The organism is Haemophilus haemolyticus (genome assembly GCF_001008205.1).
Classification (GTDB): domain Bacteria; phylum Pseudomonadota; class Gammaproteobacteria; order Enterobacterales; family Pasteurellaceae; genus Haemophilus; species Haemophilus haemolyticus_Q.
Genome location: NZ_LCTK01000021.1, coordinates 1 through 45,177, shown reverse-complemented (window position 1 = coordinate 45,177; position 45,177 = coordinate 1). Strand labels below are relative to the sequence as shown.

Annotated in this window: 36 protein-coding genes and 1 tRNA gene; 17 read left to right on the top strand and 20 right to left on the bottom strand. The window is 37.9% G+C overall.

Going from position 1 to position 45,177, the window contains the following annotated elements:
* Positions 1-152: 152 nt before the first annotated feature.
* From AAX18_RS05025 to recD, 8 genes are all read left to right on the top strand, one after another.
* Positions 153-1,832, top strand: a complete 1,680-nt coding sequence (locus AAX18_RS05025; RefSeq protein WP_046953173.1) for a solute:sodium symporter family transporter — start codon at positions 153-155, stop codon at positions 1,830-1,832.
* Complete coding sequence (locus AAX18_RS05020; protein ID WP_046953172.1) at positions 1,832-3,277, top strand: sulfatase-like hydrolase/transferase; 1,446 nt, start codon at positions 1,832-1,834, stop codon at positions 3,275-3,277. Before AAX18_RS05025 ends, AAX18_RS05020 begins: the two co-directional genes overlap by 1 nt.
* A gap of 84 nt (positions 3,278-3,361) precedes the next feature.
* Positions 3,362-4,174 (top strand): D-hexose-6-phosphate mutarotase, encoded by an 813-nt coding sequence (locus AAX18_RS05015; RefSeq protein WP_046953171.1) that lies wholly within the window; start codon positions 3,362-3,364, stop codon positions 4,172-4,174.
* 129 nt (positions 4,175-4,303) lie between these two features.
* Positions 4,304-4,849, top strand: coding sequence for a translation initiation factor IF-3 (infC, locus tag AAX18_RS05010; protein ID WP_461649585.1), 546 nt, complete (start codon positions 4,304-4,306; stop codon positions 4,847-4,849).
* Positions 4,850-5,059: 210 nt separating this feature from the next.
* Positions 5,060-5,257 (top strand): 50S ribosomal protein L35, encoded by a 198-nt coding sequence (rpmI, locus tag AAX18_RS05005; RefSeq protein ID WP_005596065.1) that lies wholly within the window; start codon positions 5,060-5,062, stop codon positions 5,255-5,257.
* Positions 5,258-5,322: 65 nt separating this feature from the next.
* Positions 5,323-5,676, top strand: a complete 354-nt coding sequence (rplT, locus tag AAX18_RS05000; protein WP_005596075.1) for a 50S ribosomal protein L20 — start codon at positions 5,323-5,325, stop codon at positions 5,674-5,676.
* 108 nt (positions 5,677-5,784) lie between these two features.
* Complete coding sequence (gene recB, locus AAX18_RS04995; RefSeq protein WP_046953169.1) at positions 5,785-9,393, top strand: exodeoxyribonuclease V subunit beta; 3,609 nt, start codon at positions 5,785-5,787, stop codon at positions 9,391-9,393.
* Positions 9,393-11,315 carry an exodeoxyribonuclease V subunit alpha gene (recD, locus tag AAX18_RS04990; protein ID WP_046953168.1) on the top strand — a complete coding sequence of 641 codons (1,923 nt, stop codon included), beginning with the start codon at positions 9,393-9,395 and terminating at the stop codon, positions 11,313-11,315. Before recB ends, recD begins: the two co-directional genes overlap by 1 nt.
* 46 nt (positions 11,316-11,361) lie before the next feature.
* Here recD and ybaK read toward each other — a convergent pair whose 3' ends face one another.
* A complete protein-coding gene (ybaK, locus tag AAX18_RS04985; RefSeq protein WP_046953167.1) occupies positions 11,362-11,838 on the bottom strand; it encodes a Cys-tRNA(Pro) deacylase in 477 nt (158 codons plus the stop codon).
* A gap of 58 nt (positions 11,839-11,896) precedes the next feature.
* On the opposite strand from ybaK, the gene AAX18_RS04980 reads away from it, so the two are divergent.
* Both AAX18_RS04980 and AAX18_RS04975 read left to right on the top strand, forming a co-directional pair.
* Positions 11,897-12,850, top strand: coding sequence for an oxidoreductase (locus tag AAX18_RS04980; RefSeq protein ID WP_046953166.1), 954 nt, complete (start codon positions 11,897-11,899; stop codon positions 12,848-12,850).
* 25 nt (positions 12,851-12,875) lie between these two features.
* Positions 12,876-13,232: a DsrE/DsrF/TusD sulfur relay family protein gene (locus AAX18_RS04975; protein ID WP_005631701.1), complete on the top strand. Its 357-nt coding sequence runs from the start codon at positions 12,876-12,878 to the stop codon at positions 13,230-13,232.
* A 46-nt stretch (positions 13,233-13,278) separates the two neighbouring features.
* Here the strand turns inward: AAX18_RS04975 and trpA are convergent, their stop codons facing one another.
* The 6 genes from trpA to AAX18_RS04945 all read right to left on the bottom strand — a co-directional run bounded on the left by trpA (position 13,279) and on the right by AAX18_RS04945 (position 19,065).
* Positions 13,279-14,085 (bottom strand): tryptophan synthase subunit alpha, encoded by an 807-nt coding sequence (gene trpA, locus AAX18_RS04970; RefSeq protein ID WP_046953165.1) that lies wholly within the window; start codon positions 14,083-14,085, stop codon positions 13,279-13,281.
* A complete protein-coding gene (trpB, locus tag AAX18_RS04965; protein ID WP_046953164.1) occupies positions 14,085-15,281 on the bottom strand; it encodes a tryptophan synthase subunit beta in 1,197 nt (398 codons plus the stop codon). The genes trpA and trpB overlap by 1 nt, the downstream gene beginning before the upstream one ends.
* Before the next feature lie 17 nt (positions 15,282-15,298).
* Positions 15,299-16,057 carry an SDR family oxidoreductase gene (locus tag AAX18_RS04960; protein ID WP_080948116.1) on the bottom strand — a complete coding sequence of 253 codons (759 nt, stop codon included), beginning with the start codon at positions 16,055-16,057 and terminating at the stop codon, positions 15,299-15,301.
* 139 nt (positions 16,058-16,196) lie between these two features.
* Positions 16,197-17,045, bottom strand: coding sequence for a DUF4198 domain-containing protein (locus AAX18_RS04955; protein ID WP_046953162.1), 849 nt, complete (start codon positions 17,043-17,045; stop codon positions 16,197-16,199).
* 184 nt (positions 17,046-17,229) lie between these two features.
* Positions 17,230-18,159 (bottom strand): universal stress protein UspE, encoded by a 930-nt coding sequence (uspE, locus tag AAX18_RS04950; RefSeq protein ID WP_046953161.1) that lies wholly within the window; start codon positions 18,157-18,159, stop codon positions 17,230-17,232.
* Positions 18,160-18,291: 132 nt separating this feature from the next.
* Complete coding sequence (locus tag AAX18_RS04945) at positions 18,292-19,065, bottom strand: FNR family transcription factor (RefSeq protein ID WP_046953160.1); 774 nt, start codon at positions 19,063-19,065, stop codon at positions 18,292-18,294.
* A 285-nt stretch (positions 19,066-19,350) separates the two neighbouring features.
* Between AAX18_RS04945 and AAX18_RS04940 the strand changes: the two genes are divergently transcribed.
* Positions 19,351-19,436: transfer RNA gene (locus AAX18_RS04940), tRNA-Leu, on the top strand.
* Positions 19,437-19,551: 115 nt separating this feature from the next.
* On the opposite strand, the gene ftnA (AAX18_RS04935) is transcribed toward AAX18_RS04940, so the two are convergent.
* The 7 genes from ftnA (AAX18_RS04935) to mukF all read right to left on the bottom strand — a co-directional run bounded on the left by ftnA (AAX18_RS04935) (position 19,552) and on the right by mukF (position 30,271).
* Positions 19,552-20,049 (bottom strand): non-heme ferritin, encoded by a 498-nt coding sequence (gene ftnA / locus AAX18_RS04935; RefSeq protein WP_046953159.1) that lies wholly within the window; start codon positions 20,047-20,049, stop codon positions 19,552-19,554.
* A 17-nt stretch (positions 20,050-20,066) separates the two neighbouring features.
* Positions 20,067-20,552: a non-heme ferritin gene (gene ftnA / locus AAX18_RS04930; protein ID WP_005634630.1), complete on the bottom strand. Its 486-nt coding sequence runs from the start codon at positions 20,550-20,552 to the stop codon at positions 20,067-20,069.
* Between the two features lie 689 nt (positions 20,553-21,241).
* Entirely contained in the window at positions 21,242-22,663 is a 1,422-nt protein-coding gene (gene sbcB, locus AAX18_RS04925; protein WP_046953158.1) for an exodeoxyribonuclease I, read from the bottom strand.
* Between the two features lie 12 nt (positions 22,664-22,675).
* Positions 22,676-23,551 (bottom strand): membrane protein, encoded by an 876-nt coding sequence (locus AAX18_RS04920; protein WP_046953157.1) that lies wholly within the window; start codon positions 23,549-23,551, stop codon positions 22,676-22,678.
* A gap of 69 nt (positions 23,552-23,620) precedes the next feature.
* Entirely contained in the window at positions 23,621-28,138 is a 4,518-nt protein-coding gene (gene mukB / locus AAX18_RS04915; protein ID WP_046953156.1) for a chromosome partition protein MukB, read from the bottom strand.
* Positions 28,138-28,890, bottom strand: a complete 753-nt coding sequence (gene mukE, locus AAX18_RS04910; RefSeq protein ID WP_046953155.1) for a chromosome partition protein MukE — start codon at positions 28,888-28,890, stop codon at positions 28,138-28,140. The genes mukB and mukE overlap by 1 nt, the downstream gene beginning before the upstream one ends.
* A gap of 46 nt (positions 28,891-28,936) precedes the next feature.
* Positions 28,937-30,271 (bottom strand): chromosome partition protein MukF, encoded by a 1,335-nt coding sequence (mukF, locus tag AAX18_RS04905; RefSeq protein ID WP_046953174.1) that lies wholly within the window; start codon positions 30,269-30,271, stop codon positions 28,937-28,939.
* A 148-nt stretch (positions 30,272-30,419) separates the two neighbouring features.
* Between mukF and ttcA the strand changes: the two genes are divergently transcribed.
* Both ttcA and AAX18_RS04895 read left to right on the top strand, forming a co-directional pair.
* Positions 30,420-31,361 carry a tRNA 2-thiocytidine(32) synthetase TtcA gene (ttcA, locus tag AAX18_RS04900; RefSeq protein WP_046953154.1) on the top strand — a complete coding sequence of 314 codons (942 nt, stop codon included), beginning with the start codon at positions 30,420-30,422 and terminating at the stop codon, positions 31,359-31,361.
* A gap of 1 nt (position 31,362) precedes the next feature.
* Positions 31,363-31,692 carry a TusE/DsrC/DsvC family sulfur relay protein gene (locus tag AAX18_RS04895; protein ID WP_046953153.1) on the top strand — a complete coding sequence of 110 codons (330 nt, stop codon included), beginning with the start codon at positions 31,363-31,365 and terminating at the stop codon, positions 31,690-31,692.
* Between the two features lie 224 nt (positions 31,693-31,916).
* Here AAX18_RS04895 and AAX18_RS04890 read toward each other — a convergent pair whose 3' ends face one another.
* The gene (locus AAX18_RS04890) at positions 31,917-33,851 is read right to left on the bottom strand and encodes a YadA-like family protein (protein WP_046953152.1); all 1,935 of its coding nucleotides are present in this window, start codon (positions 33,849-33,851) and stop codon (positions 31,917-31,919) included.
* Positions 33,852-34,002: 151 nt separating this feature from the next.
* On the opposite strand from AAX18_RS04890, the gene AAX18_RS04885 reads away from it, so the two are divergent.
* Positions 34,003-34,212 (top strand): TOBE domain-containing protein, encoded by a 210-nt coding sequence (locus AAX18_RS04885; RefSeq protein WP_046953151.1) that lies wholly within the window; start codon positions 34,003-34,005, stop codon positions 34,210-34,212.
* Between the two features lie 190 nt (positions 34,213-34,402).
* Here the strand turns inward: AAX18_RS04885 and thrS are convergent, their stop codons facing one another.
* Entirely contained in the window at positions 34,403-36,334 is a 1,932-nt protein-coding gene (gene thrS / locus AAX18_RS04880) for a threonine--tRNA ligase (protein WP_046953150.1), read from the bottom strand.
* 284 nt (positions 36,335-36,618) lie between these two features.
* Between thrS and AAX18_RS04875 the strand changes: the two genes are divergently transcribed.
* The gene (locus AAX18_RS04875; RefSeq protein WP_046953149.1) at positions 36,619-37,203 is read left to right on the top strand and encodes an FMN-dependent NADH-azoreductase; all 585 of its coding nucleotides are present in this window, start codon (positions 36,619-36,621) and stop codon (positions 37,201-37,203) included.
* A 71-nt stretch (positions 37,204-37,274) separates the two neighbouring features.
* On the opposite strand, the gene topA is transcribed toward AAX18_RS04875, so the two are convergent.
* Positions 37,275-39,881, bottom strand: a complete 2,607-nt coding sequence (gene topA, locus AAX18_RS04870; RefSeq protein WP_046953148.1) for a type I DNA topoisomerase — start codon at positions 39,879-39,881, stop codon at positions 37,275-37,277.
* 95 nt (positions 39,882-39,976) lie between these two features.
* Between topA and AAX18_RS04865 the strand changes: the two genes are divergently transcribed.
* Entirely contained in the window at positions 39,977-40,894 is a 918-nt protein-coding gene (locus tag AAX18_RS04865) for a LysR family transcriptional regulator (protein ID WP_046953147.1), read from the top strand.
* A 60-nt stretch (positions 40,895-40,954) separates the two neighbouring features.
* Here the strand turns inward: AAX18_RS04865 and pntB are convergent, their stop codons facing one another.
* The 3 genes from pntB to AAX18_RS04850 form a co-directional block, all read right to left on the bottom strand.
* Complete coding sequence (gene pntB, locus AAX18_RS04860) at positions 40,955-42,379, bottom strand: Re/Si-specific NAD(P)(+) transhydrogenase subunit beta (protein ID WP_046953146.1); 1,425 nt, start codon at positions 42,377-42,379, stop codon at positions 40,955-40,957.
* 10 nt (positions 42,380-42,389) lie between these two features.
* Complete coding sequence (gene pntA / locus AAX18_RS04855; RefSeq protein WP_046953145.1) at positions 42,390-43,928, bottom strand: Re/Si-specific NAD(P)(+) transhydrogenase subunit alpha; 1,539 nt, start codon at positions 43,926-43,928, stop codon at positions 42,390-42,392.
* A gap of 197 nt (positions 43,929-44,125) precedes the next feature.
* Positions 44,126-44,761, bottom strand: a complete 636-nt coding sequence (locus tag AAX18_RS04850; RefSeq protein ID WP_046953144.1) for a hypothetical protein — start codon at positions 44,759-44,761, stop codon at positions 44,126-44,128.
* A 193-nt stretch (positions 44,762-44,954) separates the two neighbouring features.
* Between AAX18_RS04850 and AAX18_RS04845 the strand changes: the two genes are divergently transcribed.
* A partial coding sequence (locus tag AAX18_RS04845) for a helix-turn-helix domain-containing protein (RefSeq protein ID WP_046953143.1) occupies positions 44,955-45,177 on the top strand: 223 nt, incomplete at its 3' end.

Below are 45,177 nucleotides of genomic sequence, written 5' to 3'. Positions count from 1 at the left end.
TTTTAACTGCCAGAAAATAAAAACCATTGAATTTATCTTCAATTATTATTTCTGTGATCCACCTCACAATCTTAATATGACAATTATCATAACCCTTTAGAGAGCATTATATTATCTTTATGCTATGTTGATCGATATAGGGAGGACAACATATGCTCATGACGATACTCAGCTTCCTCATTGTAACCGGTGTGGTCGCGTATATTTCTTGGTTAAAAACAAAAGGGGATGATTTAAGTACATCCAAAGGGTATTTCTTAGCTGGTCGTGGTTTAGGTGGGTTAGTGATAGGGTGCTCAATGGTATTAACTTCACTCTCAACAGAACAACTGATCGGTGTAAATGCGGTCTCTTATAAAGGAAACTTTTCAATTATCGCATGGACCGTTCCAACGGTTATTCCGCTTTGTTTCTTGGCACTTTATATGTTGCCGAAATATTTGCGTAACGGTTACACAACAGTGCCAGAGTTTTTTGAAAGCCGTTTTGACCGTCAAACACGCTTGATTATGTCAACATTATTCTTGGTGTTTTATCTTTTCATCGTAATTCCAACCGCACTTTATACTGGTGCAATCGCCTTCAATAAAATCTTCAACTTAGAAACCGCATTTGGCTTAAGCTATGGGGCCGCCATAACTTACACCGTTATTGCGATTGGCGTTGTTGGGGCTATTTATGCGATTTTTGGTGGTTTGAAAGCGGTAGCGGTATCAGATACGATCAATGCAGTGATTTTAGTCATTGGCGCATTGCTTGTACCATTCTTTGCCTTGATGTATTTAGGCGATGGCAGTTTCTCCGAAGGTTTACACACAATCACAACAACGCACATTGAAAAATGGAATGCGATTGGTAGCGAAACAGATGCCACACCTTGGCCAACGATTTTCACGGGGATTATGGTTGTTCACTTTTTCTATTGGACAACTAACCAAGCTATTGTACAACGTTGTTTAGGCGCGAAAGATTTACAATCAGGTCAAAAAGGTATTTTGATTGCGGCACTATTCTTATTAACTTTACCAATCATTTTAAACCTTCCTGGTTTATTGAGTTTCCATATTTTAGGTGAAGGCGTAAATCCAATTGATGCGTCTTATCCATTATTAGTAAACAAAGTATTACCAACTTGGTTACAAGGTTTCTTTATTGCAGCATTATTTGGCGCAATTTTAAGTACCTTTAACTCATTCTTAAATTCAGCAGCAACCATTTACTGTAAAGATTTATTACCTTCTATCAGCAAAAAAGTGCGGTCAGAAGAAGAATTAATTTCTTACGCGAAAAAAGTTTCTACCATTATGGCCATTGTTACTATGATTTTCGCTCCGTTACTCATGTTTGGTACAGATGGTATTTTCTTAATCACTAAACGTTTCGCAGGATTTGTGAATATTCCAATCGTTGCTTTATTTGCCGTAGGTATGTTTAACAAAACTGTATCTGGCAAAGCGGCACGTATTGCTTTACTTGCTCACGTTATCTTGTACTTCTGCATCGTTTGGGTGTTTAATGTCAAAATCAACTTTGTGTATGTTATGGGCGGATTATTCGTATTTGATGTCGTATTAATGCTCATCTTAGGACAATTCTTACGCCGTGAACCTTACATTGAAAACAAAGAAAACTTAGGTAACGTAGATTTAACTAACTGGAAATACTTAAAAGTAACCAGCGTGTCTTTAATCTTAGGTTTACTTGCGCTTTACACTTTCCTTTCACCACTTGGTATGGAATCAGAATCTGGCAATCCATCAATGGTGCTTGGCGTATGGGCGGTGTTACAAATTATCGTGTTATTTGTTGTACGAGATAAAGAGGCTAAATAATGAACATTATTTATATTCTACTGGATCAAATTCGTAAAGATATGTTGGGGCCTTATGGTCACCAAATTGTGAAAACCCCGAATTTGGATCGTTTGGCAAAAGATGGCGTTCGCTTTAATAACGCCTTCACGCCGGCGTCTGTTTGCGGTCCTGCACGCACTTCACTTTTTACTGGATTAATGCCGTCGTCTCACGGCATTATTAAAAATGGGGAAAAAGGCGGTACAGGTGAAATTAGCCAAGAAAAACCGAATATCGGTAAATTGGCTGGCTATAATACTTATGTTGTAGGGAAGTGGCACGTAGGTACTAAATCCGTACCCGAAGATTATGGGATTAAAGGCCATAACTTTGATGGTTATGGCTATCCCGGCAGTGGAGTATATAAAAATTTAGTCTTCAACCAACCGCCAACACATTCCAATCGTTATAAAGAATGGTTAGAAGAAAAGGGGTATGAAATCCCAGAAGTAAGCCGTGCCTATTTTGGAGATAACCTGCATTTACGGGTACAAGAACTTTGCGGTTTACTTTCAGGCACGAAAGATCAAACCATCCCTTATTTCATCATTGATGAAGCGAAAAAATATATTCAAGAATCATTAGATGAAGGCAAGCCGTTCTTTGCATGGATAAACTTCTGGGGGCCTCACACGCCTTGTATCGTGCCAGAACCTTATTATTCCATGTATCGAAAAGAAGATGTGGTACTTGATAAAAGTTTCTTTAAACCGTTAGAGGGCAAACCAGGGCATTTCCGCACAATTTCAAAAATGTGGGGGATGTGGGAGGCGAGCGAAGATCATTGGAAAGAAGTCATCACAAAATTCTGGGGGTATATCACCTTAATTGACGATGCAATTGGTGAATTATTCGATTACTTAGAAAAAAACGGCCTTTATGACCGCACTTTCTTGGTGGCAACCGCAGATCATGGTGATGCAATGGGCGCTCATCGAATGATTGAAAAAGGTGAATTTATGTTTGATGCCACCTATAACATTCCGATGATTATCAAAGACCCCAATTCAGACCGAGTCAATCAAGAAGATGATAACTTTGTCTATCTTCACGACTTAACCTCGACAGTTTTTGATTTAGCTAATCAAAAAGTTCCTGAAAGTTTTGAAGGGCAGAGTATTCTCCCGATTATGCGCCAACACCAAGATAACCAAAGAAAAGGTGTGCTTGGTCAGCTCGCAGGGCATTTTGTGTATTTTGAACAACGTATGTGGCGTCGTAAAGATTACAAACTTGTATTTAATGCGACTGATGTTTGTGAACTTTACAACATCCGTAACGACCCAGAAGAAATGCATAATTTATTCTATGATTCACAATATAACAGCATCAAAAAAGAGATGTTGGAAGAAATGCGCGCCGAAATGAAACGTCTGAATGACCCACTGGAAAATTGGGTTTATCGAATTATTGACGAAATTTAACCAAAGTCGTAGATTAAGGGCGTATCTGATACGCCCTTTGTTATCTCTGAACCTTATTTATCTTTTAAAACTACAGGAATAAACATGAAAACAACATTACTAAAAACACTGACACCAGAGCTTCATCTTGTTCAACATAACGACATCCCAGTTCTTCATTTAAAACATGCGGTTGGAACGGCAAAAATTTCCTTACAAGGGGCACAGCTTATCAGTTGGAAACCGCAAAATGCGATGCAAGATGTATTATGGTTAAGTGAAGTAGAACCATTCGAAAATGGCAATGCTATTCGTGGTGGTGTACCGATTTGTTATCCTTGGTTTGGTAGTGTAAAACAACCTGCACATGGCACAGCTCGTATTCGCTTATGGCAGTTGAGTCATTACGATATTTCAGCGCATAAAGTGCGGTTAGAATTTGAGTTGTTTTCTGATTTAAATATTATCGAAGCTAAAATTGTAATGGTGTTCACAGACAAATGTCATTTAACTTTCACACATTATGGCGAAGAACCTGCACAAGCAGCATTGCATACCTATTTCAATATTGGGGATATTAATCAAGTGGAAGTACAAGGTTTACCTGAAACTTGTTTTAATAGTTTAAACCAACAACAAGAAAACGTTCCGTCACCGCGTCACATTTCTGAAAATGTTGATTGCATTTATTCCGCTGAAAAAATGCAGAATCAAATCGTAGATAAAAGTTTCAATCGTACGATTGCACTGCATCATCATAATGCAAGCCAATTTGTTCTTTGGAATCCTTGGCACAAAAAGATGAGTGGAATGAGTGAAACTGGCTATCAAACGATGTTATGTTTAGAAACAGCTCGCATTCATCACTTGCTTGAATTTGGCGAAAGTTTAAGCGTAGAAATTTCGCTTAAAGGCTAAATTTTGTTGCATAAGCGGTGTGAATACTATAGAATCCGCAGGATTTTGCTCGTTCCTTGCGGGCAACAAATTTGAAATCTTTTATTTTTAGCGAAAAGATTTTTACTATTAACCAATAGAAGGAATACGATTATTAAAACCGTAAAAAAAGCGCCGGCAGTAAATCGCCCAAACCGTATCAATGAAGAGATTCGTGTAAAAGAAGTTCGTTTAATTGACCAAGATGGTGAACAAGCAGGGGTTGTTTCTATTCAACAAGCCCTAGAAATGGCAGAGCAAGCAGAGCTTGATCTTGTTGAAATTAGCCCAAATGCAGAGCCGCCGGTTTGCCGCATTATGAACTACGGTAAATTCCTTTACGAAAAAAGTAAAACCGCTAAAGAACAAAAGAAAAAACAAAAAGTTGTGCAAGTTAAGGAAATTAAATTCCGTCCAGGCACAGACGAAGGTGACTATCAAGTTAAGTTACGTAGCTTAATCCGTTTCTTAGAAGACGGTGACAAAGCAAAAATTACCGTGCGTTTCCGCGGTCGTGAAATGGCTCACCAAGACATTGGTTTTGATGTATTAGAGCGCGTAAAAAATGATTTAGCTGAAATCTCTGTGGTTGAATCTGCACCGGGTAAATTAGAAGGCCGTCAGGCTGTAATGGTGTTAGCACCTAAGAAAAAATAAGAATTTTGCTGAGATTTCTCAGCAAATCTTTTTGTTTAAGTTTGACTTAAATGAAAAGACAACTGCACGTTGGGCACACTACGCAGCCTAACTGCTTTTGAAAAGGCAATTGAATTTGCCTAATGATGGAAATGATCAGTGCTTCCAAGTAACTTTTTAAGTTCGCCTGATTATGTTGTTTTAAACGAAAAATGCGGAGTTATTTTAACAATGCCTAAAATCAAAACAGTACGCGGCGCAGCGAAGCGCTTCAAAAAAACTGCTTCTGGTGGTTTCAAGCGTAAACAATCTCACTTACGTCATATTTTGACTAAAAAAACAACTAAACGTAAACGTCATTTACGTCATAAATCAATGGTTGCGAAAGCAGACCAAGTTTTAGTAGTAGCTTGCTTACCATACGCATAAGCCGTTATTTAAGCAAAACGTACGATTAGTTCATTTTAGAAAAATATTACATAGGAGATTAAATAATGGCTCGTGTAAAACGTGGTGTTATTGCAAGAGCACGCCATAAGAAAGTTCTTAAGGCTGCTAAAGGTTATTATGGTGCACGTTCACGCGTGTATCGCGTTGCTTTCCAAGCGGTGATCAAAGCTGGTCAATACGCATATCGTGACCGTCGTCAACGTAAACGTCAATTCCGTCAATTATGGATTGCACGTATCAACGCTGCAGCGCGTCAAAATGGTTTATCTTACAGCAAATTCATCAACGGCTTGAAAAAAGCATCTGTTGAAATCGACCGTAAGATTCTTGCTGATATCGCTGTATTCGACAAAGTAGCGTTCGCTGCATTAGTTGAAAAAGCAAAATCTGCACTTTAATTTTTTAAAGTTTAGATAAAGAATTAGGACGCTGAAAAGCGTCCTTTTTTGCATTTATGGCTTCAAATTTTGTAAAATAATGCCATTAGTTCTCATCTGTTAAAATCTATGGCTGAAACACTCCCACTAAATCCTATCACGTTGCCTTTAAATCAAATTAGCTTAATTGAAGCGTCCGCTGGTACAGGGAAAACCTACACTATTGGATCTTTATATCTCCGACTTTTATTAAAGGCGGGAGAAAATAATTTTTCTCGTCCGTTAAATGTGGAAGAAATTCTGGTGGTAACCTTTACGGAAATGGCGACAGAAGAACTCAAGAAAAAAATTCGTGAGCGTATAACAGATGCGATTGATAAACTCACAGCCTTTGCAGAAACCCAAGATAAATCCGCATTTAAAAATGATGAATTTCTTACCGCACTTTGTGATAATTTAAACATTTTTGAGGCAATTCATCGCTTAAAATTAGCTGAGCAAAATATGGATTTGGCGGCGATTTATACCATTCACGGTTTTTGTCGCCGTATGTTGATGCAATATGCTTTCCATTCTGGCATTCACTTCAATTTAGAATTAATTAAAGATCAATCGGACTTGTTGGTTCGTTTTGCTAATGAATTTTGGCGAGAACATTTTTATCCATTGCCTTTTGAAAAGGCTGATTTTATTGCGAATGAACTAGGCTCACCAGATTACGTGTTATCCCTATTAGAATCTAATTTAGGCAAAAATTTAATTGTTGATTTGGAGAACCAACAGGCATTATCTATTTCTATCACAGAATTTTTACACCAATATCTTGGTGAGTATTTTAAAGATATCAAGGCACTAAAACGCTTTTGGTTAGAAAGTGCGGGTAAAATTTCTGAATTAATTACAGAAGAATTGAATAAAGATTATGCAAAAGGCGAGCCTAAATCCTTAAGCCGTCGAAGTTATAATACATCACGTTTAACGAAATGGATTGATCAAGTAAACGCCTGGGCAAATGATCCCCGTGATTATGTACTGAATGAAACCTTGATGTCGTATTTCACTCAATCAGCTTTAGGTGAAAAAGGTGAGGAGGGCGCACCTCCCTTTATTGCCCCGATTTTTACTGAATTAGAAGAGCGTGCAAATGCTTTAATGTCTCCAGATTTACTTCGTCGAGTTATTCTTTATCATTATCGACAAGGTCTACAACAAAAACTTTTAGACTATAAACTTAATCATCAAGAAAAATCCTTTGATGATTTATTGCGTTTGTTTTGCGAAGCCTTGCAAGGCCCACAAGGGGATGAATTAGCGGAAATGATTCGTTTCCAATATCCTTTTGCAATGATTGACGAATTTCAGGATACGGATTCACAACAATACGCTATTTTTTCAAAAATTTATCGTGATAATCCCGAAAAAAATACTGGTTTTATTATGATTGGTGATCCGAAGCAGGCGATTTATCGTTTCCGTGGCGCAGATATTTTTACTTATCTAAAAGCATCGGATGAAGCTCAATCTCGCTTTGAACTCACTAAAAATTATCGTTCAGAGAAGCATTTGGTTGATGGCGTCAATGCGTTGTTTGATTTTCCTCAATCGCCATTTATTTATCAAAATATTAACTTTACTGCTGTTGATTCTCGTGATGATCATCTGCGATTTTATTTAAATGGCAAAGCCGAACCAGCTTATCGTTTTTATCTAACCGAAAGTGACAAAGTGAATAAAACTGAAATGGCAAAAATATGTGCTATTTCTATTCAACATTGGCTAAAAAGTGCGGCAGAAAATCAGGCAGTTTTTCAAAACGAAGATACCTGTAAAACATTGCAACCGGCAAATATTGCTGTTCTTGTAAAAAATCGTTACGAAGCTGCTGATGTTATTCAAGAGTTACAAAAACTTGATATTGCCTCCGTTTATCTTTCAGATCAAAGTAGTGTTTTTGATAGCCATGTGGCAGTGGAATTACTAAGAATTTTAAAAGCTTGCCTAAATGTTGCTGAGCGTCCAATTTTGAATGCGATTGCGACCGCACTTTTCGGTTTAAATGCAGCAGATATTCATCAAATTCAGCAAAATGAGGCAGACTGGCAACGTTGGGCAGATAGCTTTGCTCAATACCAACAAACTTGGCAACGCCAAGGAATATTGGTCATGCTCCACCAAATTTTATTGGAACAAGGCATTTCAGAACGCTTATTAAGCCAAGCAACAGGCGAGCGAGATTTAACGGATTTCCTACATTTGGCAGAAATTTTACAACAAGCTGCCACGCTACACGAAAGTGAAGCGGCATTGCTCAGTTGGTTTGAAAAACAAATTCAAGGCGAAGGTCGGCAAGAGGCTCAAATTCGTTTAGAAAGCGAACGCCAGTTGGTAAAAATCGTGAGTATCCATAAATCCAAAGGCTTAGAATACGATTTAGTTTGGCTACCATTTTTAGCTGTACCAAGCAAAATTCCAACGGCTGGTGACATGAATGTTTATTATTCTAAAGAACTAGATGAAACCTTATGGGATATGGAAAATCGTAATTTAAACGCACTTTATGAAGAAACTTTTGCGGAAGAGTTACGTTTACTTTATGTGGCTTTAACCCGTGCCAAATATCAAATGGCATTCGCTTTGCCTGCGCAATTTGATAAAAAATGGAATGCCTTACATTATGTACTAAGCCAAGGTGAAATAGGCAAGGAAATAGCATTATCAGCGCCTAAAGATACCGAGACGTTGTTGCAAACCTTTAAAGAAAAAATGCAAGATAATGTGGAAATCTGTACTAAGCCAAATCTAGAGGCTTTTCCGGCTTTATCAACCAATACAAAAAATGATGAGCTTAAAGCAGCAGAATTTACGGGCAATATTGAGCAAGATTGGCGAATAACCAGTTTTACTTCAATTGAACAAGGTCATCGCCGACAAAATTATTTCGCTGAAAGTGCGGGGAAAAAACACGTAGTTTTTGATGATACAAAAGATTATGACAGCCAAAATTCGATTGAAATTTCGACCGCACTTTTAAACGAAAATGAATCAAGCATTCTAGATTTGCCACGAGGTAAACAAGTCGGGACAGCATTGCATCGCCATTTTGAAAATTGCTATTTTTCTGATTTAGCAAATACAGAAGAAATTGACAAATTAAGACAATCCTTACAGTTAGATGAAACCTTTACAGAACCGCTACAAAATTGGCTACAACAGATTTCACATACGCCACTTTCTAATGAAATAGAAATAGCATTAGCTGATTTGGCAAATAAAGATTGTATTAAAGAAATGCCATTCTATCTGGCTATTCGGGAACATTTTGATGTTGATGCGTTTAATCGCGCGTTGAAAGCCCATCATCATTTGCCAAGCGAGCCACTTCAATTTGAACAAATTCAGGGCATGGTGAGAGGTTCAATTGACTTAGTTTTCCGCCATAATGGGAAATATTATCTTGTTGATTATAAATCTAATTTCTTAGGTTCAATCCTTGCTGATTACAATCAAGAGGCATTGAAAAAAGAAATGTTACACAGTCACTATGATTGGCAATATTTAATTTATACGCTGGCATTACATCGTTATTTGCAAAGCGTTGTGCCTCATTACGATTATGCGCGAGATTTCGGCGGGGTATTTTATCTTTTCTTACGTGGAATGAACGGAGAGCCACAATCTGGCGTATTTTATGATCGTCCAAGCGTTGAATTAATCACAGAATTAGACGGGGTGTTTTAATGTTATCCGTATTACAAAAACTTAAAGAGCAGGGCATTCTTTCTCAAGGTGATTATTATTTTGCTAAGTTGATAGCTGATAAACAATGCCATACGGATTATGCGGAACCAGTCAAAAATTTAGCTATATTATTAGCCGCACTTTGTAACTGGCGTTATACACAGGGAAATACTTGCAGCCAATTAGATCGCTATTTAGAACATAATTTATTTGGTTTGGCTTATCGCACCATAGAAGAAAACTATTTAGCAGAAATTCGTGAAAAGATTGGTTATTTAGCTGTGGAAGATTGGCAAAATACGTTGTGCGGGCATATGGCATTTACGCAAGATCCCGTCAATCAAATTGCACCAATGGTATTTCAATTTGGCGCGTTGTATTTCTATCGCGCTTGGCAAGATGAATATCGCATCGCGCAATATATAAAAAACACCTTAAAAAAACACCGCACTTTAGCCTTTTCTTATGATGAAATTGGTCAAAAATTGGATAAATATTTCCCTGAAAAACAGGAAAAAACAGATTGGCAAAAAGTCGCGGTCGCAACGGCGATTAAAAGTCCATTTTCGATTATTACAGGCGGCCCAGGAACAGGAAAAACCACGACAGTTACGCGTTTATTGCTCGTTTTACAAGAATTATTTGATTGTAAATTACATATCAAATTAGTTGCGCCGACTGGTAAGGCCGCCTCTCGTTTGGAAGAGTCGATTAAAAATGCATTAGGTTTTATGCAAGAAAAAATGAATTTATCCGATTCACTTTTCAATGCGATTCCACAAAAAGCCAGTACTTTGCATAGTTTACTAGGTGTGAATGCCTTTAATGATTACACGCGCTATAACAGTCATAATCCTTTGCAGTTAGATGTGTTAGTTGTTGATGAAACATCAATGATTGATTTGCCGATGATGGCAAAACTTATCAATGCGTTAAAGCCAGAAACCCGATTAATTTTATTAGGTGATCAGGCGCAATTAGCCTCTGTTGAGGCGGGGGCTGTATTGGGGGAATTGGCTCAATTTGTTAATCAACCTTATAGTCATGAACAAACTTCGTATTTACAAGCGACAACAAGCTATAAAGTGGAAGGTTCTGATTGTTCAAATCCAATACGTGATTGTTTATGCCATCTAACAGAAAGCCGTCGTTTTGATAAAGATTCAGGTATTGGCAAGTTGGCTGAAGTCATTCAAAAAGGCAAAGCAGACGATAGCCTTGGGTTATTTGAACATTATCCGCAAGAATTGCACTTTAATGCCTTAAATGATGAAAGCGATGCGGTTAATCAAGTGGTGAAAAGTGCGGTGGAAAATTACCGCACTTTCTTAAAAATGTTGGACGATTTACGTAAACAAAAAATTGATCTTAACACTAAAAATGAACAAGGCATTTCCTATGCCGAGGCTATTCAAGCACAATTTAATTCTGTGAGATTTTTAACCGCACTTCGTAATAGCGATTTAGGTGTTGAAAATCTCAATAAAGAAATCGCATTAGCGTTGCGAGAGGAAAAATTGCTTTGGTTCCGTAATGAACAAGATTGGTATATCGGTAAGCCAATTATGATTACTGAAAACGATCATAATATTCGCCTTTATAACGGCGATATTGGACTGTGCTTGGCAAATGGCAAAGTATGGTTTGGCAACCGAGAAGTGCTGACAAGCCGAATTCCAGCACATGAACCCGCTTTTATGATGACGATTCATAAATCTCAAGGTTCCGAATTTGAACATACCGTCATGGTGCTTCCAACAGAAGTGAATCCAGTACTATCTCGAGAATTAGTTTTCACCGGCGTGACTCGTGCGAAAAAAGAACTCACTGTATTTGCTGATGAAAAAATATGGAAAACAGCAATTCGCCAGACAGTGAGACGCCAGAGCGGATTGGGGAAATTATTGGAAGAGTTGAATTAGTCAAAAAGGCGGAATGAATCCGCCTTTAAATTTATAAGTCCATCACTTATTCATCAACAATATCAGTAAATTCAGCACCTAATACCTTTGCTAAATCTTGTGGCGCAATTTCTACGCTTAGCCCACGTTTTCCGCCTGAAACATAAATCGTTTCAAACTCAAGTGCGGTGGAATTTATCACCGTTTTCACGCGTTTCTTTTGACCGAGTGGGCTAATTCCTCCTACAAGATAACCTGTACTTTTTTGCGCCGCATCTTTATCTGCCATTTCTACTTTTTTCACACCGATAGATTTTGCCGCTTTCTTTAAATTCAGCATATTGGTCGTTGCAAGCACAAAACAAGCGAGTTTTTTCTGATCGCCATTTTCTGCAACAAGTAACGTTTTGAAAGAGCGATTAGGATCAATACCTAATTTCTCAGCAGCTTCATCACCAAAATGTTGATTGGTCGGATCATGATCATAAGTGTGCAAGATAAATGGAATTTTTTGTTTTTTAAGTAAATCAATTGCAGGTGTCATTATTTCGTTCCTGGTTTTGGTGTAAAATAATGTCGATTATTTTACAGCGGAGAGAAAAATGGACGCAACCTTAAATATTGCGATATCAGCAGAATTTGAATTAAGTGAAAAAATTGTAGAGCGTTTAGAACAAAGTGCGCTTGAAATTAGCAGCGTTTCTATTGTTGAAATAACACCTTTTGAAGAAGAACAAAATATTCGTTTTCGTAATAAAGGCGTTGAACAACTTTCGCCAAATGAAGTTGAGTGGGCTGATTTTAATTATGTGTTTTTTGCAGGAAAACTTGAGCAAATTTCCCATATTGCGAAAGCAGCAGAACAGGGCTGTATTGTCATTGATATGTTAGGCATTTGCAGTGCGCTTTCTGATGTGCCCGTTGTTGTCCCAACGGTAAATGAATCACAGCTATTTCAACTGAGACAACGTAACATTGTTAGCTTGCCTGATCCACAAGTAAGCCAACTTGCTTTAACCCTTGCCCAGATTTTACAAGAGACGAATCTCAATCAAGTGTTTGTCACTTCTTTATTGCCAGCTTCTTATACGGATGCAGAAACCGTGACGAAACTTGCGGGACAAACCGCCCGTTTATTAAACGGTATTCCATTGGATGAAGAAGAAACTCGCTTAGCGTTTGATGTCTATCCGCATCAAGCACCTAATTTATCAAATCAATTACAACGAATTTTTCCGCAATTAGAGCGTGCCACATTCCATGCAATCCAAGTACCTGTATTTTATGGATTGGCACAAAAAGTCACCGCACTTTCAGATTATGATTTCGACTATCAGCCTCAAAATAGCGAGCTTGTCGCTTTAGAAGAAACCTTAATTACGCCTGTTCTTAATGGAGAACAAGAAAATGGCGAAGAATCAGTAAAACTTCATTTAAGTCAAATAAGTGCGATAGAAAATGGCGTAGAATTTTGGTCTGTGGCAGATGAACAACGATTTAATCTCGCCTTACTTTCAGTGAAATTGTTGGAAGGAATTTATCAGCAAGGTTATTAATACCAAGGAAATTAAGGAGAAGAGTATGCAAAATATTCTATTTATTATTCATTCATCCCCTTATGGTGACGAACATTTTTTTAGTGCATTACGTTTGGCATTACAGTTGCAAGAGCAACATAAAAGTGCGGTTAATTTAAAAATATTTTTAATGTCTGATGCGGTAACTGGCGGTTTAGCAAAACAAAATCCAGCAGAAGGGTATCATTTACAACAAATGTTGGAAATTTTAACGGCACAAGGGGCGACAATTAAACTTTGTAAAACCTGTACAAATGCTCGTGGTATCACTGAATTGCCGTTGGCGGAGGGCGTGGAAATCGGCACGTTGGCAGAGCTGGCAGACTGGACAATGGAAGCCGATAAAGTATTAAATTTTTAATTTTCTCGATAAAAGAAACCCGCCGCAAGTGCGGGTTCTTTTTTGCTTATTTTGTTGCGGCTTTCATTGCTTGAACAAATTCAGCTAATTCAGCTAAACATTGCTCGTGATTATCCAGATTCCGCTCAATGATTTTCACCGTTGCAGAACCTGAAATCGCACCCGCTGCCCCCAAAGTCAATGTTTCTTTAACTTGCTCTGGTTGAGCAATACCGAAGCCTTGTAAAATTGGCAGAGCATTATGTGCCTTAAGCTGTTCTACAAGGGTATCTAAATTTGCTGCATGAGCTTGGTTTTCAGCACTGGTTACACCTGCACGAGAGACTAAATAAGTATAGCCCTCGCTATTTTGTGCTACACCTTGGATCGTTTTTTCATCCGCATTTGGCGGGCAAATAAATACTGGTTGAATGCCATGTTTTTTAGCTGCTTGTACATAATCTTCTTTTGCGAGTAACGGAATATCTGCCACAAGCACAGCATCAACACCGACTTCTGCACAACGTTGATAAAAAGTATCTAGTCCTTTGGCAAAAATTAAATTGGCACAAAGTAACAAGCTAATCGGAATCTCTGGATATTTTGACCGCACTTTTTCTAACAACTTAAAGCTATCTTCAGTACTATGGCCCGCAGTTAAAGCTCGATTATTCGCAGCTTGGATCACGGGGCCATCAAGTAGCGGATCGGAAAAAGGAAAACCAAGTTCTAAAGCATCTGCACCGTTATCCACAAGCGTACAAATAATGTCAAAAGAACGGTCAAAAGTAGGGTCACATAAGGTGACGAAAGGAACAAATGCCCCTTCATTTTTTGCTTTAAGCGCAGCAAATTGAGTTTCAAAACGGCTCATTATTTCATTCCTTTTTCTGTCAAAATTTTATCTACGGTGAAAATATCTTTATCGCCACGGCCAGATAGATTCACGACTAAAATTTGTTCTTTGTTAGGTTCTTGATGAATCATTTTTAGGGCTTGAGCAAGAGCGTGTGAGCTTTCTAATGCAGGAATAATACCTTCATGTTTAGCTAATTCCTGGAAAGCATTCAATGCTTCATCATCGGTAATACTTGGATATTCTGCACGTCCAATGCTTTGTAAATAAGCATGTTGAGGTCCAACAGAAGGGAAGTCTAACCCAGCTGAAACAGAGTAGGATTCCTCTACTTGACCATCTTCCGTTTGCATTAAAGGGGATTTCATCCCGAAATAAATGCCAACCTTTGCATGACCTAATGGTGCACCATGTTCACCGCTTTCAATGCCTTTACCCGCAGGTTCAACGCCAATCAAACGCACATTTGGTTCATCAATAAAATCAGTAAACATTCCAATTGCGTTAGAACCACCGCCAACAGCAGCAATCACTGCATCAGGTAAACGACCTTCTCGTTCGAGAATTTGACGTTTCGTCTCAATCCCAATCATTTTTTGAAATTCTCTCACAATCGTCGGGAAAGGGTGAGGACCTGCAGCGGTTCCAAGTAAATAATGGGTGGTTTCATAGTTTGCTGACCAATCACGCATAGCCTCACAACAAGCGTCTTTTAAAGAGCAAGAGCCTTTTTGTACAGGAATCACTTCCGCGCCCATTAAACGCATACGAAATACATTCGGCGATTGACGCTCAACATCTTTTGCGCCCATATAAATACGGCATGGCATATCTAACATAGCACAAGCAAGGGCTGTCGCAACACCATGCTGACCCGCACCTGTTTCGGCAATAATACGCGTTTTGCCCATACGTTTAGCCAATAATATTTGTCCTAAAACTTGATTGGTTTTATGAGCGCCACCGTGTAATAAATCTTCACGTTTAAGATAGATTTTCGCTTTAGTACCTTTTGTTAAGTTACGACAAAGGGTAAGTGCGGTCGGTCTTCCCGCATAATTTTTGAGTAAATCTTGAAATTCACGTTGGAATTCAGGATCGTCTTTCGCGTCTACAAATGCTTTCTCAAGCTGTTTAAGCACTGGCACGAGTATTTCTGGTACATACATACCACCAAACTCACCAAAATAGGGATTTAAAAGAGTTTCTGACATTGTGTTTCCTTATTATTTTAATTTGAATTTCTTGCCACATTAAGTGGTGCAAAAGTTTGTGCTGTTGGCATCACTTCAATGCGATTAATATTAACGTGTTCTGGTTGCTGATTGAGCCATGAAACCATATTTGCAATATCTTGTGGCGTAACGTATCGCACATTTTCATAGAGTTTTTCTGCTCGTGCATCATCACCTTTAAAACGCACATTAGAAAATTCTGTTCCGCCACAAAGCCCTGGTTCTACACTGGTAACACGGATATTTTTACCCGCCAAATCTGCACGTAAATTTAAGCTGAACTGTGTTACAAAAGCCTTTGTACCACCATATACGTTACCGCCTGGGTAAGGGTAGGTGCCTGCAATTGAACTTAAATTAATAATATGGCCCGTATTTCTTTCGACCATTTGAGGTAAAACGAATCGAGTGATATTCACCAATCCTTTAATATTGGTATCAATCATTTGTTCCCAATCATCAAGATTCGCTTTATCGGCAGATTCTAAGCCAAGAGCCAATCCTGCGTTATTAACGAGTAAATCAATATTTTTCCATTGTGTAGGCAAAGATTTGATTGCTTCTTGAGTCGCTAGTCGATCAGATATATCGAAAGCAAGAGGAAGAAATTTTTCACCCAATTCAGATTTTAGTGAAGTTAAACGTTCGGTGCGGCGACCAGTACCAATTACAAAATATCCTGCTTGAATAAGTGTTCTACAGATTGCAGTACCAAATCCTGCAGTAGCACCAGTAATAAGGGCAATTTTAGACATCATTCTCTCCTTTTTATTTACGATATTTTTATACTACTACACTAGTACAAAAAAATATAGGAGTTTATGAAGAAATTTGAAGAAAAAGAATGGAAAATAAAAGCAAAAAGTGCGGTGAAATTCCACCGCACTTTTAAAATTAATGATGATGGTGTTCTGGTTTTGGTGGGAGTTTAGCTAATCCTTTACCAACAGGTAAAATTAATGTGCTATAGCTTGCAGATTGCTGACAAATTTGTTGATCTGCAAATGGTGTTTTATGAATAACTTTAATTTTCCAAATACCATCAATTAATGGAATGATATTCACACGTCCTTGACTATCTGTTTTACCTGAAAAACCTTGTGGTTCACGATGGCTTGTGCCTGCTTCAAGATCTTTCACTACAATAGTATCTGCTGTTGCAATTACAGTTTCGCCTGCTAATGGCTGATCTTGGTAGAAAATTTGAACTGGGAACGGTTCGCCTGATTTCACTTTACTTGGATCACTCAGAGGAACAATTTCAAGTGGTAAACCAACTCTTGTCATTGCCATTTCTGCATTTAATGGTTTTTTACCAACTGTAACAAGACTTTTACCAAACATTTGAGTTTGTTCACAATAAGTTGGATTTTCTAATCCTTTCAAATTATCCATTTTCCAACCTTCAGCATTTTGTGACCAAAATGTTGGTTTATAAGTCGCAGTCACCCAATAAGAGCCATCAGACAATGCTTTCTCTGATTGATATTGATAGTTTTCACCTTTTTGAACTAAGGTTTGTTTTTCACCATCTTGACGAATAATTTCCATTGGCGCAAAAATCTTTAAACGCGCTTCAGGAATTTTTTCTACGTAAGGGTAGTCTCCATAAGCTAATTCTGCTTTTAATACAGAACCTGATCCTAATTTTGCAGGCGCTTGAACCCAAACTTCATGAGCTTGCGCTGCACCCGCTAAAACCAATAAACTTGCAATTAATTTTTTTTCATACCTTTCCTTAATAAAAAATAGAGATGAGCATTTATAAAATAAGCGCGAATATTAAATGAAAATAACTATCATTTGAATGTTAATTTAGAGAAAATTTAATATTTGTGATCTAGATCACAAAAGACCTATATAAAGCATATAAAAAATACCCTAAATACTTAGTACTTAGGGTATTTCTAAATGTAGATAGCTGTTATTAATCGTCTTTTTTAGATGGCTTAATGCCTAATAAATTACAACTTAATTTACTGATCACATGTTCCGCTGTATTGCCCAATAATGCAGCAGATAAACCTGTACGGCCAACTGTGCCTAAAATCACTAACTCAGCTTCAATTTCTTTTGCGACTTCAGGAATCACTTCTTCTGGAAAACCTTCACGAACATGAGTATGGTCTTCACTAATACCAAATTTTTGACGTAATGCTTTCATATTAATGAGATGTTGGCCACGAATACCGTTTTCATAGCCTGAAGTATTAAATTCTGGTAAATCAATAGCCATGTTGATTGGAGCAGAAGGGTAGGCGGCAACTAAGTGAACATTACCACGATTTAGATTTTCAGCGAGTGACATGCCTGTTTCCACTAATTCTTGATTAAATTCATCTTGATAGTCTTGCTCACCAGAAACATTTACCGCCACAAGAATACGGCGTTGATGTTTCCAATCGCCATCGCGAACCATCAAAACAGGAACGGGACATTTACGAAGAAGCTGCCAATCCACTGGTGTGAAAATAAGTGAGGTAAAACTTTCTTCATCTTTAGTATATTTCACTACAAGATCATAATTGTGACTTTCGACTTCTTCTTTAATCGCCTCAGCTTCATTACTATTCCAAACAATGTGGGATTGCAATTCAATTTCAGGATCTGCATATTTATCTAAGTAATATTGAACCGCCTGTCGATGTTTTTCGATTACTTGTTGATGCATTTCTGAACGTTCTTCAGAAGAAAGTAAAGCCGACATTTCATAAGATAAATCATATACAGACAAAAGTGCGGTGATTTTTACCTTAGTTTCATTTTTTTGTTCTTTCACCAAACGCACGGCACGCGCAAGGGCATATTGTTTTTCATTTTCAGGATTGAGAACAACCAGGATATTTTTAAATTTCATAACAACCTCCAAAATTCACCATAGAATAAGAAAGAATCTTTTGAATGGCAAGGTTCGATTTTCAAAAAGGTGATCTAGTGCAAAATTTATTTTTAATGAATACAAAAAAGGCGTGAAATTCACGCCTTAAAATTATTCAACTAATGTTATTTTGGTTTTATTCGTTCCAGTTAATTCAATTAAAGCATTGAGATCATTAATTGTAATATATTTTCCTTGCACTGTAAGAACGCCTAGTTTTTGAAAGCGTCCCAATAATCGACTGATGGTTTCAACTGTTAAACCTAGATAGTTACCGATATCGCCACGCGTCATTGTTAAGCGGAATTCTTTAGCTGAAAAACCACGAGCAGAGTATCGTTTCGAAAGATTATGAATAAAAGCAGCCAAACGTTCTTCTGCATTCATTTTAGACAATAACAAAATCATTTCTTGATCACTTTTAATTTCATTACTCATTAAGCGCAAAATTTGTTGGCGCAATTTTGGCATTTTACCTGCTAAATCATCCAAAATATCATAAGGAATTTCACATACCATTGCGGTTTCTAAAGCTTGAGCAAAACTAGGGTGTTGCATTTGAGTAATTGCATCAAAGCCAACTAAATCACCAGGTAAATGGAATGAAGTGATTTGTTCTTCGCCAGATTCGCTAATAGTGTAGCTTTTGATCGTACCAGAGCGAATTGCATAAATTGAACTGAGGGGATCACCTGCTTTAAAAAGAACTTGTGATTTTTGGATAGGTTTCTTTCGTTCGATAATATTATCAAGCTGATCTAATTCATGTTCGTTCAGCGTAAAAGGAATGCAAAGTTGGCTAATACTGCAATCCTGGCAATGAATAGCGCAACCTCCCGATTGAACCCGGCGTCCTGCCTTGGTTTCTGCAACGAAATTTTTCATGTAAGCCTCAAATATTTCGAAAAATTAGTGTAAAATTGATCTAACTCAATAATCATACCACTAAATAGTCATTTTAAGAAGAGTAAAGCATTATGGCAGCAGAAAAATTAACAAAAAAACGGCTGATTCAGATTTTAATCATGTTATGTATTTTAGTTATTGCATTTGTTTGGCGATATTTTTAAAAAACCAGAAAATCCTTGCTCATTTTTAAAACAAATGAATTATTTCTAAAAAATTTTACTTGTCACACATTTATATATACGTATAATTCAACACCATTAAGCCTGGGTGGCGAAATTGGTAGACGCAGCGGATTCAAAATCCGCCGTTGAATAAACGTGTCGGTTCGAGTCCGACCCTAGGCACCACAATTATTTTAACCCTGCATAATTTTATGCGGGGTTTTTCTTTATAAAATCCATATCTCAAATAAAAAATAAGCCTAGTGTAATACTAGGCTCATAAATACTTTAGTCCCTTAGACTAAGCTTCAGTAGCAAGGTTACCTAAATCTTTATCAACTAAGAATAAACCTTTACCATCTTCGCCAAGAAGATTCAATTTATCCAAGATACCACTGAATAATTTTTCTTCTTCATGTTGTTCTGCTACATACCATTGTAGGAAATTAAATGCAGAGTAGTCTTTTTCTTCAAAAGTTTTACCTACTAATTCATTGATTTTACTTGTAATCAATTTCTCATGTTCATAGGTAATTTCAATTACTTCTTTTAATGATTTATATTCATGTGATGGTGCTTCAATTGCAGAAATTAGAGCAACTGAGCCAGTCTCATTTAAATAAGTGAATAATTTACGCATGTGTTGCATTTCTTCAGCTGCATGAGCTGATAAAAATTTTGCAGCACCTTCAAAACCTTTTTGCTCGCACCAAGCACTCATTTGTAGATATAAATTAGAAGAATAAAATTCCAAGTTCATTTGGTCGTTTAATAGTTTTACTACATTTACTGATAACATTTTATTTCTCCTATCTATTATAAAGTTGCTAACTCACGATCAATAAAGAACAATGCTTTACCATCTTCGCCAACAAGGTTAAATCTATCAATAATTCCACTAAATAATTTTTCTTCTTCGTGCTGTTCTGCTACGTACCATTGTAAGAAGTTAAAAGTAGAATAGTCTTTATTTTCAAAAGTAACTTCAACTAATTCATTGATTTTGGACGTTACCAATTTTTCATGTTCTAAAGTTGTTTCAAATACTTCTCTTAATGAAGAATAATCGTGCTTAGGTGCATCGATTTTTCCTAGAAGCGGCATACCACTAGTTTCACTTACATAATTGAACAATTTTTGCATATGTTCTAATTCTTCATCTGCATGACGAAGTAAAAATGCCGCAGCACCTTCATAGCCATGAATTGAGCACCATGCACTCATTTGTAAATATACATTAGAAGAGTAGAACTCTAAATTTATTTGGTCATTCAGCTTGTTTGTGATGATTTGATTAAGCATAACTAATTCCTTTCCATTTGATTGATAAAGTGCAATAAAACTTGACTTGCGATTCTCATTTTAAGCTTACAAATGAGAATTGCAAGTTTTTTATTAAAATAAAATTCATATAACCAATTAATTTTAAAAAGAAAATTAAAAAACAATTATTCTCATTTGAGTAATCTAGGCGCATAAAATAATTACAATGTCACAATTAAAGATGTTAAATCTACTACCAAATCTTCTGTCAATTTATTCAGATTTCACCTAGCGCAATCTAAATCCAGAATTAAATATTATTGCTTTAACTTTTTAATGGAGAAGAAGCGGAGTATCCCTTTTTGACAACCTAACAAAAAGTTACTTTTATATTCACACGATTTAACATAATATACATTATGCGAAATTAGTTATCAGGTTAGCGGAAACTAAGGATTAAATAAATCACACAGTTATACACAAGTCACAGGTACTAGTAAAACAAGACAAAATAAGGCTAGATAACACGTTGTAACGTATTATTTTATAGAGTTATTGAATGGATGAATTGAAATGTAAGGATAATGTAAAGGTGAAATAAGCTAAATCTATGTGATTACGCTACGTAAAATCTGGATTATTTTTTGGATAATTATTCCCAGAATAAATAACAAAAAAGCACGTTTTTATTAAAACGCGCTCTTCTAAAAAATGTGACAACGTATCGACTAACCTAGTAGTTTTATACCGTATTCATATACTTGTTGTAGCAAAGATAGTTTTTCAGGCTTATCTGAATGTTCCTCCGCTAAACGTTGTAAACTTGATTCAAAATCTACCGCACTTTTTTCAAGTTTATTCTGTCTATATTTCTGCCATTTAATTTGTTCAGCGCGTGTGAGGGTTTTATAAAAATGACGAGCGCGATAATGGAACAATAATTCAGGGATACGTTTATCTTCAAAAGCTAAACCATGTTCAGCTAATTTTTCTGCAGGTAAACTACGTAAAATAGACATATTGTTTTTATCAGCATTGCTGAAAAAGCCATTGTATAGCTCAGTTTCTACATTATCATTCGATTCAAATTGACGTTCTTCATTAAAAATATCCGTCACTTTTTCTCTAATATCAAAAGATGCTCGTAATTTTGCAAGATTATCCAAGCATAATTGTCGATCAATACCCAAGCGATTTGCTGTTTCTGGCAACAAGGTTTTGGCTGGCGCTAAAATAGGACATTTATTGATATGCACAAGCTTTAACGGAACGGATGAAACGCCTCTTTCTTCTAATTCCAATTTTTTGGTATATAAATCTGTCCGCAATTCATCCGCACTTTTGGCTAATAAATTATCAATATCGCCAGTTAAATCACAAACAATGAGTGCATTTTGGTTTGTAGGATGCCACGCTAAAGGCGCAACCCAAGTGCAATTTCCACGATAATTCCCTAACATACCAGAAACATGCACTAAAGGCGCCATTGATCCTGTATCAACCAATTTTTCAATTTCTTTTTTACCTCGGTTTTCAAAGAAATATTGGAATAATTTAGGCTGTTTTTCTTTAATTAATTTCGCCATAGCAATAGTTGCATACACATCTGCCATCGCATCATGGGCATTTTCATGCTCAATACCATTTGCTTTAGTGAGTTTTTCTAAGCGAAAGCTTGGCATACCATCATCGTCATAAGCCCAATTTATCCCTTCTGGACGCAGCGCATAGCAAGCCCGGACCAAATCCAGTAAATCCCAACGAGAATTGCCATTTTTCCAGCTGTATTCATAAGGATCAATAAAATTACGATAAAACGTATAACGCGTCATTTCATCATCGTAGCGAATATTGTTATAGCCCATGACACAAGTATTGGGTTGGGAAAATTCTGCTAAGATATTTGCGGCGAATTCAGGCTCAGAAACCCCCTTTTCATTACATTCTTGTGGTGTAATTCCTGTGACCATTACGGCGTCAGGAGCCGGTAAATAATCGTTAGTTTGTTTACAATAAAACATTATTGGTTCACCAATGATATTAAAATCAGCATCTGTACGAATACCCGCAAATTGCGCAGGACGATCTGTTGCTGGATTTACACCAAAACTTTCATAATCGTAAATAAAAAAGCTGAAATCTTTTGCCATGACTACTCTCTTTTACGCGATAAGTTTATCTAAATAATATAGGCAGAAAATAGCTGATAAACTGAAAATAATACCTATCCAATTTAACTTGCTAATTTTTTCTTTAAAAGCTAATGCGCCAGTTAGCGTACCTAAGCAAATTACGCCAATGTTCATTCCCGCGAAAACAAGCGTCGGATTTCCAGCAAAACTTTGATGTGCTTTTATATAGAATAAAATATTAAAGAAATTCAATACACCTAAAACGATGCCGCTAATTACACTTGATGATGTCCATTGGGCACGTTTTAAGAATAAATAGATAAACATAACGCAAGCTGCAAGCGAGAAGGAAATAAACAATGTTGCAGGGAATGCACCGCCGCTTTTCGCCACTTGCTTGAATAAAATATCAATAATGCCATACCCAAACCAAACGCCGATTAATCCTAAAACACCTTTAAAATTAACCGCATTTTGCCCTTGATTTGGCTTAGTTAATAAACAAAATAAACCAATAAAGGCTAATACAATGCCAATGATTTTAGATTGGCTTAGTGTTTCATGAAAAATTAAAAATGCCGATAAAATAGGAAGAAACAACGAAAGACGTTGTGCTGCGTCAGAACGTACAATTCCAGCAAACTCCACCGCTTTTGACATAATAATAAACACGCTAGGTAACAATAAACCTAGCGCTAAAAAAATGGGTGAATTTTCGCTTTGTACGATGTAATCAGTAAATTCTAAGCCTTTAAAATCAGGTTTGAGTAAGAAATAACTGAAAGTGATGGCCGTGATGTAGTTGAATGCTATAGCTTGTTCAATAATAATATTTTTTTTACGGGCTATTTTAAGCAAAACTGAAACAGCTACGCTGCAAAGAATGGCAAGAATAAGATTGTGCATTTAAATTCCTTATATAATTAAAGTGCGGTCAAAAATCTTAAAATTTTAACCGCACTTCCCTTCTATTTTTTATTCTGTCGCACCGAATCCGCGTAGACCAACAACGTGTACATGTTCTTGGTTGCCTGCGATTTTACGTACGAGTTTATAGGTTGTACCTTTTTCTGGGCTAATGTTTTCTGGCGCAGCGATAAGTAACTGCATATCCAAACGTTCGCAAAGTTCGAATAAGGTAGAAATAGATTTACCATCCAAACGCGCAGCTTCATCCAAGAATAGTAAACGACATGGCACGATGTCTTTACCGCGAATACGGCGGCTTTCCTCTTCCCAGCTTTGTACAACCATTAATAGGATAGACATACCCGTACCGATCGCTTCACCTGTTGATAATGCGCCACTTTCAGCACGTAACCAGCCATCAGCACCACGGAAGACTTCAACTTCTAACTCGAGGTAATTACGGTAATCCAATAATTCTTCACCGATAGTTTGCGCTGTGCGTTGGCCCATATCAATATGCGGGTTAATGCGTTGATAAAGTTTCGCAATGGCTTCAGAGAAGGTAATACGATTATCACTGAATAAATCTTGATATTCTTCTTGTTTACCAGACAGCGCGTCAAGCAACATCGCATGTGTATCGCGAATATTGACCACTAAACGTACTGATTTTACCTGACCGAAAGCAATATTTTGTAAACCTTGATTCAACATGCGAATACGATTTTGTTCACGTTGAATGGTTTTACGCATAATATTCGCTACACTTTCAGAACTGATCGCCAATTTTTTCTCACGACCAGTCAATTCTTCTGTTAAGCGATTAAGCTCAATTTCCATTTGCTCAATTGCATCAATCGGATCATCCGTTTTAATAATATCCTGACGAATACGTTCACGAAGATGTTGATATACAGCAATAAAGAAGCGAACTTTATTTTCTGGTTTGCGGCTGTCTTCAGAAATACGTAATGCATCGCGGAGATACTCATTATCAGCCACAGCTGTACGTAACGCACCTAATGCTTTATCCGACATTGAACGTAACTCATCAGCAGATAAATAAGCCAACTCACGACGATTGAGTCGTTTTTCCACATCAGAATTTCGAGATAAACGCAGAACCACGCACCAGCTGACTTTTGCTGCTACAACCAATTCACGTTGAGTTTTGTAATCACGTTCCGCTTTGCGAATGCGTTTATTTAAGTTCTCCGCTTCGCTTTCAATAAGCGTTAATTGTTTTTCAACATAAGAACGACGTTGACGGCTTGTTGAAAGTTGTTGATATAACTCATCACGACGATTTCTTGCACGTTCCTCTGCCCCTTCATCAGCACGCACGCCCAATTCACCAATCTCAGCAATTAATTCTTTCAACAACTGATTTTTACTGTCATAAGAACTTTGCAATTGGATAAATACTTGGTTGTATTGTGCAAATTGGCTTTGTTTTTGACGTAATTGTTCACGTTGAGCATCACGTTGTGACTGCAATTGTTCCAAACGTTGACGAAGTTGCTCATTAAGCTCTGACGTTTCTGCTTGACCTGCATCTTCATAGCTGAAGTGATTTTTACGTTGTACTACATCCGCTAAAGCAAATACACGTTGCTGTACTTGTTTTTGACGTTCAATCGCTTGGGTTAAATCAGCTTTTAAGCGTTCATAGTTTTCTGGATCACTTTGTAAGGTATTGGCAATCGGCTCTAATTGTGACAACGCAACGCCATGTTGACGAATAAAGCTTTCATCTTGTTCTGCAATATCTAGTTGTTCACGGCATTCTTCAATACGATCAAGTAATTCTTCATCAGCAAGCAAGTTAAGCTGCGGCATTAACTTATTCAACAATTGCATTTTTTCTTTGGCATTATCCAATTTAATGCGAATTTGTTGTTCGGTGCTTGAGAATTGATTGAGCTCGCGATCAATTTCATTGCGTTCTTGATTGATTTCCGCCATCACCTCTTCTGGGTTTGGTTGGAATGCAAGCGCTAGATGTAAGCCAACAAATTGACTAAAGTGTTCGTGTAAACGTTGACATTTTTGTACATCAAAGGCGATTTGTGCGTATTCTTCCGCAATTTCATCACGTTTAGCTTGTAATTCTTCTAAATGTTTTTCACGTGCAGCACGGCCAAATAATGGAATTTGCGGGAATTTTGAATAACGCAATTCACGATCAGACACTTGCACCACAACGCCCATTTCAAGCTCTTGAGCTGAAAGTACGCTGTCATCAAAAGCATTTGGGTCACCTTCGATTAAATATAAATCGTCTGGACAATCTTCTAAATTGGCTAATTGTTCACGTACCGTGTTGAGATCACGCACAACAATAGCATGACGAGCTGGACCATAAAGTGCTGAGAAATAAGGTGCATCTTCAATTGGAACATCATCATACAATTCAGAAAGCAATACACCGCCAAATCGTTCTGCAAGCACATTCAAGCGAGCATCTTCAGAACCATCAGGTTGGCTTAAACGAGAAATTTGCTCATCTAATTGTTGACGTTGCTTCTCTAAATTGTCACGTTGAATAGTCAGCTCACGTTCTTTCACCAATTGTGATTGCATAAAATGCATCACATCTTGACTATGTTCGAAGGTTTCACCACTTTGCTCTTGTAAGCGTTCTAAAGCGGCTTGAGCAGTCAACCAAGCTGGTGCTTTACGAGCATTTTCTTCGTAAAGTGCGGTCAAACTTTCACGTTTTTGACGCAAGGTTGAACGGTTTTCTACTTGCTCTGCAAGTTCTTCATTTAAACTTTCAATGAGTTCTTCTTGTTCAGCATGGAATGCTTCAAGTTCATCATCAGTTTCTAAAGATAAATCAGCACGTTGATTAAAATCAGCCAATAATTTAACCGCACTTTGTTGTTGAGCATAACGCTGCTCTAACTCATGTAATTTTGCACGTAATTGAGGTGTTTGTTGTGCCTGAATTTTTTGTGTTGGATATTCACGCAATAATTCTTTAGCACTTTCCCAAGCACTTGAACGTGGCATATCGCCAGCAATTTTACATACCAACTGATAGGCTTTATCGAATTGTGATTTTGCCGCTTCAGAAATAGACATTTTATGTTCTAACTCAAGCACTTGCTCAGTAAGGCTTTCAGCATGCGCAGCAAATTCTGCTTGGTAATCTTCCGCATTTTTTACGCTCAAATCCGCTAAACCACATAAGGTTTTCGCTTTTTCAAGTGCGGCAATTGCTTGTTGATATTGCAATGCACGGGTTTGTTGTGCATCTAATGCTTGTTGATAATCCGCAAGTTGCGCACGTACTTGGTCAATTTCAAGTTCAGTTTGCTCAAATTGTGCTTGGCTTTCCTCAAGCTGTTCGGTTGCGGTTTCCACAACCATTTTTTGTTCTTCTAATTTTTCTGTAAGCTCAGCTACGTCTTCTTGATAGCGCGATACTTTTTCTTGATGACGTAACGCATTTAATACCAAGTTTAGATGGTCTGCCGCACTTTGGTGATCGACTTCTAAAGTACGTTCATTTTCTGCCAATTCTGCAGCTTCACGGCTTAAGTCAATTAAGCGATGTTGTGATAACTCTTGCTCAGCTTTTGCTTTATACCAATCACGACGGAAACCTAGAGCCGCTTCAATATTGCCTCGGCGTTCATTGGCATTACGCATATAATCTGATGCCACATAATTAGTGGTTTCGGTAATTAAATGTTTAAATAAATCACGGTCAGATTGGGTAACTTTAATTGCTTCAAGGGTCATGCGGTTTTCACGTAACGCACTTTCCATATCCTGGAAAGCTTTGCGTACACCAAGGTTTTCTGGCAATAAGTAATCACGTAAAGAACGGGTAATAGCGCTGGAAATACCACCGTATAAAGAAGCTTCGATTAATTTATAGAATTTGCTACGGTCTGAGGCACTACGTAAGCGTTTTGGAATGATGCCCAAATCAAACATCATGCCGTGATAATCGGTGATGGAATGATATTGCTTAAATTGTGCACCAAGGTTTTCAATTTTGTCTTTTAATTCATTTAAATTGAGTACACGTGCTTGACGCTCACCGACTGTTTCAGTGAAAAGTGCGGTTGGATTTAAGGATAATTCTACACCTTGAATCGAGAATGTTTTTAAATCCACTTTCTTATCTCGACCCGCAATTTGTTGCAGACGCACACCTACGAGAATTCGTTGGTGACGGGAATTGATGGTATCCAATACTGCATAACAAACGCCCGGACGCAATTTGCCGTGTAAGCCTTTATCACGAGAGCCGCCTGTCGAGCCTGCTTCTGTGGTATTACGGAAATGCAATAAGGTTAAGTCTGGAATTAATGCTGTGACAAAACCCGCCATGGTTGTGGATTTACCGGCACCGTTACCACCGGAAAGTGTGGTCACCAATTCATCCAAATCAAAGGTACGGGCAAAGAAACCATTCCAGTTAATTAAGGTTAGTGAACGGAATTTACCACGTTCTACCCCATTATGTTGATTTAATACAGGAGCAATAAACTCTTCTTCAACCTGTTCGGTTGATTGCTCAGGTTCGTCTTGATAGATTTCGTTTTCAAGTTCTAATACATCAGACATTATTCTTGTTCTCCTGCATCATCAAATTCTTCATCAATTTCGACCGCACTTTCTTCATCATCAAGGTCATCAGAATAGCTTGCCGCTTTTGCTTGTTTTTCCAATTCGAGGGATTGCGGTGTTGCCGCTTCCCCATCACGAATTAAGCGAGCTTGTGCTTCTAACGGATCATCACCAGAACGTACCTCAGCCCCAAAACGGAAAACTGATTCTGAAATAGTAAATTTACCGCTATGCTGTTCGCCTACGGTATGAATCATACCTAAACGGCGTAAACGACCGATCGCCGCACGTACTTTTTCAGATAATTTTTGCTTATCTAAATCTGAACCGCTGGAACGTTGATTGACGGCTTTCAATAACTTGCCTTCGTCTGCTAAATTCAGTAATTCATCATAGACTTCTTGCGTACTGAAAATACCTTGCTGTGCCAAACGTTCTGGGCTTAAATACAAATAACAAAGCACTTTTCCTACCAACATCTCTAATTCGGAAAGCACTGAACGGGCAATTAAGGTCGTGGCTTTCGGACGTAAATAGAAAAAGCCTTCCGGTGCGCGAATTAATTCCACGTTGTAACGGCGATAAAAACCATCCAACTCATTTTGGAAATCCATCAAAAAAGCATGATTATCTAATTGATCTGTGCTGATATGGCGACCTGAACGCAATAAACTGTCCACTGCCGGGAAAATAGGATTTGCAATGGCATTTGCCAATTTCGGGGAAATTACATCTTGAATATCTGTCATGGTTAATTTCTCATTTTATAAATTCGTTTTTTAATAAGCCACGAAATTAATATTTATCAATCACATGCGCTTGTACTTCTGCGCCATAATCGTTAATTTCTTGCCATTGCGGATAAAGACCGGCTAAATCATCATTTGCCATACCTAAACGCACTGCTTGATCCACAATAATACGCGCCACATCAAAATGACGGGAAAGTGGATAAGCTTCTAATTGTTCTTTTAAGACTAAACTTAAATCAATCGGACGATTATTTTCACGGTATTGAATGAGTAAGCCTTGCATATGTTCGACGATTTGATCATGTAAATCAGCCAAAGATTCATATTGCAACTCTTCAGGTAATTCACCCAATGCATCATCTTCACGTAATACCATTTCTTCATCACGCAGATCGACCAAACGTTCCGCTTGAGCAGTCCACAAGAACCAAGGATGATCGAAATAGCTGTGGATAGAATTACGCAAGCGTTGTGAGAATACACGATTTTTATCCATATCAATGGCGGTACGGATAAATTTATGCACGTGACGGTCATAACCAATCCATAAATCGATGGCTTGTTGCCCCCAGCTAATAATGCGGTCGAGCTTAGATTGTAAATCGGTAATTAATTGTTCAATAAAATACAGCTCATCATGGCCAATTACACAATCTTGAATACGTAATAATTGAGCCTGCAACTTATCACCTGCGGCATTTAAGGTATCTTGTAACTCACGTAAATTGCCTGAAGTTTCATCTAATAAACGTTCACAGCTAGAAATTGCTGCCTGCCAATCTTTGGTAAGTAAATTCGCAATTTCGTCCTTAATGCTTTGCTGATTTTCATCCATCACACGTTGTGATAAATCGATACTATCAAAAATCTCTGCCACAGAATATTTTAATGGAGCGAAAACATTCCGACGCCAAAAATGCTCATTCTCCCCTTTTGCTGCACCTTCTTCTGCTGCATCAGATGCACGCTGAATTTCATCAGCCACAATAGAAAGCTGTACAGAAAGACGCAACGCAGAAAACTCACGCTGACGAATATAATAATCTGATACGCCAACACCTAATGGGGTGAGACGATAAATGGAAAGCCCTTCAGTAAATTCACTGCTGAAACGGTTAAGAAAACGCTGTTTCACCAGTTCATTGATAGCATTATTGGCACGGGTGGCAATCGCGTCCGTTGATTGGTCAAAGGCACTGACTGTATGACGGAAAATATCCACTAAATCGGCTTCTAACATCTCACCGTCTAAACGTTCATTGTTATAGATGGCAATAGCCAGTAAAAACACCAAACGCTCTGTCGGCAGATTTAACGAAAATTCCCGCTCTTTCGCCCATGAGACGAGTTCAGGAATGGTTTGTGAGGTTTCGATCATTCGATTACAAAAGCTTAAAATTGAACAAAAAATTTCTGAGATTATACAGGATTTTTTGTCGTGCTTGAAATCTTCTTGTAAATTGACCGCACTTTTACTATTTTTCACGTATAATATGCGTCTTTCATGAATAACTTAAGATAATAAAATGAGCGATTTACCCCAGTTAGCCCAACAAGAAAAAAAACAAACCTATAATTTCAATAAATTACAGAAACGTCTTCGTCGTAACGTAGGCAACGCTATTGCAGATTTTGGTATGATCGAAGATGGCGATAAAGTCATGGTGTGTTTATCCGGAGGCAAAGACAGTTATACGCTTCTCGATATTTTATTGAATTTACAGCAAAGCGCGCCGATTAAATTTGATATTGTGGCAGTAAACCTCGATCAAAAACAACCGGGGTTCCCTGAGCACGTATTGCCTGAATATTTGGAAAGTATTGGCGTCGATTACAAAATTGTACAAGAAAATACTTACGGAATTGTGAAAGAAAAAATTCCTGAGGGAAAAACCACTTGTTCGCTCTGCTCTCGCCTACGCCGTGGAATTTTATATCGTACCGCCACAGAACTTGGTGCAACCAAAATCGCTTTAGGACACCATCGAGACGATATGTTAGCGACACTATTTTTAAATATGTTTTATGGCGGCAAAATGAAATCCATGCCACCTAAATTGATTTCTGACGATGGCAAACAAATTGTGATTCGTCCGCTTGCTTACTGCAAAGAAAAAGATATTGAAAAATATGCCATCGCGAAGGAATTTCCGATTATTCCTTGTAACCTATGTGGCTCACAACCAAATCTTCAACGCCAAGTGGTAAAAGAAATGCTGAATACTTGGGAACGACAATATCCAGGACGCTTAGAAACCATGTTTAGCGCAATGCAAAACATTACATTGTCACATATGTGTGATCCAAAATTATTTGATTTCAAAGGAATCAAGCATGGGCAAATAATTGATGGCATTGAAGGCGATACCGCATTTGATGAAGAACGAATCACGCCAATGCAATTTGAGGACGAAGATCAAACCGATTTTTCAAACAACGAAATGATTAACTTTAAAGAAGTAAATTAATATGTTGAATATCAATGGAATTGAAGTTGAAACTGACAAAGACGGTTACTTGCTCCATGGCCAACAATGGAACGAAGATGTCGCTCGTGCTATTGCACAGTTAGAAAATATTGAATTAACAGACGCCCATTGGGAAGTGATTTACTTTGTGAGAGACTTTTATCAAGAATATAACACCTCCCCTGCCATTCGTATGTTGGTAAAAGCCATGGCTGAAAAGCTTGGTTCGGATAAAGGTAATAGCCGCTATTTGCAACGTTTATTTCCTGAAGGCCCTGCAAAACAAGCTACAAAATTAGCTGGCTTACCGAAACCTGCAAAATGCTTATAAAAGTGCGGTCAATTTTTTGAAAGTTTTAAACGCTTAGTCTTTTAGATTAAGCGTTTTTCTTTTTGGTTGAATTTACAATTCAAGAACAATAAGAAAAGAAAATATTTTATAAGTACTATAACGCAATCGTAGATCACGTAAAAAACTTATAAAATTGTTGATGTTATTAAATAATTCAATAATAAAAAAAGGGCAAAAATGTCCCTTTTTTTATTTATTTATAATTACCAAGCGTAACCTACGCCGATAGTAGTAATTACATCACTATTAGTGGTTGCTGCACCAGATAATTTAAATTTCAAATTACCTTTGTCATTAAGTTTAGTATAACCTACTGCAATAGCATTTTGATTTTTAAAGTTACTTGCTGCAACAGATACCATAGATTTACCATTAACATGGATTTCTGGTAATCCAGCAATTGCAGCTGCACCAGCGATACCACTTCTCGCTTCAGTTCTGTTGTGAGAAATTTGTTTCTCTACATTACCAATACGACCTTCTAACTTAGAAACTTTATTAGCAATAGAACCAACACCGGTATTTGACTTCACAAATAATGAATACAATTGAGAACCATTCACTGCATCTGTAGATACTTCAGAAATTTCACCTGGAGCAACGTGCTTAATTTGACGTTCTTTGTCTTTAGCACCAACACTTACTACACCGTTTTCTTCAGACGGAGTACCAGCAAATGTATGAGTTTCGCCATTTAATTCCTGTGATTTAGCAGAAGCAGTAGCAGTAGTAGAACCGTCTGATTTATTACCTAAAATAACAGAATTTTTTAATGCTGTTCTAATCTCGTTACCTAATGCTACAGAATTTTCACCATAAGATAAAGTTTCGCGACCGATAGCGATAGCTCCACGCATTTTCTCTTCTTGTTTAATCACTTCTTTAGAAAGTGTATTTAATTGAGTTAAAACTGTTTTAATTTCATCTGGGAAGTCTTCAAAACGAGCTACCAAATTATCTGTTGAAAGCATTCCTAAATTATACTTATCTGGACCATAACCTAGAGACTTAATTTTATACATTTGCTCTTCGTTTAAGTTATGTTTAGCTGCTAATGAGAATAAAGAGCCTTCTACTTGTTTGCCATTTTCATCAACACCTGAATATAATTTATTTAATTCAATTAGCTCTTTAGATGATTTATCAATACCAGCTACAGCACCGAAACCAATCGCTAATGAATAATTAGAATAAGCTAAAGTATTGCTACCTAAAGCTGTTGCTCCAGCAGCATAAGCTGACGCTTCAGAACCAACAGATGTTGATTTATGACCGATACCCCAACTATTTGAGCCTAATGCTACGCTATCTGTATCTACAGCATTAGCACGGTAACCAACCGCTGTACTTCTATAACCGATATCTGTTAGGCCTGCTAAATGACGAGTATTATCATTTGCTTCAACACCTACAGCCACTTGACCATTTTTGTTTACAAAAGAACGTGGACCAACAGCTAAATTAGAAAATGCACCTTGGGTATTTTCATCATCAATTGCTGTAGCACCAGCAACAGATACCGTACCTTTACCTTCAGCTACAGTTTTTTCACCTGAATTATTGATAACAAGCAGATCTGCTTTTTTCAACAATTCTGCAAAAGGATTACCTGCTGCAGGTGCTGAAGGCGTATTTGAAGGTTGAGAAGCCTCAGGTGCTGAAGGCGTATTTGAAGGTTGAGAAGCCTCAGGTGTTGAAGGCGTATTTGAAGGTTGAGATGTCTCGTTTGCTTTATCAATTGCAGCAATAATCTCTTTTAGTTTTTCTTTGTAAGAAGTGAGATCAACTTTACGGCCAGAGAAGAGAGAATTTAACTGCTCCTCCATTAACGCATCACCTTCGTCAAGTAAATTATTAATATTATCTGGCTTCTTCTTATTGCTGTCACCCATATAATCACCCAATTTTTGCGCTAATTTAGCTGCATCAGCATCAACAGTGCTCAATAATTGAACCATGGTATTTGGTTGAGTATTACTCTCAGCGAAAGAAGATGAAGACAATCCTAAAGATAATGCAATACTTAGCACAGCAGCTTTAAAAGTATTCTTTAACTTTCCGTGCCCCTTAGCAAGCTCAGAAGCTACAGTAGATTGTTTTGTTGTTTTATTTACAACGGTTTTAAAAATTTTATTCATAGTTACCTCTATGGTTTAATAAGAGGCTGACATTGTATAGTATTTAATGTTATAAAACAAGTCTTTTGAAGTAATTCCTAAATTTTCTTGTGTTTTTTTAAAAAACTATAAAATCAGTATAATTTTAAACCCTAACTAACAAGGAAATGTTATGAAAATTAGTGCAAGAAACCAATTAAAAGGTAAAGTTGTTTCAATCGAAAAGGGTTCAGTAAATGCAATCGTTCACATTGATATCGGTGGCGGTAACGTGCTTTCTTCTACCGTGTCTTTAGCAGCAGTTAAAGAACTAAACTTAGAAGTTGGTAAAGAAGCATACGCAATCATCAAAGCAACTTCTGTAATGGTTGGGGTAGAATAATTTCTTCCATAAAAACAGAATTGAATATAACCGCACTTTTAAAAGTGCGGTTTTTTTATACTTTGATTTCAGCATTAAACTACTCTGTTATAAAGTAAAGACAAAAAATAACGGTGATCGCTTAAACGATCACCGTTAAATTGAATTCACTGTTTAAACAGTAAATTATATTGGTTATTTTCGAAAAGTATTACTCTTCATTCAATAACTTTAATTCACGGCTTCTTACTTGATTTTTCAAGATTTCCGCAAATTCTTCCACAGTAAATGTACCTAAATCAGCACCTTTACGGGTACGTACTGCCACTTTGCCTTCTGCGATTTCTTTATCACCGCAAACAAGCATATAAGGCACTCGACGTAAAGTATGTTCGCGGATTTTGAAACCCACTTTTTCGTTACGTAAATCAGTTTTCACGCGTAAACCTACATCGGAAAGCTGTTTTGCTACTTTTTGTACATAGTCTGCTTGGCTATCAGTGATATTCATAACAACCGCTTGGGTTGGCGCTAACCATGCAGGGAAGAAACCTGCATATTCTTCAGTAATGATACCAATGAAACGCTCAATAGAACCTAAAATCGCACGGTGAATCATGACAGGAGTTTTACGGCTATTATCTTCTGCCACGTAAGTTGCATCTAAACGACCTGGTAATGCAAAGTCTAATTGAACGGTACCACATTGCCATTCACGGCCAATGCTATCACGTAATGCAAATTCAATTTTCGGGCCATAGAATGCGCCTTCACCTTTTTGAATTTCATATTCAAGACCGTTGTGCGCTAATGCTGCTGCAAGACCTGCTTCCGCACGATCCCACATTTCATCTGAACCGATACGATTTTCAGGGCGAGTAGAAAGTTTTACTGCGATATTAGTGAAACCAAAGGTGCTATAAATGTCGTACACCATTTTGATACAGCTAGTTACTTCGCTCTCAATTTGATCTTCAGTACAGAAAATATGTGCATCATCTTGAGTAAAGCCACGCACACGCATTAAACCGTGTAAAGAACCTGATGGCTCATTACGATGGCAAGAACCAAATTCCGCCATACGGATTGGTAAATCACGGTAAGATTTTAAACCTTGATTAAAAATTTGAACGTGTCCTGGACAGTTCATCGGTTTAATTGCATATTCACGGTTTTCAGATTGAGTTGTGAACATTAAATCTGCGTAATTTTGCCAGTGACCTGTTTTTTCCCACAATACACGATCCATCATAAAAGGACCTTTTACTTCTTGATAATCGTATTGTTTTAATTTAGTACGCACAAAAGTTTCAAGTTCACGGAAAATTGTCCAGCCATCATTGTGCCAGAACACCATACCTGGCGCTTCTTCTTGCATATGATATAAATCTAATGCTTTACCAATTTTACGGTGGTCACGTTTTGCCGCTTCTTCTAAGCGCGTTAAATATTCAGCAAGTTGTTTTTTATCCGCCCAAGCCGTACCATAGATACGTTGTAACATTTTGTTTTTGCTGTCACCACGCCAGTACGCACCTGCAACTTTTTGTAATTTGAAATGCTGACAGAAACGCATATTTGGCACGTGTGGGCCACGGCACATGTCAATATATTCTAAATGATGATATAACGCAGGCGTTGCAGTACGTTCAATGTTTTCATCTAAAATTGCCATTTTGTATGGCTCGCCGCGTTTTTCAAAGGTATCACGCGCTTCTTGCCAAGTAACACGTTTTTTCACGACGTCATAATTGGTTTTTGCCAATTCCAACATACGTTTTTCGATTGTATCTAAATCTTCTTGCGTTAAAGAGCGATCTAAATCGATGTCATAGTAGAAACCATTTTCAATAGTTGGACCTATTGCCATTTTTACATCTGGGAATAATTGTTTAATAGCGTGTCCGAGCAAGTGTGCGCATGAGTGGCGAATAATTTCTAAACCATCTTCATCTTTAGCGGTAATGATTTCAAGCGTTGCATCTTGGTCGATAACATCGCATGCATCACGACGCTCACCATTTACACGGCCTGCGATAGTAGCTTTAGCAAGACCCGCACCAATATCTTGTGCGACTTCAAGAACAGAAACAGGATGATCGAATTGACGTTGGGAACCGTCAGGTAAAGTAATAATTGGCATTGTTTTTTCCTTATACAGTGGTCACCCATACGAAAGGTGACGTGTTCGTTTAAAATTCTATAAAAATTAACCGCACTTTTGCCCTACTTGGCTTCATTCCTACCATTGAACGAGCGAAATTAGGCAAAAAATGCGTGGCGAATTCTATCACTTTCTTAAGGTATTGTTAAATAAATGCACATATTTTACAAAAAGGAAATAATGTTTTTCTGGCTAGGGGCTTTATATCCTAAAAATAAAGGCTAGAATAACCGCACTTTTAAATACCCAGTTAAGGAATAACAATGAGCAACGTATTAGTATTAAAATCTAGCATTTCAGGAAATAATGCCCAGACCAATCAATTGGCCGATTATGTTATCGAAAAATTACACGGTAATAACATTGTCGTACGCGATCTAGCCCAACAACCGCTTCCATATTTTGATGCCACTGCAGCAACAGCTGTACGTGGTGAACCTAAAAATGATGAAGAAAAACAACTTCTTGCACTTTCCGATGAATTAGTCTCCGAATTAAAAAATGCAGAGACTCTGGTTATTGGTGCACCAATGTATAATCTTGGCATCCCAACACAATTAAAAACTTATTTTGATTTTATCGCACGCCCACGTGTCACGTTCCAATATACGGCAAATGGACCGGAAGGGTTATTAAAAGGTAAAAAAGCGATTGTGTTATGTGCATTTGGTGGATTGTATGATGAAGAAAATCTAGTGACACAGTATATGAAGTCAATTTTAGGTTTTATCGGTATCACAGATGTGCAATTTGTTTATGCACAAGGCATTGGATTCGGACCAGAAGCAATTGAAAAAGCCCAAGCGTCTGCAAAAAATAAAATTAATGAAATTGTAGCGGCCCTTTAATTCTCAGATAACCTACAAAACATAAGAAGATTTATTACAAAAAAGTGCGGTAATTTACCGCACTTTTCTTCTTATTTTTTCCGTTCAACCCATTTTCCATTGGTGAAATCAACAATCCATTTCGTTGCTTTTCCATCTTTTTCAGAAGTCACATATTGTTTCTTCTCTTTGCGACTAAAACGAACAATCGCTTCATTCCCTTCAGGGTCTTTTTGTGGTGCATCCGCTAAATAAGCTAATTTTTCAGGTAAACGCTCACGATATTGCACTAGTTCTGTGATTTTAACTGGGCGTGTTTCGCGGGATTTCGGGAAGTTATGTGCTGACATAAATACACCACTCGCACCGTCACGCAATACAAAATATGCATCAGATTTTTCGCATTTTAACTCAGGAAAATGTACAGGCTCTTCTTTCGGTGGTGCGACTTCGCCATTTTTCAAAATTTTTCGCGTATTATCACAATTTGTACATCCCATATACTTGCCAAAACGACCAAGTTTTAAATGCATATCCGCACCGCACTTATCACACTCAACAACAGGGCCATCATAACCTTTAATTTTGAATGAGCCTTCTTCAATTAAATATCCATCACAATTTGGATTATTACCGCAAATATGGATCTTACGATGGGCATCGATTACATAGCTGTCCATTGCCGTTCCACATTTTGTGCAACGTTTACGATCCATTAATGCTTTGGTTTCTGAAGATTCATCTAAAACATTCAGTAATTCCGCTTCAGGAATTAAATTAATCGTCGTTTTACACCGCTCTTTTGGTGGTAATGCATAACCTGTACATCCTAAAAACACCCCCGTACTCGCCGTACGAATGGCCATATTTCTGCCACAGGTTGGGCATTTAATATCTGTTTCCACAAGGCTATTTGGGCGCATACCGCCTTCAAGTTCATCCAATTCAGCTTTAGAAAGCTGGCTAGAAAAATCCTTGAAGAATTGATTCAATTCAGTTTTCCAATTCACCGAACCAGAGGCAATTTTATCTAAGGTATCTTCCATATTCGCGGTGAAATCATAATTCATTAATTCGCCAAAAGATTCATTGAGGCGATCAGTCACAATTTCGCCCATCTTTTCTGCATAGAAACGACGATTTTCAGTACGAACATAACCACGTTCTTGAATGGTGGAAATAATTGCCGCATAAGTGGAAGGACGGCCAATACCACGTTTTTCCAATTCTTTTACTAAAGCTGCTTCAGTAAAACGAGCGGGTGGTTTAGTAAAGTGTTGGGTTGGTTGCACTTCTTTTAAAACAAGTTTTTCCGAAACAGCAACTGAAGGCAATTCTTGATCTTCAGGATTTTTGCCTATTTGTGGCAATACTTTTGTCCAACCATCAAAACGTAAAATTCTGCCTTTTGCTTTCAAGGTATAATCGCCTGCTGACACAGTCAATGTACTGCTATCATATTGTGCAGGTGGCATTTGACATGCTAAGAATTGACGCCAAATTAAATCATAAAGACGTACCGCATCTTTTTCCATCCCCTCTAAAGATTCTGGCAATGCTCGAATGTCTGATGGACGAATAGCCTCATGCGCCTCTTGCGCATTTTCTTTACTAGAATAGAAATTTGGTTTTTCTGGTAAATATTGTGCACCAAAATGATTTTCAATATAGCTACGTGCCATATTAAGCGCGTCTTGACTCAAATTGGTTGAATCCGTACGCATATAAGTAATGTAACCCGCTTCATATAAACGTTGGGCTAGCATCATTGTTTTTTTAACGCCAAATCCCAAGCGAGTACTTGCAGTTTGTTGAAGCGTTGATGTAATAAATGGCGCTCTAGGACGAGAACTTGTCGGCTTAGTTTCCAAATCTGTGACAACGTAATCTGAAACATTCAGAAAATCTACCGCACTTTGTGCTTCTTTTTTATTTTTTGGATCAAATTTCTTGCCTTTATAATCCGTTACGTCCAAACGTATAGCTTGTTTATTTTGATTATTCGTAAGGACGGCAACTTCCCAATATTCTTCAGGCTGGAAGGCTTTAATTTCACGCTCGCGTTCTACTAATAATTTAACCGCAACCGATTGAACTCGACCAGCAGACAGCCCGCGCGCGACTTTTTTCCAAAGTAACGGAGATACCATAAAGCCCACTACTCTATCCAAAAAGCGACGAGTTTGTTGAGCATTAACACGATCCATATTTAATTGTTCAGGCTTTTCAAAAGCCTGTTTAATGGCATTTTTAGTGATTTCGTTAAACACTACACGGCTAAATCGCTCATCATCGCCACCAATCACCTCGCGTAAATGCCATGCAATCGCTTCTCCTTCTCTATCCAAGTCGGTAGCGAGATAAATGTGATCTGCTTTTTTAGCAAGCGATTTTAATTCGGAAACCACTTTTTCTTTACCAGGCAAAATCTGATAATTTGCTTTCCAATCGTGATAAGGATCAATCCCCATACGTTTAACTAAGGCGTTACGTTCCTTCTCAGCCTTAATTTTTGCTTTTTCTTCGGCATCCATACCTTTGGTTGAAATTGGTTTAGCTTTTTCACCTGTACTAGAACCAATCGTCGGCAAATCACGAATATGTCCAACACTAGATTTCACCACATATTGGCTACCTAAATATTTATTGATAGTCTTTGCTTTTGCCGGCGACTCCACAATCACCAAGGATTTACTCATTTGATTACCTAATATCACTAGTATTTTGTAAAATTGGCGGTATAGTGCAAAGTTATGTAGGCAAAATCAAGTACTTTTTGAAAAAAGGGTTATAAATGGATAAACTCAACACGATTTCTATTTTCTGCAAAGTCATTGAAACCCAAAGTTTTACATTGGCAGCAAAGCAACAAAATATTTCTGTGGCAATGGCTAGCAAATTAGTTTCACAGTTAGAAGAACATTTAAAAACACGATTGTTACAACGTACCACCAGAAAAATTATGCCTACTGAGGCGGGGATGATGTATTACCAACGCTGCCAAGGAATTTTGCTTGATTTAGATGAAGCTGATTCTAGCATCACTCACCTCACAAGTTCATTACAAGGGAATTTACTTATTTCTGTTCCTCGTGATTTTGGTTTACTTTTCATCGTACCGAATTTACCGCTATTTATTGCTGAACATCCCAATCTGCATGTTGAAATTGAGTTTAATGACAAAAAAATTGACCTTGTGGCAGAAGGCTATGATCTTGCATTACGTATCGGCCATATGGCGGACAGTTCTCTTGTATCACGCAAAATCAGCACAAATACGCTACACTTTGTGGCATCACCAAGCTATCTTGAGGCGAATGGCATCCCACAAACACCTGATGATTTAGAACATCACAATGGCTTACTTTATAAAAATGCAATGAATCACGTAAATTGGGTTGGCTCACACATAAATCAAACACAGCGTTTCAAAATCCAATCAAAGGTTGTAAGCAATAGTGGTTTAGCCTTATTAGAAATGGCAAAAGTAGGACTAGGCATTGTGAATTTACCGAGATTTATTATTGGTCAATCTCTCGAAAAAGGTGAACTGATTGAAATATTACCAGAATATAAACAACAAAAATTAGAAATTCATGTGGTCTATCCAAACAGAAGACATTTACCAATAAAAGTGCGGGCATTTATTGAATTTTTATCTGGATTGGGGTTGTGTTCAGAAATTTTGGAAAATCCTGAAGATAGTCACTAAACGCTATAAAAAAATACCGCACTTAGGCAACCCCAAGTGCGGTTATTTTTATGCGTGTTTTTATAATGCTTTTAAGATGTCTTCAACACGATCTTTTGCATCACCAAAGAGCATTTGTGTATTCTCTTTGAAGAATAATGGGTTTTGTACGCCAGCATAACCCACAGCCATTGAACGTTTGAAAACAATTACATTTTGTGCTTTCCATACTTCCAACACAGGCATTCCCGCGATTGGGCTATTTGGATCTTCCATCGCAGCTGGGTTTACCGTATCGTTCGCACCGATAACCAATACCACATCGGTATCAGAAAAATCATCATTGATTTCATCCATTTCAAGTACGACATCGTAAGGCACTTTCGCTTCGGCTAAAAGCACGTTCATGTGTCCCGGTAAACGTCCTGCAACAGGGTGAATACCAAAACGAACGTTCACACCACGTTCACGCAATTTTGCCGTAATATCAGCGACTGGATATTGTGCTTGTGCAACAGCCATACCATATCCCGGAGTGATAATCACAGAACTTGCATTTTTCAACAATTCAGCCACTTCTTCTGCCGTAGTTTCACGGTGTTCGCCTTGTTCTTCACTTGAAGAAACTTGAACATCGTTACCAAAACCACCCGCAATTACGCTCACAAATGAACGGTTCATTGCTTTACACATAATGTAAGAAAGGATTGCACCAGAAGAACCAACAAGCGCACCTGTAACGATGAGCAAATCATTATTCAACATAAAACCAGCTGCAGCCGCTGCCCAACCAGAATATGAGTTAAGCATTGATACCACAACTGGCATATCTGCCCCACCGATTGAAGCCACTAAGTGCCATCCAAATGCAAGCGCAATCGCTGTCATTAATAACACAGGGAAAATACTTTCTGGATTATTCAAGAATGCAACCATCAATAATGCAGATACCACAAGTGCGGCTAAATTTAATTTATGGCGATGCGGCAACATTAATGCTTTTGAATTAATTTTTCCGCTTAATTTACCAAATGCAACAACAGAACCAGTGAAAGTTACTGCGCCGATAAAAATACCTAAAAATACTTCAACATTATGAATATTTGTTAATACTGCTTGCTCTGCTACAAATTCGGCTTGTGCTGCTGCATCTAATCCTTCTGGCATTAATGCCTCATGGTGTAAACCATAGCTATTAAAGCCTACGAGTACAGCCGCTAAACCGACGAAACTGTGAAGAATCGCCACAAGTTCTGGCATTTCAGTCATTTCTACTTTTAATGCACGTTGAACACCGATTGCACCACCGATGATCATTGCAATAATGATCCAAAATGTTCCTTCAGAATGAGGTCCAAAAATGGTTGCAATAAGGGCAATTGTCATACCAACAATACCGAACCAACAACCCGCTTTAGCAGTTTCATGTTTAGAAAGTCCTGCCAAGCTCATAATGAAAAGTAATGCTGCTAAAATATACGCAGCCTGTACTAAACCTTCAGACATTGTGCGCTCCTTAACCTTTTCTAAACATTGCTAACATACGTTGTGTGACACGGAAACCACCAAAAATATTGATGCTTGCCACCAAAATCGCCACAAAAGCTAAGGCATCGATAAATAGATTGCCTGTTGGCTGACGAATTTGTAATAACGCCCCTACAATAATAATGCCTGAAATTGCATTTGTTACTGCCATTAATGGTGTATGAAGTGCATGGCTAACATTCCAAACCACGTAATAACCCACCACACAAGCTAAAACAAATACGGTGAAATGTGATAAAAATGCAGCAGGAGCAACAGAAGCTAACCAAAGGAATAACACGCCAACACCTGCCATCACACCGTATTTCACACGAGGATCTGTTGGTTTAGATTCTTTTTTCTCTGCCACTGGTGTAGCTTTGGTTTCTTGTTTTGGTTGTGCAGACACTTGAATTTGTGCCGGAGGAATTTCTTCCCCATCACGAACAACAGTCACACCGCGAAGAACCACATCTTCAAAATCAATATTGATCTTGCCATCTTTATCTTTGCACAAAAGTTTTAATAAATTGACTAAGTTTGTGCCATAAAGTTGAGAAGATTGCGTTGGTAAACGGCTTGGGAAATCTGTATAACCAATCACTTTCACTTGGTTTTCAGTTGTAACAACTTTCCCTGCTTGCGTATATTCACAGTTACCGCCAGTTGCAGCCGCTAAATCCACAATCACCGAACCTGGTTTCATTGAATCCACCATTTCTTTGGTGATTAAACGAGGCGCTGGTTTACCCGGAATGGCTGCCGTAGTAATAATAATATCGACTTCTTTAGCTTGTTCTGCATAAAGCTCCATCGCACGACGGTTAAATTCTTCCGACATCACTTTCGCATAACCATCACCACTGCCGCCTTCTTCTTTAAAATCAATTTCTAAGAAGCTTGCACCCATACTTTGAACTTGCTCTTTCACTTCAGGACGAGAGTCAAAAGCACGAACAATCGCCCCAAGGCTATTTGCTGCACCAATTGCCGCCAAACCAGCCACACCTGCACCAATCACCAACACTTTTGCTGGTGGAACTTTACCTGCAGCAGTAATTTGACCAGTAAAGAAGCTACCAAATTCATGCGCAGCTTCAATGACAGCACGATAACCAGAAATATTCGCCATAGAAGAAAGCGCATCCAATGCTTGCGCACGAGAAATACGAGGCACAGCATCCATTGCTAACACATTAATTTTCTTCGCGGTGAATTTTTTCATTAACTCAGGATTTTGCATACGCCAAATAAAGCTCACAAGCGTTGCGCCTTCCTTCATTTGAGCGATTTCTTCATCTGTCGGTGCATTTACTTTGAAGATAATATCCGATTGCCAAATTTCAGCCGACGTACCGATCTTCGCGCCTGCCTCTAAAAATGCTTGATCTTCAAAACTAGCTTTAAAACCTGCATCGTGTTCCACGATCACGTCAAAGCCCAATTTCAATATTTGCTGAACCGTTTTCGGCGTTGCCGCCACACGGCTCTCATTCTCAAGCAGCTCTCTAGGTACACCAATTAACATACTGTTTCCCTCTGATTGATGATTGGGTTGATGAGATTAATGAACAAACCTTCGCCTATTCATCGTTAAAATGACAAAAAGTCAAACGGATACAACTGTATCATTGATTGAATGAAAATAGGTAACGTTTTTAAGTGGTTTTACAAGATATTGTGATAGGGATCACGAAAAATCTCATATAAAAACACCTCAAAAATTTACCGCACTCTGGTGGAATAATTATCCATTACCTCTTTATTAAAACGATTCTCTAATTTACCACTTTGACTTAGTGCAAGCTCTGTTTTTATCGCAGCAATCTCTTCTTCTCCCCCCCCCCTCTCATCAAAGCCCACTGAAAGTGCGGTGAGATTCACGTTATTTTTGGTTTGAACAAGCGTGCTGCCATTGCCGTCGTTAATAATATCTGCCCCTTTAGCGTTCAGATTATTTGATGAGAGTTGTAATTGGCCATCTTCTCCTTTTACATGGAAAAGTGCTTTACGAGCCAGTGTCGTTTCACTCCGTTGGAAATGAGATAAATCTACCTTTGTCGTCATCGTGGTACTTTCGTGATTTAAATCACCGCCCACATCCACCAAAAGTGCTCGCTCGGCTTCCACTTTACCACCAATATTATCGAAATTATTCGTGGTGTTGATGCCTACTTTATCACCCGTAATGGTGCCTGCGTTGAATAAGCTTTCGGTATTTAATAACGTAAGCTTACGCCCCGCAATGGTGCCGCTATTGGTTAAACGATGACTCCGTAAATCAATCACATCCGCTGAAATCAACGTGCCTTTGCCATTTAAGTCACCTTTCTGCGCCATGGCATAGACACGAAGCGCCATCACTTTAACTTGTTTTGCTTGGTAAGGTTACTACGCTAAATTGAATATGAAATTATAAGATTAGCTTAAAGATAAGCTGCTCTAAAAATACAAAAAGCGCGGCCAATTTTTGAGAGGTTTTAAAACTCTTTGAAAATTGACCGCACTTTGATCTGCACCCCAAAATCTGGACACCTACTTTGAGGTGCAGATTATGTCCTACTCTTATCAATTTCGTTTGAAAATTATCAAACTCGTCACTGAACAGGATTATGGTATCCGTGAGGTGGCTAAACTTAATAAAATTTCCCACGCTCTCGTCATTTATTGGCTAAAAGCATTTCGGGAAAGAGGGCTTGATGGCGTAAAATCGCCTCATACAAACCTTCAAACCCTGAAAATAGTGCAGTCAAAGATGAAAAAGAAAGACATTAAAA

Bases quoted from the DNA above. Each gene is read 5' to 3' on its own strand.
- AAX18_RS05025 (WP_046953173.1), top strand. From the start codon at position 153: ATGCTCATGACGATACTCAGCTTCCTCATTGTAACCGGTGTGGTCGCG.
- AAX18_RS05020 (WP_046953172.1), top strand. From the start codon at position 1,832: ATGAACATTATTTATATTCTACTGGATCAAATTCGTAAAGATATGTTG.
- AAX18_RS05015 (WP_046953171.1), top strand. From the start codon at position 3,362: ATGAAAACAACATTACTAAAAACACTGACACCAGAGCTTCATCTTGTT.
- rpmI (WP_005596065.1), top strand. From the start codon at position 5,060: ATGCCTAAAATCAAAACAGTACGCGGCGCAGCGAAGCGCTTCAAAAAA.
- rplT (WP_005596075.1), top strand. From the start codon at position 5,323: ATGGCTCGTGTAAAACGTGGTGTTATTGCAAGAGCACGCCATAAGAAA.
- recB (WP_046953169.1), top strand. From the start codon at position 5,785: ATGGCTGAAACACTCCCACTAAATCCTATCACGTTGCCTTTAAATCAA.
- recD (WP_046953168.1), top strand. From the start codon at position 9,393: ATGTTATCCGTATTACAAAAACTTAAAGAGCAGGGCATTCTTTCTCAA.
- ybaK (WP_046953167.1), bottom strand. From the start codon at position 11,838: ATGACACCTGCAATTGATTTACTTAAAAAACAAAAAATTCCATTTATC.
- AAX18_RS04980 (WP_046953166.1), top strand. From the start codon at position 11,897: ATGGACGCAACCTTAAATATTGCGATATCAGCAGAATTTGAATTAAGT.
- AAX18_RS04975 (WP_005631701.1), top strand. From the start codon at position 12,876: ATGCAAAATATTCTATTTATTATTCATTCATCCCCTTATGGTGACGAA.
- trpA (WP_046953165.1), bottom strand. From the start codon at position 14,085: ATGAGCCGTTTTGAAACTCAATTTGCTGCGCTTAAAGCAAAAAATGAA.
- trpB (WP_046953164.1), bottom strand. From the start codon at position 15,281: ATGTCAGAAACTCTTTTAAATCCCTATTTTGGTGAGTTTGGTGGTATG.
- AAX18_RS04960 (WP_080948116.1), bottom strand. From the start codon at position 16,057: ATGTCTAAAATTGCCCTTATTACTGGTGCTACTGCAGGATTTGGTACT.
- uspE (WP_046953161.1), bottom strand. From the start codon at position 18,159: ATGAAATTTAAAAATATCCTGGTTGTTCTCAATCCTGAAAATGAAAAA.
- AAX18_RS04945 (WP_046953160.1), bottom strand. From the start codon at position 19,065: ATGAAAAATTTCGTTGCAGAAACCAAGGCAGGACGCCGGGTTCAATCG.
- ftnA (WP_046953159.1), bottom strand. From the start codon at position 20,049: ATGTTATCAGTAAATGTAGTAAAACTATTAAACGACCAAATGAACTTG.
- ftnA (WP_005634630.1), bottom strand. From the start codon at position 20,552: ATGCTTAATCAAATCATCACAAACAAGCTGAATGACCAAATAAATTTA.
- sbcB (WP_046953158.1), bottom strand. From the start codon at position 22,663: ATGGCAAAAGATTTCAGCTTTTTTATTTACGATTATGAAAGTTTTGGT.
- AAX18_RS04920 (WP_046953157.1), bottom strand. From the start codon at position 23,551: ATGCACAATCTTATTCTTGCCATTCTTTGCAGCGTAGCTGTTTCAGTT.
- mukB (WP_046953156.1), bottom strand. From the start codon at position 28,138: ATGTCTGATGTATTAGAACTTGAAAACGAAATCTATCAAGACGAACCT.
- mukE (WP_046953155.1), bottom strand. From the start codon at position 28,890: ATGACAGATATTCAAGATGTAATTTCCCCGAAATTGGCAAATGCCATT.
- mukF (WP_046953174.1), bottom strand. From the start codon at position 30,271: ATGATCGAAACCTCACAAACCATTCCTGAACTCGTCTCATGGGCGAAA.
- ttcA (WP_046953154.1), top strand. From the start codon at position 30,420: ATGAGCGATTTACCCCAGTTAGCCCAACAAGAAAAAAAACAAACCTAT.
- AAX18_RS04895 (WP_046953153.1), top strand. From the start codon at position 31,363: ATGTTGAATATCAATGGAATTGAAGTTGAAACTGACAAAGACGGTTAC.
- AAX18_RS04890 (WP_046953152.1), bottom strand. From the start codon at position 33,851: ATGAATAAAATTTTTAAAACCGTTGTAAATAAAACAACAAAACAATCT.
- AAX18_RS04885 (WP_046953151.1), top strand. From the start codon at position 34,003: ATGAAAATTAGTGCAAGAAACCAATTAAAAGGTAAAGTTGTTTCAATC.
- thrS (WP_046953150.1), bottom strand. From the start codon at position 36,334: ATGCCAATTATTACTTTACCTGACGGTTCCCAACGTCAATTCGATCAT.
- AAX18_RS04875 (WP_046953149.1), top strand. From the start codon at position 36,619: ATGAGCAACGTATTAGTATTAAAATCTAGCATTTCAGGAAATAATGCC.
- topA (WP_046953148.1), bottom strand. From the start codon at position 39,881: ATGAGTAAATCCTTGGTGATTGTGGAGTCGCCGGCAAAAGCAAAGACT.
- AAX18_RS04865 (WP_046953147.1), top strand. From the start codon at position 39,977: ATGGATAAACTCAACACGATTTCTATTTTCTGCAAAGTCATTGAAACC.
- pntB (WP_046953146.1), bottom strand. From the start codon at position 42,379: ATGTCTGAAGGTTTAGTACAGGCTGCGTATATTTTAGCAGCATTACTT.
- pntA (WP_046953145.1), bottom strand. From the start codon at position 43,928: ATGTTAATTGGTGTACCTAGAGAGCTGCTTGAGAATGAGAGCCGTGTG.
- AAX18_RS04850 (WP_046953144.1), bottom strand. From the start codon at position 44,761: ATGGCGCTTCGTGTCTATGCCATGGCGCAGAAAGGTGACTTAAATGGC.